Annotated in this window: 33 protein-coding genes (2 of these 33 cut by a window edge); 1 reads left to right on the top strand and 32 read right to left on the bottom strand. The window is 33.1% G+C overall.

Translation table 11 applies throughout. The annotated features are described in order from the left end of the window. From ACXAG4_RS10385 to ACXAG4_RS10285, 21 genes are all read right to left on the bottom strand, one after another. A protein-coding gene (locus tag ACXAG4_RS10385) for a SusC/RagA family TonB-linked outer membrane protein (protein WP_475296019.1) crosses the window boundary here: on the bottom strand, window positions 1-2,908 show its 5' portion. The gene continues 257 nt to the left of window position 1, outside the view; only the first 2,908 of its 3,165 coding nucleotides appear in the window; it begins with the start codon at window positions 2,906-2,908; the stop codon falls past the left edge of the window. A gap of 45 nt (window positions 2,909-2,953) precedes the next feature. Then, complete coding sequence (locus ACXAG4_RS10380; protein ID WP_475296018.1) at window positions 2,954-4,816, bottom strand: FISUMP domain-containing protein; 1,863 nt, start codon at window positions 4,814-4,816, stop codon at window positions 2,954-2,956. 484 nt (window positions 4,817-5,300) lie between these two features. After that, complete coding sequence (locus tag ACXAG4_RS10375) at window positions 5,301-6,167, bottom strand: T9SS type A sorting domain-containing protein (protein ID WP_475296017.1); 867 nt, start codon at window positions 6,165-6,167, stop codon at window positions 5,301-5,303. Window positions 6,168-6,586: 419 nt separating this feature from the next. Then, complete coding sequence (locus tag ACXAG4_RS10370) at window positions 6,587-8,467, bottom strand: alpha-L-fucosidase (protein WP_475296016.1); 1,881 nt, start codon at window positions 8,465-8,467, stop codon at window positions 6,587-6,589. A gap of 19 nt (window positions 8,468-8,486) precedes the next feature. Further along, window positions 8,487-9,899 (bottom strand): glycoside hydrolase family 27 protein, encoded by a 1,413-nt coding sequence (locus ACXAG4_RS10365; protein WP_475296015.1) that lies wholly within the window; start codon window positions 9,897-9,899, stop codon window positions 8,487-8,489. A gap of 29 nt (window positions 9,900-9,928) precedes the next feature. After that, entirely contained in the window at window positions 9,929-11,431 is a 1,503-nt protein-coding gene (locus ACXAG4_RS10360) for an alpha-L-fucosidase (RefSeq protein ID WP_475296014.1), read from the bottom strand. 60 nt (window positions 11,432-11,491) lie between these two features. Beyond that, complete coding sequence (locus tag ACXAG4_RS10355) at window positions 11,492-12,226, bottom strand: hypothetical protein (protein ID WP_475296013.1); 735 nt, start codon at window positions 12,224-12,226, stop codon at window positions 11,492-11,494. A gap of 83 nt (window positions 12,227-12,309) precedes the next feature. Beyond that, window positions 12,310-15,267 carry a T9SS type A sorting domain-containing protein gene (locus tag ACXAG4_RS10350; protein WP_475296012.1) on the bottom strand — a complete coding sequence of 986 codons (2,958 nt, stop codon included), beginning with the start codon at window positions 15,265-15,267 and terminating at the stop codon, window positions 12,310-12,312. A 508-nt stretch (window positions 15,268-15,775) separates the two neighbouring features. Beyond that, entirely contained in the window at window positions 15,776-17,998 is a 2,223-nt protein-coding gene (locus ACXAG4_RS10345) for a glycoside hydrolase family 3 N-terminal domain-containing protein (protein WP_475296011.1), read from the bottom strand. 14 nt (window positions 17,999-18,012) lie between these two features. After that, window positions 18,013-19,518, bottom strand: coding sequence for an alpha-L-fucosidase (locus tag ACXAG4_RS10340; protein ID WP_475296010.1), 1,506 nt, complete (start codon window positions 19,516-19,518; stop codon window positions 18,013-18,015). Window positions 19,519-19,533: 15 nt separating this feature from the next. Then, window positions 19,534-21,516 (bottom strand): alpha-L-fucosidase, encoded by a 1,983-nt coding sequence (locus ACXAG4_RS10335; protein WP_475296009.1) that lies wholly within the window; start codon window positions 21,514-21,516, stop codon window positions 19,534-19,536. Window positions 21,517-21,673: 157 nt separating this feature from the next. Further along, window positions 21,674-23,122: a sulfatase gene (locus ACXAG4_RS10330; protein ID WP_475296008.1), complete on the bottom strand. Its 1,449-nt coding sequence runs from the start codon at window positions 23,120-23,122 to the stop codon at window positions 21,674-21,676. Between the two features lie 51 nt (window positions 23,123-23,173). Then, entirely contained in the window at window positions 23,174-25,069 is a 1,896-nt protein-coding gene (locus ACXAG4_RS10325) for a glycoside hydrolase family 97 protein (RefSeq protein ID WP_475296007.1), read from the bottom strand. Window positions 25,070-25,448: 379 nt separating this feature from the next. Next, window positions 25,449-27,758 (bottom strand): right-handed parallel beta-helix repeat-containing protein, encoded by a 2,310-nt coding sequence (locus ACXAG4_RS10320; RefSeq protein WP_475296006.1) that lies wholly within the window; start codon window positions 27,756-27,758, stop codon window positions 25,449-25,451. A 6-nt stretch (window positions 27,759-27,764) separates the two neighbouring features. Then, the gene (locus tag ACXAG4_RS10315; RefSeq protein ID WP_475296005.1) at window positions 27,765-29,492 is read right to left on the bottom strand and encodes a cellulase N-terminal Ig-like domain-containing protein; all 1,728 of its coding nucleotides are present in this window, start codon (window positions 29,490-29,492) and stop codon (window positions 27,765-27,767) included. Between the two features lie 85 nt (window positions 29,493-29,577). Then, on the bottom strand, window positions 29,578-32,010 hold the full coding sequence (locus ACXAG4_RS10310; RefSeq protein WP_475296004.1) for a right-handed parallel beta-helix repeat-containing protein: 2,433 nt from the start codon (window positions 32,008-32,010) through the stop codon (window positions 29,578-29,580). A 208-nt stretch (window positions 32,011-32,218) separates the two neighbouring features. Then, window positions 32,219-34,765 carry a glycosyl hydrolase family 95 catalytic domain-containing protein gene (locus ACXAG4_RS10305; protein ID WP_475296003.1) on the bottom strand — a complete coding sequence of 849 codons (2,547 nt, stop codon included), beginning with the start codon at window positions 34,763-34,765 and terminating at the stop codon, window positions 32,219-32,221. A 152-nt stretch (window positions 34,766-34,917) separates the two neighbouring features. After that, window positions 34,918-36,300, bottom strand: a complete 1,383-nt coding sequence (locus ACXAG4_RS10300) for a sugar porter family MFS transporter (protein WP_475296002.1) — start codon at window positions 36,298-36,300, stop codon at window positions 34,918-34,920. A gap of 685 nt (window positions 36,301-36,985) precedes the next feature. Then, window positions 36,986-38,203 (bottom strand): glycosyltransferase, encoded by a 1,218-nt coding sequence (locus ACXAG4_RS10295; RefSeq protein ID WP_475296001.1) that lies wholly within the window; start codon window positions 38,201-38,203, stop codon window positions 36,986-36,988. 103 nt (window positions 38,204-38,306) lie between these two features. Then, window positions 38,307-39,557, bottom strand: a complete 1,251-nt coding sequence (locus ACXAG4_RS10290) for an oligosaccharide flippase family protein (RefSeq protein WP_475296000.1) — start codon at window positions 39,555-39,557, stop codon at window positions 38,307-38,309. A gap of 15 nt (window positions 39,558-39,572) precedes the next feature. Next, window positions 39,573-39,845, bottom strand: coding sequence for an STAS domain-containing protein (locus ACXAG4_RS10285; protein WP_475295999.1), 273 nt, complete (start codon window positions 39,843-39,845; stop codon window positions 39,573-39,575). A gap of 225 nt (window positions 39,846-40,070) precedes the next feature. On the opposite strand from ACXAG4_RS10285, the gene ACXAG4_RS10280 reads away from it, so the two are divergent. Continuing rightward, window positions 40,071-42,074, top strand: coding sequence for a tetratricopeptide repeat protein (locus ACXAG4_RS10280; RefSeq protein ID WP_475295998.1), 2,004 nt, complete (start codon window positions 40,071-40,073; stop codon window positions 42,072-42,074). Between the two features lie 475 nt (window positions 42,075-42,549). Here ACXAG4_RS10280 and ACXAG4_RS10275 read toward each other — a convergent pair whose 3' ends face one another. The 11 genes from ACXAG4_RS10275 to ACXAG4_RS10225 all read right to left on the bottom strand — a co-directional run. Further along, window positions 42,550-45,126 (bottom strand): DUF6923 family protein, encoded by a 2,577-nt coding sequence (locus ACXAG4_RS10275; RefSeq protein WP_475295997.1) that lies wholly within the window; start codon window positions 45,124-45,126, stop codon window positions 42,550-42,552. Between the two features lie 108 nt (window positions 45,127-45,234). Next, on the bottom strand, window positions 45,235-45,957 hold the full coding sequence (locus ACXAG4_RS10270) for a LytR/AlgR family response regulator transcription factor (protein ID WP_475295996.1): 723 nt from the start codon (window positions 45,955-45,957) through the stop codon (window positions 45,235-45,237). 111 nt (window positions 45,958-46,068) lie between these two features. After that, complete coding sequence (locus ACXAG4_RS10265; RefSeq protein ID WP_475295995.1) at window positions 46,069-47,010, bottom strand: UDP-glucuronic acid decarboxylase family protein; 942 nt, start codon at window positions 47,008-47,010, stop codon at window positions 46,069-46,071. A gap of 138 nt (window positions 47,011-47,148) precedes the next feature. Continuing rightward, window positions 47,149-47,466 (bottom strand): Hpt domain-containing protein, encoded by a 318-nt coding sequence (locus ACXAG4_RS10260; protein ID WP_475295994.1) that lies wholly within the window; start codon window positions 47,464-47,466, stop codon window positions 47,149-47,151. 3 nt (window positions 47,467-47,469) lie between these two features. Further along, window positions 47,470-48,528 carry a sensor histidine kinase gene (locus tag ACXAG4_RS10255; RefSeq protein WP_475295993.1) on the bottom strand — a complete coding sequence of 353 codons (1,059 nt, stop codon included), beginning with the start codon at window positions 48,526-48,528 and terminating at the stop codon, window positions 47,470-47,472. Beyond that, on the bottom strand, window positions 48,528-49,661 hold the full coding sequence (locus ACXAG4_RS10250; protein ID WP_475295992.1) for an FIST signal transduction protein: 1,134 nt from the start codon (window positions 49,659-49,661) through the stop codon (window positions 48,528-48,530). The genes ACXAG4_RS10255 and ACXAG4_RS10250 overlap by 1 nt, the downstream gene beginning before the upstream one ends. A 3-nt stretch (window positions 49,662-49,664) precedes the next feature. Beyond that, window positions 49,665-51,758 (bottom strand): PAS domain S-box protein, encoded by a 2,094-nt coding sequence (locus ACXAG4_RS10245; RefSeq protein ID WP_475295991.1) that lies wholly within the window; start codon window positions 51,756-51,758, stop codon window positions 49,665-49,667. Continuing rightward, window positions 51,759-52,298 carry a heme NO-binding domain-containing protein gene (locus ACXAG4_RS10240; protein ID WP_475295990.1) on the bottom strand — a complete coding sequence of 180 codons (540 nt, stop codon included), beginning with the start codon at window positions 52,296-52,298 and terminating at the stop codon, window positions 51,759-51,761. Window position 52,299: 1 nt separating this feature from the next. Beyond that, entirely contained in the window at window positions 52,300-52,710 is a 411-nt protein-coding gene (locus tag ACXAG4_RS10235; RefSeq protein ID WP_475295989.1) for a response regulator, read from the bottom strand. Window positions 52,711-52,900: 190 nt separating this feature from the next. Then, window positions 52,901-54,331, bottom strand: coding sequence for a rubredoxin (locus tag ACXAG4_RS10230; RefSeq protein WP_475295988.1), 1,431 nt, complete (start codon window positions 54,329-54,331; stop codon window positions 52,901-52,903). 2 nt (window positions 54,332-54,333) lie between these two features. Continuing rightward, on the bottom strand, window positions 54,334-57,671 hold the 3' portion of the coding sequence (locus ACXAG4_RS10225; RefSeq protein ID WP_475295987.1) for a molybdopterin-dependent oxidoreductase. 184 nt of this gene lie beyond the right edge of the window; only the last 3,338 of its 3,522 coding nucleotides appear in the window; its start codon lies off the right edge, out of view — the gene reads right to left on this strand; the stop codon is at window positions 54,334-54,336.

The raw sequence follows: 57,671 nt of genomic DNA, 5'->3' as shown, positions 1-57,671 counted from the left end.
TTTCATAACCTTGAGCGTTAGGTATATGCCCAAAAGCAGGGAATGCTGCATTTTGATTATCTGGACTCCAACGGTCTAAATGTACAGACTTAGCTTCTAACAAACTAGTATTAAAATTTGGGAATAGGTTACTTTCATTATAAGTAACGCCTTGTTTCCCAAAAAATCTAGCACTAAAATCAAATCCTTTATATGTTAAACTACCGTTAAAAGCATAAATAAAATCTGGTTGGCTAGTTCCTTCTAACGCAACATTGTCATTGCTGTTAATAACACCATCTCCATTAAAGTCTGCATAAGAATAGAATCCTGGTATATTACCACCTGATATGTTTGGTGCATTTATAGCTTCTTCAAAATTATTAATGTAACCGTTACTATGGTAACCTCTTAACCAACCAATAGGTTTTCCTTCGTTTCTTTGGTAGCCTGGTGTACCTACACGATCTCCTTGATAGATAACTCTGCTATCAGCTACGGTAACGCTACCCCCAAATGAATAACGTAAACCTGAAGGTGTTACATGTTTATAGTTACCCTCAATTTCAAAACCGTGATTTTTAACCTCTCCTAAATTAACTTTAGGCAAGCCAATACGCCCTCCTGTATTTAAAGTACCCAAACTAGGGTTAAAGTATGATGGTACTGGTATGTTTACAAATATGTTTTCTCTACGTTCTTTATATAAGTTTAAACTTAGAGTAAGATCATAATCAAACAAATCAACATCAAACCCTAAGTTTTGTTTGTATGCAGTTTCCCAAGTAGCATCTGGGTTACCTATTTTTGTTTCTGCCCATCTAGGAATTTCATTACCAGCAGGTAATCCAAAAACGGTATTAATTAACCTGTTGTTTACCCCTGTTACGCCAGAATAACCACCTAGGTATAAAAATCTTTCGGCATTTTCAGTTCCAGATTCACCGTAATTATAGCGTACTTTAAAAGTATTTAGCCATGGCAAATTTTCTTGAACTAATTTTTCTTTAGCTATATTCCATCCTATGGCATAACCCGGAAAGAAACCAAAACGTTTTCCTGGAGCAAACTTTTCAGACCCATTATAACCGCCTGTTAATTTTAATAAATACTTGCCTTTATAATCATAGCTTACAATTCCAGCCCAATCTTCACTGTATGAAGGCAATACACCTACACCTATATTACGTTCTGTTCTATTAAAAACTGCTAAAGCTGAAACGTTATGGTCTCCAAATCTCCTATCATAATTAAGTTTTGTTTCATAATAGGTGTTACGTCTAGTGCCTGAAAAATTCTCAGCACCTGAAGAGTGAAAATTTGGCTCGGAAGAATTATAATTTTGACCAGATTGTGGTCTCCATTCATTTTCTAGCACATCATATAACCATATATGAGGGTTTACACCTTCTCTCTTCACATAATCAAAAGCAGTACTATAATTAAACTTACCTGAAAAAACTAGGCCTTTTGTTATTACATCTAGTTTTTGTGTAAAACCAATTCTTATATCAACTACATCTTTTCTAAACTTTCTCATTCCTGTATGATTTAATTTAGTGTAAGGGTTTGATTGATATGGGTTTTCACTATCTGCTCCTGAGTAACGTACTCCTGCTGGGTATGGAGATAAAGGATCTGGATATGCAGTCACAAAATCTTCTGGGTAATATACAGGAAAACTGTATGATGTGGCTTCATCTAAAAACTTAAATAAATTACCAAAATCATTTCTTCCAATATCTGCATTGGGTGTTTTTCTTGTTTCTGATCGGCCAGATATATCAACCGTTAACCTTGTAGTTTTAGATAGGTCAAAATCTAGATTAGTTCTAAAATTCATTTTATCATAACTAAATGAAGGATCATAATACCCATTACCAAAATCTTCGGTTTTTAAAATATCTCCTACATGATTTACACTAAATGAACTGAAGTACTTAACAAACTTAGTACCGCCAGATACATTTATTCTTGCGTTAGATTCCCAGCCAACATCTCTAAATAAAACATCATACCAATCTACATCTGGATAAAGAATTTGATCTCTATTAGGATCTAAAAAATTATCGATATAACGTTGTGGACGTAAGCCACTATAAACTCCTGAGTTTTTTATAGCTTCTTGCCCTAACATTAGCACATCATATGATGATAATTTATCTGGTTTCCCTGCCATAGCTTTAGCAGTAACACCTCCGCCTACTGTAATTTTTGCGTTACCTTCACTACCACGATTTGTGGTAATTATTATAACACCATCTGCACCTCTATTACCATAAACAGCTGTAGAGGCCGCATCTTTTAATACAGATATTGAGGCTATTTCACTAGGGTCTAACTGAGAAAAACCGCCTGTTGCTTCAACGCCATCAATTAATATTAAAGGGGAGTTATCTCCATTGAAAGTAGATACACCTCTAATGGTAATTTTAGCATCATCTGCACCAGGTTGTCCTGAAGGAATTTCAGTATAAACTCCTGGTAAGCGGTCTTGAATAGCTTGCGACATATTGGTAACTCCTGTTTCCATAAGGGCTTCACCTTTTACGGTTGCTACAGCTCCAATTATGTTGGCCTTTTTAGTTTTACTATATCCTAAAACAACAATTTCATCTAAAGATTCTTGATCTGATTTTAATGTTATATTTATTAAAGTTCTTCCCTCTACTTCAATATTTTGAGATATATATCCTAAATAAGTAACCTTAAGCGTACTATTGGGACTTACTGTAATGTTGTAATTTCCATCAAAATCAGCTACAGCGCCTTTTACACCTTTACTTGTTTCAGAACTTATTATATTGGCTCCTGGTAAAGGCGTACCATTTTCGTCTGTTATTTTTCCAGTTACTGTTATATTCTGTGCACTAATTGAGTAGCTCAGAAAAACAAAGCAACAAAAGAAAAATGCAATTTTATATTTCATATTATATTATTGGTTATCATTTTTTAATTCTACTTATATATTACGCTATTCATCTTTTACTAAGCGTATTCCAAACATCATCTTATTATGGTAATTGAAGTACCTAAATCGTTTTGCAGCATCATCATATTGAATTTCTAAAACTCCTTCTCCTCCATCATTTACCCAAAGATCTGCTCTAGACTTTTCAAGAGGTACTCTAAATCCATTATCAAAATCATTTGGGCTAGGATAGCGCCAACCAGCAGTAACATAATTTAATCCATAAAGATCAACTCCGTTATCATGCCATTTTCCTAGTATATCTCCTGCATTTTTGTTTCCATAATTTCTTAAATAATCTATATCCTCTTTATTCATTACATGCCAACCTTCTGGTGCCATTTGTGAATTAGATACTAATGCCTGACTATATACACGCCCATGAACTTCAGACCAGTTTGGGGTAAACCCATCATAACCCTCTGGATGTTCGTTATAATATTTATCGTCTGGATTTCCATTGTTTTGGTTTCTTCCTAGAAAATCTAAATCATCACCATTTGATAATTTTTTAGTTCTTAAGTTTTGAGACATCCATATTTGTTCACCAAAGCGCACCCAAGTATAATCGTTAGATTCTGCTTGCCTTACATCTGTGTAAATTCCAGTCATTTGTGGAGTAAACTCTACCGGAAAAGAGTTTGTTTCAGCTCCCGCACCATCTTTGGCAACAACAAGAGCATAATAGGTTTTAACATCAGTTATATCACTTGGAATATCTTCGTTTTTAATTTTAAACTGAGTTTCTGTTATATTATTAGCAACCAAATTAGTTGGCGGATTAGCTGTTCCTACATATACATCATAAGAGGCTGCACCTGTTGCTTCATCCCATACTAATAACTCATCTAAAGACAGTATGTTTGGAACTTCAAAATCATGAATTTTTGGAAATCCTACTCCTACACCTGTTACACTAAAACCATATGTTTGAGACTTAGTACTATTGCCTGCTGGGTCTTTTGCTAAAACATACCAATAGTAAGCAGAATTAACATCTAAGTTAGCGGTTGTAAATTCGCTAGCTGATGATGTGCTTATTAAAGTTGTTGGATTATTATTTTTATCCATATAAAGTTCGTAAGTCACCATATCGCCTTCAGGGTCTGTTACATCAGACCAATCTAACACCACTCCTGATTGTGCTCCACTTTTATTGTTTGGTGCTATAAGCATAGGCTCATCTGGTGCTCCTGGACTTAATTTTTTAAAAGAACGCACCTCACTAGCAGAACTGTTAATTAAATCTGAAGCTTCTACCTTCCAATAATAAACCGCACCAACCTCTAAGGTTGAGGCATCTACAGTTAAAGATGTACTTCCGTCTTCAACTTTACCTACTAATTCTTCAGGGTTTTCTTTTTTTCCTAAGAACACATTATAAATAATAGTTTCTCCTTCTGCTGCATCTACAGCCTCCCATTCTAATACTAAATTTTCACGAATAAAAACATTAGCTTCTGGTGCTGTTAAATTAGGTGCATTAGGTGCTGGTATTGATTTAAAACTCCAAATACTACTTTCGCCTTTATTTGCACCATTATTAGCTACTACTTTCCAGTAAAAAGTGGCATCTTTACGTAATTTGTAATCTGTAAGCTTATAAGTAGTTTCTGTAATACTTTTAGCTTGTACAAATAGTTTTGTACTATCTACTCCTAAATAAAAATCGTACATTAATTCATTTCCATTAGGATCTTGACCTTGCCATTCAAACTCTGGCCCTATATCAATTCCATTAGCCATATTACTAGGAGAAAGTAATGTTACGCTTGGTTTGTTTTCAACAAACGTATCTTCCTTGTCACATGAAATCAATGATATTAAAACCATAAATAACAAGAAGATTTTATTTTTATACTTCATAATTTCTTGTATTATAATATTTTAACTAATTGTTTACTTAAAGTTCAAATGTGTTTTTGTTTTGAAAGTAAGATTCTTGAGGTTATACTTTTCATATAAATAATTAATTTGGTAATACTTTTGTCTTTTTTTCATATTCATTTTGGTTTAGTTAATATTGTTTTTGGTTAGATTATTATGTGGTTACTAACCAACATTTTAATTGAAATTAATTTTATTGTAATTTTAATTTTAATGAATTCAAAGATGACTTTTAGCTGGTAATATTACGGCGACATATTTTCCATATTAGTGTCTATTTCATTCAAACACCCCTAAATTTCTATACTCACCCATTGCTTTTAACAACAAAGAGCATATTGTATGTTATGAAGACGCTTAGAATTTTTAAAATCTATTTTATTTTGTTTCATCTATTAAAAAAGCATACTAGTTTGCATACTAAAGAATAAATGCTGTTAATTATATTTGTGTGCAACTGCTACTATTTTACTATCAATTTTAAATTAGCCTCTCCTACTTTTATAATATATATTCCTGAAGATGGGAACACATTACGTGCAAGTGTAACTTTTTGTCTTGAATGTATAGCTTGGTTAAAAACCAAGGTGCCAAGTATAGAATATACCTCTAAGATATTTGTAGAAACGTTATTTAATCTTATGGTTACATTTCCAGTTTCTAACGGATTTGGAGTAACCGTTAGCTTAATGTTTTTAGTATTCTCTATACTTAATGCAGATGCCTCTGCTACTAAACGAATTTCTTGAATTTCTAAAAAGGTATCTACATTATCACTAGAGTGGTCTATTCTTAGAGAAACTGCGTTTTTTAGCATAGATTCACTAAAGCCAGCCGACGCTATGTTCCATCGTCTATAGTTTTTAACATCTCCATCATTGGCTAACGTAGTACTTATAGCTTCCCAGTACTTTGTTTCTGACAACAAACCATCTGACAAAGTGAATTTTAAATTACGAAATCTATTATATGCACCACTATTGCTATAATTTCCGTCTCTTACATAAAAATCTAGAAATTTTAATGCTTTTCCTGCTGGAATAGCCATTTCGCATTGCCACCAGTTATCTTCTGGTGTTCCTGCAGGTAAAAAATAATTATCTAATCCTGATGGATCACAATTTGGGTATGGACTTGTTGGACTATTTATATTATAAGTAAATGAGTCGTTAATTAGATAATTAGGATTGTCTCTTTTACCTGGTTCTGAATAGTGAGGTGTTCCTCCTGTTGCATTAGACAAAGGAACATTTACTAATTGCCCAAAAGATAGTTGCGCCATTAAAATTACAGCTACAATAAAAAATAAGTTTAGTAATGGTCTTTTCATAATTTAGTTGTTTAAAAAAATTCATTATTCTATGGTGTTTTACTGTACTCAAGTTTGTAATTCTTAAGGAAATTCTAGGGTGTATAAATGTTCTTTTAGGCAGATTTTTTGTTCAAAACCTTGTTTTTGTGGCTGTTGTGCGTATATTTTGAAGATATATGTACTTCTGCATAATTTTAAACCACTCTAACAACTAACAAGCAATACCTTGAGTTAGAAGTTTAACTTTTATAAACAGGAAAACTCAGGCTAAACACTATAGAATATATACATATGACAAAAAAAAAGTACATTACCCTTATAATTATCTTTTTATATTGAGAATTAATACAAAAAAAAAGTCGAAAGGTTAACCTCTCGACTTTTTATAAGTTTTACACCGCCTAAAAGCAGTCTAAAAAAATATGTTTTATAAATGATTAATCAATAGGAGCCAATTCCATTTGCACAAATCTTTGTATTCCCGGAAAACTATCATTGTCTTGTGCTTCTAGTTCCAACCTATACAATCCTGTTCCTTTAAATGTTATTACGCCATAATTTTTTAAAACGCTCTCACCATATTTATTTCTGGGTTCTGTAGAAAATTTTAAAATGTCTTCACCGTTAGAAAGCATCATTCTAGCTGGATTAAAACGGGTAGCAAATTCACCTCGCACCACATAATCTCCGGGTACTTTCACATTAACAAGCCAATAGGCTTTATCCCATGGGTTATGCCAACTTTGCAAACCAACTTTTTGAATATTTCCGTCTGCAACACCCAAATCTCTCTTTTGAATATGCCCCGTAGTACTTGCATTACTACCATCTAGTTTTAAAACTTCTAATTTTGAGAATGGGTCTGCATTTAATTCAAAACCTTCTAATTTTAAAACATAGGCGTGTTTAAATGGCATATCTGTTTGTTCAATTGCCATTTTATCAACTGATAGTTTTTCTCCTTCAATAGAATAACCTACCTCACCATAACCCAACAATGTGATTTTCGCCTCTGCTGGAGCTTCTTTTACTTGGATTTTATCGAATGTAAAACCATCCCCTGGCCAATCTAGGCAAATAGCAAAGAGGTTACCATCTTTCTGGGTATATTTTACGTTAATTTTATTAGTTTGTGGAGCAGTACTAAAATCATAATAATGCCCTTTTTTTCCATACATATTTGGTCCTTCTCCAGATACGCGCCAAGGACGTGTTCCATAAATAGCTTCGCCGTTGATTTTTAACCAGTCGCCTACTTCATATAACATTTCTTTTTGTCCTCCTGGAATTGTTCCATCTGCAGCGGGACAAACATTTAATAACATAACACCATTTTTACTCACTACATTTATCAACTCGTGCAATAACCATCGTGGAGAACGGGTTTTCAACCCTTCACGATAACTCCAATAGTGCCCCCCTGTAGACTGATCGGTTTGCCACAATCTTGGAGCCAAATCTCTGGGGCTACCACCTTCATAATCATGAACTCCTACGCCATACGGTAATTGATCTAATTTTCTTGTTATAATAACATCTTTACCCCATTCCTTCTCTTTTGAATAATAGTAGGAGGCAAATTTTTGTCGGTACTCCATAGGAATGGCCCTAAGCCCCCAATCAAACCAAATTTGATCTGGTTGATAATTATCTATAACTTCTTTTAACTTTTTAAACCAACGTTCATAACTTTCCTCCAATGGTAATTTCCCATATAAATCGGCATAATTTGGATTGTTTACGAAAGAATTTTCAGTATCGTGGTAATACCCTTCTACGTTAAACGCATGGTGAAAAGAAGTTATTACTTTCATATCGTTTTTACGAATAGCTTTCACCAACTCACCAACAACGTCGCGTTTTGGCCCCATATCTTTAGCGTTCCACCTATTCACGTCACTATCCCACATAGAAAAACCGTCATGATGTTCTGCTACTGGACCTGCAAATTTGGCCCCAGCACGCTTGTACAAATCTGCCCATTCTTTGGCATCAAAATTTTTCAGTTTGAACATTGGAATAAAGTCATGATAACCAAATTCATCTATTGGGCCATATTTTTCAACATGGTGCTTTTGCACTTTATGGCCCTCTTGCAACATCAGTCTTGGGTACCATTCTCCTTCAAAAGCAGGTACGCAATAAACCCCTAAATGAGCGTAAATTCCAAACTTAGCATCTTTAAACCATTCTGGAATTTCATGATTCTGCAAAACTTCCCAACTTAAAACCGGTTCTTCTTTAGTTTGCGCTGAAACATTTATGCTTATAAAGCATATATATAGAGCAGTTAGTAATTTTAAATTTATTTTCATCATTAATTAATTTTATCTATCTTTAATCTACCTCCTGAAACTCTAGAAAAAGCACACCATTAGGCTGTATTTCAAAATCATGTTCTCCTTCAAGCACAAACTCTTCATTATTCCAAATGTCTTTTAATTTGTAGTCACTTTTGCTCCCAACGCGGTGATAACTTTGATAGATTTCAGTAAAGCCTAATTCTTTTTTTGAAAGCGTTCTAATAATCTTATGGTTTTCGTGCCTGTTGAATATACCAATCCATCCTTTACTTGGATTGTCTTTATTTGGTGTATACCATACTTCAACATCATCATTACTATATACTTTTACGCCAACAACTCCATTTTGGTTACATTCCAGCATGGTTTTATTTGTTAATAGCGAGTAAGAATAATCATCCATGGTTAGCAAATCACCTCCTATCATTAATGGTGAAGCTGCAAGAGCTCTTTGTGTAATGAAAGTTTGCATCTGATCTTTAGAAAAACGGCTTTGTCTGCTTCGTTTGTCTTCTTTTTTTATGGTTATTCCTTCAGGCACGCCAACACACAATCTTCCAAAAGGAATCATATCTAAGTCTGGCCAAAAGCCATTTCCTTCAATACCAACTGCCTTTTCCCAGCCAACAAAACCGTTTCTTAAACTCCTGTCATGATCCCATATATCCTCAGTTATTCGTAAAACATTAGCCTTTCTATAAAAAGCTAAATCTTTTTTTGAATATCTTTCTCCGGGCGATAGACTATAAATCATTTTATGACCGCCATTTTTAATTGCATTGGCAACCGCTACTATCTCTTTAGGGTTTGGCACCACATCATCAACCTTAATATAATCTACACCCCAAGAAGCTAACTTATCAATTAGTGCGTTATAATATTCTTGCGCACCGGGTTTGTTCATATCAATTCCGTAGCATATATTATTCCACCCACAGGTGTTTGTTGTATCGGCAATATCTCTTGCTGTATATTTTGTTCCCTTAATAGGTAAATTTCTTTCTACTGCCAACTTAGGTATACCCCTAATGAACCAAACTCCAAACTTCAAACCTTTTTTGTGTGCCTTAGAAGCTAAAGCTTTTATTCCATTTGGAAAGGTGATTTCCCAAGGGTCTGGCATACCATATTCATCTACAACTGGACCAATTACATCTTTAGGGTATTGGGTACCTTCATAAAAATCTATGTTATAATACCAACCTGCATCTATAACAAAGTATTCGTAACCAAAAGGCAAGTATTTTTCTGCCATAACATCTATTAAGGCACTTGCTTTATCTTCTGTTATTGCGTACAAGTAACTATCCCAACTATTATACCCAAGAGGTGGAGTTGGAGCAAGATTATCAATTGATGCAATTTTACTTACCTTATTTTTTTGTGCTACTGAGTTTAAAGTAGTTAATAAAATTATGGATAAGAAGTAAAGTTTTACTTTTTTCATTTTCTGTATTTAGTTTTATTTTTTTAATCTTATTTTACAATTACTTCAGCTAATGCTAACTCTCCTTTACCATTTAACTGAATTTTTACAAACCTGCCATTTGTAGCTTCAACCTTAATTGTTATTGAAGGTTTTGGTGCATTATCCTGAACAGATTGCCAAACTATATTACCTGCAGCGTCTAATACAGAAACTGTAAAATCACTTAATTGCTCAACTTTATCATCGGTTCTGTTAAAGATGGTTATTTCATTTATTTTGTGCATTTCACCTAAATCAACACGCCACCAAGGCTTGTCTTCTTCAAGAGTCCAAGAGGTTTGCTCCATCATACAGTTTCCTTCAGTAACACCATCTACAGCAATTTCTGCTCTAGGATATGCTCTTTTATCTCGCACAAATTTATTCATACTCGATTGCTCACACGATTTCATAAAAGCCAAATTTTCTGCTGTATTGTATTGGTACCCCCAATTTTCTTCTATTGGAATATCTTTAGGTTTCTCCCAAACATCAGCCACTTCTTTTAAGCGAACAAAGACTTCATCATCAATATCACCAGCAATATTAGGTGAGATGTTGAGAATATATACCGAGTTATGAGAATTATAGCTATTTAATTTTCCTAAAATATAATCTACACTCTTTCTAACTCTCATGTCATTATTATCATCCCACCACCAATCTATTTGTAAAAAATCTGATGCAGCTGTTGGCCTTAAATAATCTGGATGATATGGATAATCTCTACCTGCTGCATCGGCAAAAGGTACTTCGGCGTGAGCCAAATTAGATTCATAAGTATGTGAAATAATCAAGCATTCTGGTTGTAACTTTTTTACTAAAGCTAAAATCTCTCCATATTCAACATCATCAAAATTTGGTGTTGTTGGCCAAGTACTCCATCCATCAAAATTGATATAATCTATTTTTCCATAATTGGTTAAAAGTTCAGTTATTTGGTTTTTTAAAAATTGAACATCTTTTGCTGATGTTTTCCCATTCTCAACACTATGATGATAATCTAAAATAGAATAGTACAACCCTACTTTTAAACCTGCCTCTCTAAATTTAGTTGTAAACTCACGAACTATATCTGTTGTGTCTTTTGAAGACGCCACATCATAATCTGTAAACTCACTATCCCATAAACAAAAACCACCGTGGTGCTTGGTTGTTAACCATCCACCTTCCATTCTAGCAACTTTTACAGCCTTAACCCAATTATCTACATTTAGCCCTTTAGGTGCAAACATTGAAGCTGGCTCTTTACCGCTTGATCTTCCTAGATGTTCTTCAGAATTGAGATTAAGAAACGTGCACATGTTGTAATGAAAATAAGCTTGGTATCTTGTATTTACAAAATCATGTTGTAACTCTGCTAACGTTTTTTTAGACACATTACTACTTTCCAAATTACTTTGTGAATTCTCTACATTTTCTCCAGATTTAGATTGACTACAACTTAATGCTAAACTTAAAGTTAATCCTATTGTGATTATTGGTGTTTTCCTTAAGAAATTTAAAATCATTTTTATATTTAATTATTAGATAAATTTTTATGTGAAGTTATATTAATTGCTTACAGTTTTCTATTCAGTTATAAAACTCCAAACTTCTCCTATGGCAACACCTCCACGTCCATCACTTGCTACTACCTTCCAATAATAGGTTGTGTTAGGCACTAGGTTTTTTACGTTTAGTTTTTTTTTGTTAAGGTTTTCTTCAATGAGTGAACTTGGATTGGCATTAGTATCTAAATACACATCAAAAGACAGGGCATCATCATCAACATCGGTACAGCCCCATATTAATTCAACGTTCGTTCCTTCAAAGCTGCTCCCTTGCTCTGGAAGTACCAAGCTTGGGGAAAAAGGCAGGTGGTTCTCAGATCCAGAACCTTCCGTATAGAACTGGTAGACTGTTGAGTAGGCGCTGGACTTGTTCTTGCTGTCTGTTGATTTTACACGCCAATAATAAGCTGTACCAGCATCTAGAGATATAGAACGTGTGGTTTCTGTTAGGTTGGTAAAGGCGTGTGTTATTTGGGTGAAACCAGCATTTTTTGATACTTCCATGGTATATTTTACCGCATCGTTGTCTGGATCGGTTGCGGCCTCCCAGTTGAACACAAGGTCACTTTCTATGCACAGTTTGTTGTTTGTTGGGTTGGTAAGTTCTGGTACCGACGGAGCGCGGTTCTCTGTGGTCTCTCCGTTGTTTCCTTCATCTGGATCGGGCTCGGTAACAGGGTCGTCTCCTCCACTACTGCAGGAAAACAGACATCCCAAAAATAATATTGATAATTGTAATATATTTTTTCTCATTTTTTTAATTGATTGGTTCTTAACTTTCTTAATTGTGGTCACAATGTATTGGTATGTTATTTTATTTATTGTTTTTTATTATATCATTTTTTGATAACCTTAAGTGTTTTACTGTTTTTGCCTATATCTACTTTTGCAAAATATACTCCCGAGGGCTGCTCTGTTATATCCAGTTCAATACGCCCTTGGGATACTTCGTAAAACTTTGAAGATATGCTTTGCCCATATACATTATAAACATTTACTTGAACATTTGATACAGGAACTGACATGCTAATTGAAAAACGTCCATTAGTTGGGTTAGGCAAAACTTGGTAAACGTCAGATACGATTTTAGAAAGACTACCTTCACATTCTACGCTGGTCTTTACCTCTATTAAATCTCCTTCGTTGGCATTAACTTCAAAATTTGAAGCATTAGTATAAAAAATTGGCTTACCATTTACCAATACATTAAAAGGGGGCGTACCATGTGATATCTCTACAGATACACCTTCTTTTTTTCTTTTTGTTTTTCCAGTTACTTCAGTAGCTTCATCTAAGGTAAACTCAAAGCATTGTTTTTTATTACTTATTACATTTGTAATACACAGGTTGTATGTTTGAGGAACCAAATTTTGAATTGTTAAGTCTTCGGTAAAGTTAATATTAGCACCACCATTTATATTTGCTGCATAATTTCCTGATTCTTTAACTTCAATTTTTATTTGTCCGTTATCTTTATCAGGACAAGTCTCTCCAATTACTTTAATATTATAACTATCGTCTCCAGGACTTTCTATTGCTCCCATACATGGTGTTAACTTAAAAATCATTTCTCCTGTATTATAGTAAAGTCGCGTATTTATTGTATTGAAATCATATATTGCACTATTATCATGAGCAGGCTGACCACTAAAATGTTCTCGTATGTTTTTACGATAAACATCTTTATTTGGTAACGCACAGCGGTATTGATCTAGGTATAAGCCTATTTTTTCAAAAGGTATGTTAGGAGCAAATGATGGTTTTGGGCTTTTAAATTTAAAATTCAAAACACTTGGGTTTTCAAAAATATCTAAAGTAATATCTCTATTTCCGTTTCTTGTTTCAACACTACCTCCCAAAATATTTGTATTATTTGCGTAAAACATATTATCATCATAATGCGATGCATAAGGATAAAAATTTTGATTATTTTTAAACCCTAATATCATTTCTTCAAATTGAGGATATCTTTCAAACCAAAAATTTTCTATTTTGTCTGCCCAATTCTCCGTAGTAACGGTTGTTTCCCAACCAGATACTCCAACAACTTTAAGCAGCCTTCCTATATAATTATTTTTATCATTAGATAAAGGATTTGTTGATAGATAGTTCATCATTTTTTCATGATCTGAACTTTTAGAATTTCCATTTCTAATTCCTCTATGACAAGCTAGTACCACATTTCTAACAATATCATGCCCGCCTCCTTTATTCATTTTTAAGGCTTCCCAACCCCCTTTAAACACCACGTTTTCATAAACATCTTCTCCTGCATCAAAATCATCAGAAAAAAAAGCTGCTCTTCCTAATAATTTAGGAACACTCATGATATGGTGCACAAAATTATGTCTAATTTGATTACCAAATGACCACATAGCATTGCCTGTATAAAATGCACCACCGTCACCTTCTTCAATACCTACATTAAAAGCTTCATTGAGTTCGATAATGTGATCAATACCTGCATGAGTTACTGGTTGGCCATTCATGTTGTGAATTAAATTATTTTTAAAAGTGTTTCCTGCACCATTAATTCCGCAAGCTTTACCGTAAAAATCTTTAGAATAAATTTGAGTGAAATGACAGTTTTCTATTGTGTTATTACCATATTCAACTGAAGTAGATGTATACTTACCACCATATAAACGACTATTATTTGAAACATCATAAAAATTACAACTAAGTACCTTACTATCCTTAACGTCATGCCATAGGTTAACAGATGTTAGAGGCTCTGCTATATAGCGAAACGTAACTCCAGCCACCAATATATTTTTGCTAGCCCCGATGATATTAATGGCTCCTTGACCATTAGACCCGGTACCTATATTTTGAATGGTTATCTTCTTTATTTGAATGTCATGCCCATTATTAATTTCAAAACACTGTGGTCCTGCCCAAACACCTATTGACGAATTGTTTGTTATTGGCTCTGTTGGCCAAACATACAAACGAGAATCTGAAGAATCATAATACCACTCACCAGGTTCATCTAACTCACATAATAGATGATAAAAAAACAAGCGATTCACATGAGCACCACCATCTAATACACCATATTTAGACCCATCACGTAATTTTATATTACCCGATGCGCTAAATGTACTAACAACTTTCTCTTCTTTATGCCAATCGGCCGATATATACCCTTTAATTCTAGCTTTTTTTACTCTTTCTAATTCTGCTGCCCACTTTGAAGCATTTATATTTTCATGAAGCTTAAATTCTGCTCCTTTTGGGTTATCGTTTGTTCCTTCTCCTCCAATAACTTCTCCAGTTACTGTAGATCTGTTTATATGTGCAAAACCTATATTTGGAAATCGTGCTACAGTTGCCATTTTATCGTTCATTGATATTTGGGCAGTTGGCTTCTCTAAAAAAGATTGTAATTCTGGGTTTACTATAACTTGTGAATACACTTTGCCTGCTGCATTAGTATGTAGTTTGGATAACAGAGCTTCATCTGTTACTACTTGAAATTGATTAGCTTGAATGTATTTGCTTCCATCAAAAATAACCCTTTCGTCTTGATAGCCAGAAAAAGTTACCCCTGAATCTTCACTACCTAAAATACAAGTTTCATCAAAATTATAACGTCCTCCTCTAATGTAAATAGTTTTAGCGCCCGTTTCTCGAGCCTTGTCTCTTGCTGCAATTAGTGTAGCCAAAGGTTTTTCCTTTGAACCATTGTTACTATCACTACCGGAAGTGGATATGTAAATTTCTTGGGCGTTAAGGCTGAAGCCATAAAAAAATAGTAAAATAACAAAACTCGAATGTATTCTTTTAATCATAATATTTAGTTTAATGGTATGTATTTATTAGTATGTAATTAACTGAAAATAAAAGAATAAGAATACTCCAACATGTTACAATTAATATCCATTACTTTATAGTTGGAATACAAAATTTGTTATAAAATTACCTTAATAGGTTCTAAACTCTTTCCAATAAATGTTCAAAATTGGGGTATAAAATGTTCTAGTACTAAAACTTTTTTAAATAGTATTGAATATGTATTTAGTGATATTTAAACTTACCCTAATATGCAAGAATCAGTAACAATAACGGTATAAAAATTACCTCAAGGAAGACGTTTATAATTTTATATTATTTGATTTTTTTCCTCTTTTAAGTGAATTTCAATTTTACAAACACTATTTTTTAAAAGCTTTTGAAGTTTATATTTATAACATTATCATTTGGAATACACTCTGAAAGTATAGAAATATTTAGTTATAGATTTATGGCGCTTTTCAATATATAATATTTGTTCAAATTAGTTAACACTTCATTTTAAAACTAATTTTCAATTTGAATAACTTTTAAGCTACATTTTTCCAGTTCTTTTGAATTAGTTCCAACCATAATTTCATAAACCCCTGGTTCTACTTTCCAAACGCCATCCACCCAGTATTCCAACTGTTGATTAGTAATTTCAAAACGAACTTCTTTTTGTTCGCCTGGTTTTAAGGTAACTCTATGAAAATCTCTTAATTCTTTTAACGGGCGTGCTCTTTTAGACATGATATCGTGTATATACAATTGAACTACCTCATCGCCTTGATACTTTCCTGTATTCTTAACGTTTACAACTACTTCTGTTGTAGTTCCTACTTTTACCTCTTTTTTAGTAAGTGTTGGTTTACTAATTTCAAAAGATGTATAACTTAAACCATATCCAAAAGGAAATAAAGGCTCAGGATTTGAGTTGTAAATATTTCTGGGACGCCCGGTTTCAAGTTTATTGTAAAACAACGGTACTTGCCCTACATTTCTAGGAAAAGTAATAGGTAGCTTCCCACTTGGGTTAACGTTCCCAAAAAGTATGTCTGCTATTGCTCTACCGGTTTCCTGCCCTAAATACCAACCTTCAACTATGGCTTTTGAGTTTTCTGCTATCCACTCTATGGATAAAGGTCTTCCGTTTAACAAGACTACAACATATGGTTTCCCTGTAGCATGCACAGCTTTCAACAACTCCAATTGAGGCCCTGGCAAGCTCAAGTTGTCACGGTCTTCATTTTCTCTACACGTTTCTTCCGAGCCTCCAATAGCCACAATTGTTATATCTGATTGGTTTACCAAAGAAACGGCTTTAGGAATGTTTTCTGTGGAATCTGTAAAATTACATCCTTCTTCAAAATCAACACGAACATTATTACCAACGGCTTGTTTTATTCCATCTACTATATTGATGTAATACTTAGGAATTTCTGGAGAATACCCTCCTAATCGCATTGCTGTTGCATTAGGTCCTACAACAGCAATTTTTTTATGTGCCATTTTTGAAATAGGCAATAAATTGTCTTCGTTTTTCAATAGCACAACTGCTTTATGAGCTACTTCCAAAGCCAACTCATTATGTGACGGTGTGTTCACAATATCCTTCCAGTTTTCTTTTGGAATACCTACATAAAGTGCTTTCTTAAACATTTCGGCGTCATGCTGTGACACTTGGTCTGGCTCACCGTTTTTTGGGTACTTTAAAACATCAAACCGATCATCTTCGCTTATATCTTTATCAAAAAGACCTAAATCAAATTTTGCCTTAAGAACGTGATATACTGCATTGTTTACTAGTTCTTCTGAAACAATGCCTTTGTTAACGGCATTTATTAAGTAATCGCCATACATACGTTGATCACTCCAACCTTGAAACAATGCCAATTCTTGATGAATTCCAGCTTCCAACCCTGCTTTTGCTGCATGTTCCCAATCTGGTACATAATTAAACACACGCCTTAATGAACGCAAATCACCATTATCAGAGACAATCAAACCGTCCCAATTCCATTCTTTACGCAAAATATCATTGAGTATATCTGTATTTGCATGACAAGGAATACCGTTTAATAAATGATGTGCAGGCATAATAGCACCAACTTTTGCTTCTTCTATAGCCATACGAAACGGATACAAATGCACATTGTTTAAAGTATAGTCGGATACATCATGAGCAGCTCCATTGTCTCCTGCCATAGGCTCTCCATCTGCAACAAAGTGTTTTGCTGTAGCCATAATATGGTTTTCATCAAACCTTTCATCTCCCATACCTTGAAGTCCTTTTATGTAGGATGCGCCTATCTTCCCTACCAAATATGGATCTTCTCCATAACTCTCTTCTGTTCTTCCCCAGCGCACATCTCTAACAACTGCCAACATTGGCGTATAGCATTGATGGATGCCGTAAGCCCGAGACTCTTTGGCAACGGTTTCCCCCATACGTTCAATCAAATCCAAATCCCAGGTACTGGCCATGGCTATAGCCTGCGGAAATACAGTCGCATGATCCATTTTTATTCCATGTAAACACTCATTAGCACTTATGTTTGGAATCCCCAATCTCATGTTTGCATTTGGATATTGCGTTGCTAATTGATGTACTTTTTCATTTAAAGTCATTTTACCAATCAACTTGTGAATTTTTGAATCAATAGTAGACAATCGTTGTTGAGAAAACACAAAATTAGTTACTATTAAAAACGTAAATACGACTGTTACTTTATTTTTCATCTTACTCATGATTTTTTATTTATCTACTTATATGGTTCACAATAAAACACTTGCATCTTTCTAATTTCTACACCCTCTCTTATAACTTCAAGTGCTTTAAACCTAACATGATTTGTAATTACCGGCTTTAACCTGTCTATTTTTTTGTGACCAATTGTTTCAAAACCAGGATTAGAATTGTAAGGCGATTTTGCTGTATTAAAATTGTTTTGAGGCGTTAAAGTTTTCCAAGTACCGTCAACAAAAGCTTCTATTGTATATTTTTTAACTTTTTGACCATTTTCAATATTCTCCATTAAAACAACGGTGTTTATTTCCTTTGGTTCTTCCCATTTCAACTCAACTATGCTTCCTTTCTCCAACGAATGGGTTTCTGCAATTGGTTTAGAAAATCGCTTTTTAATTTCATCTCCAAATGCTTTCGCTGCCGCTACGATATCATCAGGAATCAAGCCCCGGTTATCCGGAGGTAAATTGATAATGGTATTAGCTCCTAAACCCACTGTTCTGTAATATAAGTCGATATGCTCACCCAACGTTCTAGGAACAGTAACATCTGGATGCCAAAACCATCCTCCTTTATGAAATGCCCAATGTGTTGTACACTCTCTAACACGCCAAAACTTTCCGTCTGGACTTCCTGCTCTTACATCGGTTTCTAACAAACCATAGTCATTTTTTGTAGAGGTATCTCCTACTACAGCTGCAGGACGGGTATATTTTGTACCATCAACCGTATGAACCGCATTCCACATAGGATAAACCACAAGCCCTGATTCATTTCCAGGCACCCATGTATCGGTTCCCATAAAAACCATATTGGGTTGTAATTCCTCTACCAAATCTGTAATAGGGCGCCATATATCTTCTGTCCCCGGCGCCCCCCAATGATCGGACCACATAAAATCAATTGGTCCGTAATTGGTTAACAACTCACGCATTTGATCTATTTGTACCTTTATGTACTTTTCTTTTAATTGTTTATTCTGAAAAGCTACAGACATTAACGAATCTCTTTGTTTTCCCCATCCTATTTCTCCTTTAAACCAACTTAAACCTGTATTTGCATCATGGCTAGATGTATGGTAAAATCCTATTTTCATACCATGTTTTTTGCATGCTTCAACAAAGTCTCGTGCAATATCTCCTTTTCCATTTTCATACGGACTATTTGCTATGGTATAGTCTGTAGTTTTTGAAGGCCATAAGCAAAAACCACCTTCATGCCTAACGGTTAAACACGCGTATTTTGCCCCTAAGTCTTTTGCTGCTAAAACCCATTGTTCGGCATCCAACTCGGTAGGATTAAACTTGGAAGCAGGTTCTTTACCATCTCCATGCTCTTGCCCAGTAAAAACATTCAGCCCAAAATGGATAAAAGCGCCTACCTCCCAATCTGCAAAATCTAATTGCTTTTTACTGGGTTTGGCCAGAACTAAGGATTTATTATCATTTTGTTTGATAGCCTTTTTGTCTTTACATGATAGAGCAAAAAGTGCTACGAATAGTATCAATATGTACTTTTTCATAATTATTAACCGTTGTTATTCCGTAAACTTAGCATCTGCCCAAACCGCATGATCTGAACTTCCGTTATCTCCACCCAAGGTTGTGAACAATTGTATTTTTTCAACTCCTTTTGGAAAATCTACTTTTATGTTGATTGGAGCATCTTTACCTGTTAAGCGTTTGCTTTTATACAGTTCGTTCCATTTACCATTTTTATAAGCTTTCACGATAAATTCGCATGAACCATTATCTCCAGTCATATCCTCAATGCCTATTACAGCAGTCATGCCTTTTGCTTTTGGATAGTTTTTCATATCAAATTCAGCCACCCCTTTTTGCTCTGCCGCTAAAGGACAAACCATCAATCCATAATCATAGCTTTTTCCATTTAACTCAATACTTTCCCCTTTGTAATCTACATCACGACGGATGCCCCCATGCGCAACCTCATATGACGTCTCTACACCACTAAGGTAGGGGTATCCTGCATCAAATTCTCGAACAATTGGAGGGTTATTATAAACGGCCAGTTTACGAATTTCAATATCATCAACCACCGATTCCAAACAACGAAAACGAATTTTGTTTGTAACTACCGGCTCTACTCGGTCTATTTTTTTATGCCCAATTGTTTCGTAACCAGGGTTGGCGTTATATGGCTTAAAAGCATCAATACGGTTTTTGGGCTGAAGTGTTTTCCATGCTCCATCAACAAAGGCTTCTAGTGTATATTTTACAACCTTTTGCCCAGTGGCTATATTCTCCATAGTTACTATCGTGTTTATTTCCACAGGAATGACCCAATCAAGTTCCACTATCTTTCCTTTTTTAACCCCCTCTGTTTCTGCTATAGGATTAGAAAACCTTTCTCTTATGGCATCACCAAATTTCTTAGCTGCTTCAACAAAATCATCTGGAATTAAGCCTCTATTATCAGGAGGTAAATTAATAATGGTATTAGCTCCTAAACCTACTGTTCTATAATACAGGTCTAAATGCTCCCAAAGTTTTTTAGGGTATGTTTTTTTCACTGAATCGGGGTGCCAAAACCAGCCTCCATAGTGAAAAGCAGTATTAGTTGTACACTCCCTTACTCTCCAAAAATCGCCTAATGGATGTCCTGTACGCACCTCGCCCTCTAGCAAGCCATAATTGTTACTTGTATTAACATCATTTTTGTTAGCAGCAGGTCGAGAATTGACAGTACCGTCTTTGGTATGTACTGCGTTCCACATAGGGTAAACAACATGCCCAGTTTCATTACCAGGTACCCAAGTATCTGGTCCCATAAATACCATTTCTGGTTGAAGTTCGCGCGCTAAATCTGTTACAGCTCTCCAAACCCCGTTAGGATCGGTAGCATCCCAATGATCAGACCACATAAAACCAATAGGGCCGTAATTGGTTAAAAGCTCGCGCATTTGTTCAACCTGTTTCTTTTTCACCCTTTCTTTCAAAGTTGGGTCAACTCTTCTTGCCTCCGCCTGTGCAGCACCCCAAGTAGTCATCCAGTCTAGAGGCAAATCGTATTTATCAATACCATTAAATCCTTTTAAATTCATATTTGCATCAAAACCCGCTGTATGATAAAATGCAGGTATAATACCGTGTTTTCTACAAGCTTCAACAAACTCCTTAGCGATGTCTCCTTTTCCGTTTTTATACGGACTATTAGCTATGGTATAATCGGTAGTTTTTGAAGGCCACAAGCAAAAGCCACCTTCGTGCCTTACCGTTAAGCAAGCATATTTCGCCCCCATAGCCTTTGCCGTAAGCACCCATTGCTCTGCATCTAAATCGGTTGGATTAAACATTGAAGAAGGATGTTGGCCATCTCCATGTTCCATGTTTGTAAATACATTTAAATCAAAATGGATAAAAGCACCTACTTCCCAGTCTGCAAAACGGATTTGTTTTTCGGAAGGTTTTGCTAACTGAACAGTTTGGGCATGTACTGTACTTGCCATTAATAGCACAACAAGTAACAATTGAAATTCTTTTAAAAAACGATTCTTCATTATTTATTTTGTTTATTATGTTTATTTTTTTTACTTAATAACTGTTCCATTTTTCAAAAAAACTATAGGTGAGATTCATAAAAAATCCCCCATAGTTTTGGGTTTTATTTATCACCTTTTTTAATTAATCATTCTTATTAAAACGCTTTTTCAACATCTACAAGCCTTCATAGAAACTCTTGACACTATACTTATCAGCTTTAACTTCCTTACTCCATTCCATCATTGCTTTTTTAAGTTCGTTAAGTTTTTCAGGTTCTTTGTCAGCTAAGTTTATTTCTTCATTGGGGTCATTGTTTAAATTGAACAAAAGGTAATGCTGCTTCACGTTTACTATAGGCATTTCAAAATATTCTATCAACTTCCAATTGTCTTTAATGATACTTTGCCCGGGCCAATTACGCTCGGTTAACTTAGGGCTATAGTGAATTAAAGACACATACTTAATCCAGTTAAAACTGCGAGTATTAAGACTTTTTGACGGTTTTTTAATTAACGGTGTTAAATCAACACCATCTATATTTTCCAATTGTTTAGGGTCTCCTTTAATATTTGCCATAGATAATACCGTAGGATAAATATCCCATCCTGCAACACGTTCGTTATTTACAGAACCTGGTTTAACAACTCCAGGCCACCTTACTAGAAATGGTACACGCGTTCCACCTTCATAAAACATACCTTTACCACCTCGTAAAGGATAATTAACAGTAATGTTTCTATAAATTGCACCTCCATTATCACTCATAAAGATTACAATTGTATTGTCTGCCATTCCATTTTCTTCTAATGCTTTTAATACAGTGCCCACTCCATCATCTAAATGCTCTACCAGTGCAGCATAATTGGCGTTTCGGTGTTGGTTTTCTGGTTTAATTAGTTTTTTATACTTAGCAACCTTATCCTTATTAGCTTGAATAGGCGTGTGTACTGCGTAGTACCATAAATTGAGGAAAAATGGTTTTTCTTTGCCTTTTTGAGATTTTATAAATTTTGCTGCTTCATTAGATAAGGCTTCGGTTAAATGTGTTTTAGGATCATAATTTGATAAATCTGGTACAGCCGCCTTTTCATCTTTTATATTTTGGTGTTGATTACTTTTATATGGATAGAAATAACTACCAGGACAACAAAAATCGTTACTTGCTACATCAAAATCAAATCCACGATATTTTGGTTCATTTTCTCCAGTACCAATATGCCATTTTCCTATATGTGATGTAGTATAACCTCCTTTTTGAAGTGCGGTTCCTAACGTAATTTCACTAGATGGTATTTCTATACCATTTCCTTTAACTCCTCCTAAAGCACCATGGCTAATGGCTCCTAAACGGCTTGGAGTTTTTCCTGTCATTAAAGAAAGACGACTAGGCTGGCACGTTGGATGAGCAGAATGCGCCGTGGTGAATGATATACTTTGAGATGCTAGCGCATCAAGGTTAGGAGTTTGGTGTAAATCACTCCCTGCATATCCTAAATCTGTATACCCCAAATCATCAGCCAATATAAACACTATATTTGGCCTATTCTCTTTTTTTTCGTTTTTAATTACACTTATATCTGCAGTTTGATTCTTGGTTTCTTTACAACCTAGTAAGACTATCAAACTGTATATTGAAATAATAACTTTTCTCATAAATTAGTATGTTTATTATTTTTAAATAGCTTGAATATGAATAGCTAATCCGTTTTGTTTTAAAAGGTTTTTTATTATGACATCGTTAGCTGTTACTTTAAGTTTTTCAATTTTAACATTAGTTTCAGTTCCCAACGTCTTATCATCTGTATAAATAGTAGCTTGGTATGTTTTATTATCATCCAAAAAATCTAGCTGAATATTTAATTCTCGATCACTTTTTCCAGTAAGCCCTCCAATAAACCAATCGTTTCCACTTTTTCTAGCGACAATGGCATACTCACCTGGATAACCATCAATTATTTTGGTATCATCCCAAACTGTAGGCAAAGCATCATAAAATGCAAGTTCAGGGACTTCTTGTATAAATGTTTGTGTACCACCAGCACCTTCTTGATCTTTATCTGAACCTTCAGGCCTGTCATACCAATATAAAAATTGCCAAGGACTATATATGCAAACCGCTTTTGCCATTTGAGAAACATGAGACCCCATTTTTTGGGTAACGCGAGGAGCAAAATAACAGTTGGTTTGATCTCCGGCGCCTGCTATCATTCTGGTAAATAATGTATTGATTACCATAGCGTTTTTAGGTGATTCTTCATCACCTCGTATTCCTTCTTGAGTCATTAAATTTGGATAAGTTCTAGAATATCCTGTTGGCCTATATTCGTCATGAATATCTACCATTAATTTATAATCTGCAGCCTTTCTAACCGCATCGTGTAACCAAGTTGTCCATTCTTGTGGACCCACATTTACAAAACCGTATTTTAAGCCTGCAACTCCCCAAGAGCTTAACAAAGGTAAAACTTCATCTAGTTGCTTTTCTAAAGAGCGTCTATTTACATAAAGCACTACTTCTATTCCTTTAGATTTAGCATAATTAATAACTCCTTGAAGATCTAATGGACCTTTAGAACGGTTAGGATCAACTGTTACCGTTGTAGCATCTGAAGCATTATCATACTCATTACCGTACCAACCTGCATCAAACTCTATAAACTGTAAATTATGTTTAACAGCAAAATCTACACAAGCAAAACCTCCTTTTGTTGTTAATGTACTTTCGCGAATAATTTTACCTGGCTTAATCCAGGATGTATCTTCTAATTTATTAGGTTCATTCAAATTAAGAACCAAGTAATTATTTTCCAATAAAGTAGATGGCTTTTTAGCCGCCATAACAAAACGCCAAGGGGTGTTAAAAGCACTTTCTTTTAAAACTTCGCCTTCAAGTTCTGATATAAGCGTAGATGAACCTGAAACTTTATTTTTAAATTTCATACGTGCATAATCTACTAGGCCTGCTTCTCCTAAAGCCATAAATATATTATTGGTTAATTCAACCAACATAGGTCTTTCTACGGTTTTATTAATTTTAGAAACAGGTTGTTTGGTAATTTCACTCTGTGCCCGTGATGACACCCACGCATTTGCATTTTGAGGTAAAGAAAACTCTGTAAGTTCACTATTAATTTTAATGCCCTTATCATTTTTGAATTCATACCGAAAAGCAACTCCTTCATTATAAGCCCTAACCCTAATGTTAAACATAGCGTTTCCTTCTCCTAATGAAATTAAGGTTTCTTTATAAACATCAGGATATTCATTTTTCTCGCCATAAACAGGTTTCCATGAAGTATTTACAACTTTACTAGAGGTATTTGCTACTAAAGTCTTTCCGTTAAAGCTTTGTTTCCCTTCAATATCAAAACCTAAACCAGAGGGTTTTATAACTTCAACTCCCTTGTAATTAATGGTGTAAGACAAACTAGATTGATTGTCTATTTTAAAATTAAAGCTAAAATCTTTATTTGGGCTTTTTACAATAACCTCTTTTAGGCTTTCCTGATTTTTACAGGATAAAATAATTAGCATAGTACATGCTGTTAATAATAATGAAGTTAATTTCATTTTAAATTTAGTTTATACAGTTGTTTTGATTATGGTTTATTTTAATAATACATTGTGTGTAAACAAAAATCTGATATTCTTAAAGAATTAATGGTGTAAAATTTGTTTAAATAAGTAGACAAACATGTTTTTACAACAGTTTTATTGGGTTAATTTCTTAATTTGAAATTATCAATAAGATATATTACAGTAATTTGTTTTGATAAAATAGAGATTGATTATATGGTATTAACACTCTTAGTAATTCATTAAATTACTAAGAGTTATAGTAAAGTATATACATGAAAATTATTAGTTAAAGTGTTAACAATAATTTTCACCTTTAAATAATCTGAATAATTATTCTTTAAATAAATCTCTTAACATTTTTAGAATTAAATTATTTATTAAAAGCTTCTTCTACTAATTTAGCAGTATTAATCTGCTTTGTTGTACCTGGCATACTACCTATTCCTTTATAAAATTCTTTGATTGCGCCTCTGTAATAGTTCTTATTTGGTACTATATTCCTGAAGGCATCACGTTTAAGGCCAATATTGTTAAATGGAATGTTTGGAAAGCGTATTTTATTTTTAAACTCAAGGTTTAACTTGTTATAATTTAAAAAATCTGTAGGTTCAACTTTTTTATACGCATCAATACGGCTTTGTTCCAATACTTCTTGAACAATCCTTTTATCTGCTATTCTATTAATTTTATTTCCGTAAGCAAAGTTGTTGTGAATACTGTAGTTAATTGGCCAAAAGCGACCGTACTTTCCAGTATCTGACATGATTTCATTGAACTTAGGATAGCGCTCTTTCCAAACTTTATTTGACCAACCGTTTTTACCAATGCGCTTTTCAATTCGCCCCACATAGTCTTCTTTGGTTCCTATTCTATGATGATTTGGCGTACTTCTTATTTCTTTTTCTATTTTGTACATTTTCTCTCCTAGAGATTTCACAAAGTAAATACCTCTCTCTCCTTCTAATAATACGTTATCATAAAAAACATGACCAGCTCCACCAAAGGCAAACAATCCTTTAGCTGCAGATTTGTAAAAAATGTTTCCATAACAAGTAGCCCCTGACTGACCATCGTCAAGGTGTATTCCCGCTCTAGGAACTTTTCCTGGGCAGTGCATTAAGTGATGGAAGAAGTTGTAGCGGTAAACGTTACCAAAACCACCTAAATCAGCCCCTGAATATACAGCACCTCCATCTCCTTCTTCAAAACCTATATTAAAAAACTCATTAAACTCTAATAGATGTTCATTTCCGTTAATAACCATTGCTTGCCCTATAGAATTGTGTACTAAATTATTTCTAAAAATATTTCCACAACCTTTGTAGGCAATGTTTACTTTTTCGTGTTTAAATTGTTTTTGGTAAATATGACAGTTTTCAATTTTATTGAAAGCTGGTGTTATTTTACTACCATTGGCTATTCCTCCTGCAACTTGGGCATGTTTATTTAAATCTATTAAATCACAACTCACCACACTATTATTACTACCACTCATATTTATTCCAACAGCGGTACTATTTCTAACTATACAACCTGCCACTATGTTATTTTCTCCTGTAATAGTATAAACACTTCCTCCTCCTACATTAGTAACCGATAGCCCTATGATATTAACATTCTTACAATTTTGCATATCTATAAATCCGTTTGCTACTGACAAACTAATATCAGTATCATCAGTCATAGGCTTGGGAGGGTATATAAATAAACGATTTGTTAACGTATCAAAATACCACTCTCCAGGTGCATCAACTTCACATAACATGCCAAATATCCTAAAAGGTTTATCATTCTTTCTCCAAGCCCATCCATAAGCCAAAGCCTCTGTTAGGTGAAGACATTCATCTTTGGCACTTGCGGCATATACCGCTTGAGAACTCAACAACCAACTGGCTTCAATAAATCCTGTTAATTGGTTACGCTTGTTATTCCTTTTTAATTCACGTTCCCACTGTTCCCAAGTACCTCCCATATTTTCAGCCTGAAGGTTAATTTTAGCTCTAGCACCTCTAGGTTCTTCTAAAGACCCCTTCCATCCTCGAGGTTTCCCTTCTTCAAGGTAAGGCACATGAGCTGCACGAACTCCATGATCTTCTTTCCCTACAGGAACTGCTGGAGGCGTAACTTCAGGAGTTACTGTTTCTTCAACAAAGTTGGCATAACCTTTATTTGGAAATACTGATGGCAAATAGTCTTTACCGTTTACGTTTAAATTAAGCATTAAGCTTTTATTAAAACGATTGATGAGCGCCTTATTTTTTATAGTAATTACTTTTATATGCGAAATTGATTTTTTGGATAAGCGCGCTAACTCATCTGCACTTTTAACTGGCTCAAAATCTTTTGCTTTTATTTTTACACTTCCTACAAATTGAACTTGTTCTCCTTCCAAGGCCTTTATAACAATAGGCTTATTGGCTGTTCCTTGAAATTCTTCGCCTAATACAAAAGGCTCTGTGTAGTGATAGTTTCCGCCTTTCAAGTATATAGCAATGCCTTCCTTTGGAAGTCCATTTTTCTTCAACTCTGTGGTAGCCTTTTTTAGCGCAGCTCTAAAGGACATAGGGTCATTTTTCGTACCTTTTGCTCTATCTTTACCGTTTGGAGATACGTATATGGTTAAAGCCTGAGTAAAAAACACATTGGCAATAAAAAAACTAATTAAAAATATATTTCTCATTAATATTTAATAATTTATGTATGATTTTAATCTTGTTAAACCACTAATCCAACCTGCTGGATGGTGTATTCCTCCTTCATCACCAAAAACTATTGGCAAATCAGTTTCTTTTGATGGCTTTTCTAATTTGAATTGACCATCAGCTTCGAAACCGTTTGTAATGGTGCCAACCATAGCATCCCAATCCTTTTTATAACGATTACCAATTCCAACAATCATACTTGCTGAAAAATCGGGTGTGTTTTCATGAAAACCTGAGTGCAGCCCTGTTATCCATTGCAAGTTTCCTGTTGCTATTTCAATAAATTGCTCATCTTGATATAAGTTATAAAACTCCATTGCCAAACCAGCCGCATAACCAAATATTTTGTTATGTCCATGATACCAACCACTCCAGTTTAGTAAACCGAGGCCTTTATAATACCCTGCTGGCATTATTTTAAATGGATTTTGATTTGTGGCAGGAATAAAGTAATTATACGCAAAGCTGCGCACAGTATTATTCCACTTTTCAGCATCACTATGATTTGGCCATAAAGTACTCATTTGAATAAATGGAATAACGTAATGAGGAAAATGACCGCCTTGATTGTAGGCTTTATAATTTGCATTCCAAGCACCACAATGAATATTTGCTTTTTCTGTGAAATCATACGAATCGTACGTATAGAAATGACCGTATAATCCCTCTTCTGCTTTTTCCTTTGTTACTTGTCTGTTAATAATTTTATTAGCGTAATCAATGGCATTTTGTTTAAATTTAGTTTTGCCACATTTATACAATTCAACAGAAGCCCACATCATCATCATTAAATCACGCGTCATCCATTCTTTAGGAGGTTTGTACATTCCATAGGGAGCACCATGAGTAATTGCAAAATAATCATTGTTTTCCCAATGCAAAACAGGACCATATGCCTCTATCCAATTATAGGCTTTAATTGAACGTTCAAGATATGATTTAGCTAATTGTGTATTTTCATTTTTAATAATACGTGAAATACGTGCCAAAATCATGGCTGTTTTAGCAACATTACCGGTAACTACTTTGTAATTCTCTCGCATTTCATGAACAACAGCTCCTTCTTGAAAGCCTAATTCCTTAGCTTTATCTTGACATAATGATACGTAATTAGCACCAACAATTATTTGTTGGTATATATCTTGTAATTCAGCTTTAGTAAGTTCACTTTGAGTTAATTCAACTAAGTCACAAAGAGCGTTGAGCATAATAATATGACTACTTACTTCTTGAAGTGGACTTCCGCAATCTTTCCAACCACCTTCAGGTTTATAGCTTAAACTATCTCGAATTTTTAAATGAGATAGCGCTGTTTTACACCAAGTTTTATTCCATAAAAGGTCTGGTTCAATTTTTATTGGCAGTTCTTTCTTGGTAGTGTAAATGGTTTGATGATTTTCTTGTAAAGAAAGATAAAAGTTTCCTGTAATTTTACAGTCTGAAAAATCTAGTTTCCACCAATATTTATTCCACTTTTTTCCTTGTGAAATAATTTTTCCAGAGAATACTATTTTGCCAGTAGCTATTTGATGTAGTGAAAACGAAGCATTATTACTTACAAAACTAGCATCTTTATGCTGTACCATGGCTATTTTAGGTAATTCTAAATTATAACCAACTTGTGAATATGTTAATAGACTATAATCAAAACTATCTTGTCCATAAGTTGTGATAGTTAATAATATAAGTATAGCTAAAAATAATTTATTCATATTTTGTTTAAATCTAATTTGTTATACTTTGTTTTACAACAGTTTCTAAAAAAAAAACGTAAAACAAAGCCTTAACATACTTTATTTATTTTAAATAATCAGGAATTGGATATCTTGCGTTTACTTTTTCTGCATTATAACGTCCTCCTTTATCATTCTTAAATTTTTTAAATGCAGCTTTCCTATATTGATTTTTTTCTGGCATTACGGTTCTAAATGTATTTTTTACCAATCCAATTTTTTCAAAAGGAATAGGCTTAAACCCATCCATGGTTTTAAAACTTGGCTTTAACTTAAAGTTTAAAGACTCAACATCTTCAAATGCTTCTAGTGTTATTTTAGCAGGTAATTTAAAGGTACCTTCTTTGGGTAAATCTCTAAATCTTCCTGTTTCTTTACTTTCCATTCCTTCTATAGTACCATCTCCACCATGAATATGAAAAGGATTACTTACTTCATATGCATAATTAAGATTTACATTGCCAAAAGTTTGAGCCCATGGATTGAGTTCTATCATGGCTTTTAGCTCAGGGAAAGTTTCTTTCCAAGGACTTTTTTCCCAACCTTTTTCTCCAATTACTTGTTCGGCAATATACAAATAGTCTCCTTTATCTCCTTTAGGTAAATCTCTTCCAAACTTATCTAGTTCATCCCATTTTTTCTGAATTCCTTTTTTATCTGTAGGTTTTTTCAATGTCCACCAAAGAGTATAGCAGTCCATAGTTATATTATTCTGAAAGTCGTTTAATGGCCCATCAAATTGTGCTGCACAGCGTCCGGGTCTGTAAAAAACATTTCCATATATTTTTAAACCGGCTCCATTATCATCATTACGAAAAGGTGATACTGGGTGCCCACCTGGTTCAATGAGATGGTGTACAAAATTATAGCGTACTACATTATTCATAGTGTACCATTGTGCACCACAATATGCCACATTGAAATCTCCCATTTCATAACCAATATTATAGTATTCGTTGTACTCCATTAATAAATTAACGGTTTTATAACTTACCGCACCATTCATACTGTGTAATAAATTGTGAGCAAAATAAATTCCAACTCCATCTAAACCAATAACCCCATAGCCTCTTAAACGACAATTTCTTATAATGTTATTGGTAGCAAAGTTGTAGCATGGTTTAATTTTTTTAAAATCACCACCACTAATGCTGAAGGCGTTATACAAATCATAAAAATCACATCCACTTATTCCATTTCGTTTTCCTCCCTTAATAGTTACTCCTTTTCCTGCTCCATTTCTAACATCGCTATTGGCTAGTAAGTTATATTCTCCTCCATGGATACTTACAGCTAACTTTCCGGTGCTTTCAATTATAAAATTTCTAAAAGTTAAAAAAGACGTTTGGTCTAAATTAATAACTTCACCAATGTCATTTCTCTTCGCTTTACTTCCTGATGTTGAAGCGTTATTATTAGTTACTTGCTTATTTCCTATTACTGTTATATTTGATTTCCCTGGCTCAAATCCTTTTATGGGCCATACATATAATCTTTTTTCCTTTTTATCAAAATACCATTCTCCAGGTTGGTCTAATTCTGCTAAAACATTAAGTAAACGAACTCTTCTTGGAATTGATTTAATATGGTCTACAATACCATATCTGGTATGATGCAATAATTTTACTTTGCCATTTTTTATATTACCAACGGGTTCATCCTGAAAATACCAATCATTATGAAAATAACCTTGTGCGCGCATATCCATAGTACGCTCAAACTCTTCTTGAATTATTGTAGAAAGTGTTTCTTTAAACTTAAATTCACCACCAGTAGGATTTTCTTTGCTATATGGCATTGGTTTTTCTCCTGGCTTTAACCAACGTGTTGTAGGTCCTTCTTCAACAATTTCACCAATATGATTATAGCCTTTGTTTGGCCATTGTGCTAATTGTAGCATATATCCATCCATTGATAGCTGTCCGTAATCTCCTTCTCCTTGAAAGTATGAACCTAAATGTATTTTAGACAAATCTATACTCATTACCTGCCCTTTTGCCTTGGGGTGCAATCGTTTTAACAACAATTCATCTTCAACCAATTTCAGTTTTTTAGTATCCAATTCTAAGCCACCTGACAAAATTACTTGACCTCTCTTAATTCCTTTGTAAACAATAGGACTATATTTTGTTCCTGAATCTTCTTTGGTAAATTCAATTGAGGTATCAATGGCATAAAATCCATCTTGCACAATAACATGAACACCTCCTTTAGGAAGCCCTTTTGGGGAATTCTTCATATTGCGAACAGCATCCCTAGCTGCCTCAATTGTTTTAAATGGTTTCTTTTTAGACCCTTTGTTAGCATCATCACCATTAAGAGATACATATAAAACCTTTCCTGGTTTTAGGATTGGTGCAAATTGGTTTTCTATATACTTTGCATTGTACTCTGGAAACGAGTGTGCTTTTTGATTTATTTGATTTTGTTGAGCATTAAGGTTTCCAATAAAAAACACTCCTATAACAAGCAAAGCTAAAAGTTTAAGTATTTTCATGATTTTTTTTGTTTCTATTATCACTATTAATTAAGATTTTGAAATGTTATTTTAATACATATTAGAAGTGTAAATCTAGAGTTAAAACTACATACTCAATTGTTCTATGAGGTCTTTTTATGGGTATAAATTGTTCTTCTAGAAATAAGGCTTTTACTTTTAGAATAAACAAACAATAGATAATGTTTAGTTTGTAATTTTCTCAAAATCAATATTGATTTTTGTATGTTATTTTTATTTCACATAACTCATTTTCCTTTAACTTTTGTATCCAGCCTTCGTTTTTAAAGGTCACCCCTTCTCCTTCAATATTTTTAATATTTAACCTGCTTTCTAGTAACACCGATTGTTCTAGGGAGCTACTTAGTGTCATCTTAATTGATTTTTCGGTATCATCCCAAGCCAACTTATGAATAGTGATTCCTTTTCGAGCCAAAAGCCCCTGAAGTTTTCCTTTTGGTAATTTATCTAAAGGAATTCCCGGAAGTATATTTAAAACCCCTTTACGTGAATACACACACATTTCAGTTAAAATGGCAGGCATAGAAAATATAGCATCAAGGTTGTAGGTTTTATGATCTGGATTATGAGAGGTTATAAAACTTGAAAATAAAAATGATTCTTTTGCTATGGTATTAAACGAGTTCCATGGTATAGATGGGTCTTGTAATCGGGCTCCAAAAAAACCTTGATACATAAAACCATGTGCCGAACGGTCTCCCTGACCGGTTTCTAAACGTTTTTGAATGGCAATTTTTGAAGCTTCGAATAATTTAGGAGTTGTTGGGTTAATATCAATGCCCGGATATACTGCATACAGGTGTGAAAGGTGCCTGTGGTTATAATTATCTTTAATTTCATCATGACTCCATTCTGCAATGGCTCCATCCCCATTAATACGGTAATCGGGTAGTTTTCCTATTATAGCTTGAAGTTTAGGAATGCGGTTCTGCTTTATATTAAGAACTTTGTATGCATCTATTAAACCAACCAATGATTGCCTAATAATTGCAATTTCGGAAGCTGCATTGGGAGCAGTTTTAAACTCGTGAATTCCTCCCATATTAGACGGTCTATTTTCTGGGGAAACACTTGGATAAACCAAATATTTCCCATCTTCACCTTCCATTCCTTTCAAGAAATCTTCGTAAAACAAGGCTATATTTTCAAGAAGCGGTACTACCCTGTTTCTCAAAAACTCCTCATCGTTTGTTATCTGGTAATGCTCTATAAAATAGGCAGCCAACCAACCAGCGGCACCTGTCCACTCATGCCAACCTGCAATAGCTAAACCATGACGCCAACCATGTGCAATGGCTCCCATGTAACCTCTGGCACCGTACAATTGCTGCGCGTTACGTTCCCAATACGGATACAATGATTCTATCCAAGTAAAGTACGCTTCCATCATTTCAGGTAGGTTTCCTGTATTTCCTTGCGAAACAGCCAAATTAAGATTAGTATCATTGGTAAAATGCCCCCACCACATGGGGTTCCAGGTGTTGCCCCAAATTCCCATAAGCGTTGGTGGCAACTCACCCGATGCCGAAATAAATGCGTACCTACCTACAGCATAAATACACTCTAAAAACTCAGGATTTGGACCATGTTTTTTAGCCTCTTCAATTAGCTTCTCGGTAAAATAAGTTTGGTTTTCTTTATTGGTTAAACGGAAACTTACACGTTCATACAGTTCTCGATGTATTGCTTCGTGTTTTATTAAACTCTCTTCATAACCAGAAATAGCATCCAATTTATTGGTTAATGTTTCTCTTGATTTTTCAGAATACTTTGGCAAAAACTCAGTAACCGTTTTCAGTAATACTTCATTGGCACCTTCGACATTTATTTTTCCATTCTGAACAGAAATTTTTCCTCCTTTTGCATCAACTCTAGCAAGGATATGGTAACCTTCAGCTTCATCCAACCAATATTTATTAGTGTAACTGGTGTGAAAATATATTCCATTTTCATCAACAACTACTTTAGGTTTATTAATTTCATTTATATTATAACCAGGCACTTCGCTTAACGAGAATGTACAATTTACTTTAGCGCCACTTTCATTCATTATTTGCATTACCGTTGCATCTTCACTTCTGGACACAAAGCATTTTCTCTTCCAAACGCCTTTATTGTCAGCCCAAGAAACAACAATTTCTCCCTTACTTAAATTAACAGAACGATTATAATCATGCACCTTACCATTTTCAGGCATTTCAATATTTAGGTGCGCTCCTGGGTGTACATAATTTAAACCAAACCGGGGGCTTTGTTTACCATTTAACCTTTTAAATTCTTCTCGTGGAAACATTTTTGCATTTTCATCACCAAAAGCGGTATACAACCGGGTTCCTGCTTCACTAAAATTTCCTTGCATAGCTAAAGTTCTTACTGCCTCAACAACCTTTGTCATATCTGGTACATCAAACGCCACATTTTGAACAGGAACCCATAATTTTTCATGGTTTAACACCAACGATTCATGATACGGATTTCCCATTACCATAATGCCCTGTTTACCGTTTCCTGCAATAAGTCCATCCTGCCATTTAACAGCTGGATTTTTGCTAATAATTTTTATATCTGAATTTTGACTGGAAGCATAGGGCACCACTAGTACAATTGATAAAACTGTTATTATTACCTTTATTAAATTCATATTTATAAATATTTTATTTTTTATAACAAGTCTAGCTTCACCCCAAGCGCTGTGGTCTCCACCCGGACCATTTCCGCCATCGGTTGCTATCAAAATTAGCTCGTCATTACCAGAAACGTTTAATCCTACTGATTTAAAGCCTCCTTATTTTCACTAGACAAACCTCAGCTATAAAATTAAATGGTTTATACCTGCAAGACAATGCTTTATTTGAGGCTTAAATTAATTACTATAACCCCTACTTTTTACCAAAAACTCTCTATTTCTTCTAAAGTTTTATTTTTTGTTTCTGGTATTTTATACTTCACAAATAAAAATGAAATTACACATACGCTTACAAATGCCCAAAACGTTCCGTAAGTACCTAAGGCTTTGTTTAAACTAGGAAAAAAATAGGTTATAAAAAAACAAGCAACCCATAACGCAGTTGTTGTAATAGACATGGCCACTCCTCTAATTTTATTAGGGAAAATTTCTGAAATCAACACCCAGAAAACTGGAGCTAATGTTAAAGCATAAATAGCAATTGCGATAACCACAAGCACAACCAACAATACTCCTTTCATTTCAAAAAAGTAAAAAAGCCCAATTAGTGTGTACGAAATAGCTAACCCTACCGATCCTATCATCCAAAGTTTTTTTCTCCCCCAATTATCAATAACCTTTATAGCTATTAGGGTAAAAACAAGGTTAACAGCACCTGTTAAAATAATATTGAATAATGAATCGCTTACACCGTAACCTGCAGCTGTAAAAATTTCTTCAGCATAATTAAAAACCACATTAATGCCACACCATTGTTGCATAAATGCTAGGACTATACCTATAATTACTAAATGTTTATTTTTCCCTTTCCATACCTCAGATATTGATTTATTATCTACCGTTAATGATTCACTAATTTCTTTTTTTATGCGTTTGGCATACTCACTCCCTCCAACATTTGTCAACACTAATTCTGAAAGAGTTATTTTGCCTTTTTTTAATAGCCACCTAGGGCTTTCAGGTATTTTAAAAATAAAAATAAAAAAGAGTACTGCTGGCAGCAATTCTGCCCAAAACATCCATCTCCAACCCATTTGCCCATTCCAAGAATTGATTATCTCTAAATTACTTAAGCCATTTGGCATTTTATCTGCAATGAGATAATTAAATATTTGCGCAGATAATATTCCAATAACAATAGCTAATTGATTTAGTGATACCAGCCTTCCTCTATATTGTGAAGGTGAAACCTCTGCAATATACATGGGTGATATTGTAGAAGCTAAACCAATACCTATTCCGCCTAATATTCTAAAAAAAATAAAGAGATTAAAATCATCAACCCAACCGGTCCCTGCGGCCGATACCACAAATAGTAATGCTGCTAGACCTAAAGGTTTTTTTCTTCCAAATGTCTCTGCTGTTTTTCCCGCAAACACAGCTCCTAAGATACAACCAATTAAAGCACTAGACATTGCCCAGCCTTGTAATAATGGATAATTAACAATATTAAAAAATCTTTCATAAAATGGTTTAGCACCACCAATAACAACCCAATCATACCCAAATAGTAAGCCACCTAAAGCTGAAACCATTGAAATTTTTATGATGTATTTTAAATTGAAATTATTTGTTTTTTTCATTCTAAATTAATCTAATATAATTTTATTTTTATTGTATTTAAACTATTCATATACATTTAAAGTAAACCATACTTTGCAACTAAGTAACGAACTATTAAAACTTCAGATTACAACAAAAAGAAGAACTATAAAAAAATTATAGTTCTTCTAAAACTAAACTAACTCAAACTAACTTGAAAATCAATACTTTTCTTACTATCTAAATAGTGTTATCAAACTGAAAATTTAAAACCAAAAGAATAGGTCATAATATTTATTAATATTACTTATTATTATAACTTATTCAACCTCAAATCACTGTTAAAAACAAAGTAATAATTAGAGGATACTAAATTAATTAACACAAGAAATTTTATAGGTGACTAATACTTCAAATTACACTAATTATTGTTCAAAACCTGTTAATTGGGTTTTGCCTGTGCGTATTTGGTGATTACAAGAAAAAACTTAATATCAGATGTTTTAATTTAAAACCAAAGCAGTTATATTAAAAACAAGTACAAAAAATAGACAATATATCATGCTACAATTATGGTAAAGAAGTAAGTTAATTCATGATAGTAAAGAATTGGTTGTTTAATAAGACTTCTTTGTTCTCAATTGTTAATATAATTCAAAAAAATATCGAGAGTTAAACCCCTCGATATTTCACACCTTACTAATTAATTGATTTACTACTATTTAACTAAACAATAACTTCTTTTCCTTTTATAATTTTATCTGGAGATTTGCGGGCAATAATACTTTTAAATGTGTTTAAATACATTTCAGTAATTTGAGACATTGGGTGTGCTGTTGCAGCTTTATAATTAGCTTTACCAAGTGTTACTCTATAATCTTCATCGGTTACAATTCTTTCAATAGCTACTGCTAAACTCTCAACACTTGTTGGGTTAAAAAATTCGCCTCTATAACCTTCATCTTGAACTAACAAGGCTAAATCACCTAAATCTGGCATTACTACTGCTTTACCATAACTTCCTGCTTGGTGCAACACACCAGAGCTTCCTGTGGTTGATGTATATGGAAATACTACAACAGTACTTTCATTAAACAATACAGGCACTTCTTCTTCTTCAACATAACCGGTAAATCGTAACTTTGGCACATGTTTATATTTATCTTTTACACCGGCTAAGTATCCTGGTACATTTGGGTTATCTGTTCCTGCTATAACTACTTCTATGTTTAAGCCTGTTTTGGCGCGTACTTTTTCAACAGCTTCAATCATGCCCTCTACTTTTTTATAGGTACCAAACTTACCAAAAGTCATGATTTGTTTGGGGCCATCGGGTATTGCATAATTTGGTTCTTCTGGTATTTCAAAAGTTCCGTGAGGTATTAATTTAACATTGTTTGCTTTGTATTTTGCTTGTAAAATATCTACGTATTTTTGCATGGTTACAGCAACGGTATCTGCTTGTAAAATTAAACGCGTTAGTGTGCTTCCAATAAAACCATAAATTTTCTGCATTAACTTATTACTGGTAAAACCTGCACTACCTAAATCTACTTCTTCAAGTATATTATGCAATAATACTATATTTGGTATTCTTTTAAGTTTACAAACTAACGGTAACATTAAACCTAAGGCTGCAGCTACTTTTTTATCGCCAAACTTCATAAACTGTAAATTAAACAATACAGCGTCTGGCTTTTCTTGTTTTATTGCTTTATTAACACTTAAAATATTTTTATAGCTGTTAAATTCCCAACATTCTTTAATTGTAATTTTACAGCCATTAGTATTAAAATTAAGATCCTTTTCTCCTTCAGTTTTGTCTGTTAACAAAACTATCTCATCTATATCTTCTTTTTGGGTAAAGTGTTTTACTAAATGGTAAGCGTACTCGTTTAAGGTTACTTTACTTGGCGGATACGCTGTTACAATTGCTAATTTCATAATTAATAGTGGTTTTATTTATTGTAAAATTGGGACTTATATATTTAATAATGTGATAGATTTAGATTAGGTAGCTTTTAGTGTAGACGAGTGGTAATTTACTTTAGACTAACTGTTTTTTCTTGTGACTAAGCTTAAAAAACACCAGTTGAATACACAATAACAAAAACATGGCTATTATTTGAACATGCACAACTTGCGCTAAACTATCATGATAAAAAACAACTAAGGCTATTTGAAGTACACCAAAAACACCCGAGATTACAACTGGCACGTATTTATCTAAAGACAAATAGTAGTATGCAAATATGTTAGAAATGGCAAACATAGATGTTGCTATGGCATATTTCCATAATAAAGGTGCCATTGCAATATAGCTTTTACCAAATAATATAGTTATTATAGTTTGCGGCATTATAGAACATACCAAAACAATGGTTGTAGAAATAGCGGCAATATAACCTACGTATTTAAACAATGTTGGCGCGGTGTCTAATCCGTCCTTTTTCTGCTGAACAACCGTTGGTAGCAATAACATTACAAACATCCACGCTATAAAGTACACTATACGCCCTATTAAAGCTAATGATGCGTAGAGTCCTGCTTCATAAGATTCAAAATAATGTTTAACCAATAATATATCACTATTATTAATTATAATTTGCGTTAATTCATAAAACGCTGTAATTATAAAAAAACTACGGATGTTTTTTGTCTGTGATTCTGAAAGCGAAATTTGCCCATTGAAGTTTAACAAACTGAATTTAAATGGCACTAAACCAAAGGCAAAAGACAATAATATACCAATAGCAATGACTACTGAAGATTGTATGTTAAGCAAAAATATAATACCCAATGTAATGAGCAACCTACTTAACATTTCTAATTGATAAGTTATTGATAAGTTTTTAAAAGCTTTTTTTCCTTGATAAACACCACGGTTTACACTCATTAAAAAATACAAAGGCACACCAACACCAAAAATTACAAACATACTAGATGATGATGTATTAAAAACCATTTGTAGTTGTTTTGAAAACACCACAATAGCAATACCCATTAACACGCCAATTAATAAAGCCTGTTTATATACTTTGGTAACAAACTTTTCTAGAATATCATTTTCAAATAACACTGAAAATTTTGCAGTTACCAACTGAAATGTCATAGCCGCAAACGATAGTACTAGTAAAAATGTAATTAAAACGGCCGCATCTGCAAATTGTGCTGGCCCTAATATACGACCCAATATTAAATTGTATAAGTAATTACCACCGTTTACCAGCAAAACACTGAGCATGAATATTTGCTCGGGTGTAATTTTTTTTGATTTTAAAACCGTTAATATTTGCATAACTACTTTTTTAAATTAAGCCTTATTATTAAACTGTTTTAAAATAGAAGCGCTTTGTTTACCTGTAAGTTTAAAATTCACATTTTTAATTAATGCATTTTTATAAGCTTTATAAATAGCAAAAACACCGTTATTATCAATGTTTTTAACCAAATCTAAATTTAGCGTTAGTGCTTTTTCGCTATTAATTAAATAATTTAAGTGATTTAATAAATTGAATGATGTAGATGCATTTATTGTGCCTTCAGCAAAATAAACACCATTATTTCTTTTAATTTTAAGAGCCATAATTCATAATATTTGGGGTTATTATTTTATGTATTTAACACAAATATCAGCCAACTTACAGTGAATAAACCTTTTATTTCGGTGAGTGGCAATTTGCTGTAGATGAATGATTGAAAAGTAATGACTAACTTGCAGAAGTATAAAACCAACCCCAAAATTATGCACAATAAACACCTATTTTTGTTTGCTTTGTTTTTAATAAGCGTCTTTTGCTTTTCTCAAGACATGAAAAAAGGCTTTAATCTATTAGAAACAGGTAAATATCCTGAAGCCGAAGTTTTTTTTAATAATGTTTTAAAAGAACACCCTGATAATAAAACCGCCAAACTTTGTTACGGAAGAGCTGTTGGGCTAGCCGGAAATGCACCAAAAGCAGTAACTATATTTACAGAATTATTGGAGGTTTATCCAAATGATTTTGAAGTAAAACTTAACTATGCCGAATCTTTACTATGGGGCTCAAACTTCCCCGATGCTAGAGTGTATTATGAAAAGCTTTTAAAAGAAAACAACCAAAGTTTTGCAGCATTGCTTGGGTATGCAAACACGCTTTCTAACTTAAAAATTTACAATGAAGCGCTTACTCAAGTAAATAAGGCCTTACAGGTTTCTCATGGCAACCCCAATGCTATGGTTTCAAAAAAATATATTTATTTAGGTTATGCTTACCAAAAACAACAAGCGCAACAATATGATGAAGCCGAAACCTTACTAAAAAAGAATTTAGAGCTTTTTAATAATGATAAATCAACCTTATTAAACCTTGCTAATCTATACATTATTGCAGGTAAATTTGATGAGGCCGAAGCTACGTACCAAATAATTAAAACCTTACCCGAAAGTGAAACTACAGCACTTAACGGTATTGCGCTTGTAAAACATTTAAAAGGAAAAGAAAAAGATGCTTTAAAAATAAGTAAGCAAGCGTTTAATAACATACCAAATATTAAAGACACGCTTAAAATAAACCAAACCAAAGAACGCTACATACAGGCTTTAATTTGGAATAAAAAATTTAAAGAAGCCAATACTTTAATTGACGAACTTAAAACTGAAAAGCCTAATCAGGCTTGGATTTTATCACTTAGCGCTACCCTAAATATTTACAAAAGCGAATTTAAAAATAGTATTAATGACTACAACCGCATTTTAGAAATAGACAGCAGCTCTTTTGATGGTAATTTAGGTAAAGCAAACGCTTTAAAAGCTACAGGCCTTTACAAAGAGGCCTACCAGTGGGCAAATAATACTTTAACGTTTTATGAAAAACAAAAAGATGCCTCTAACTTTATTAAAAATTTAGATAAAAGTTTTACTCCTTTTTGGGAAACCAAAGCCTCTTATTCTTTTGATAATGGTAACAACAAAGCTTATGCTGTTAATACCTCTATTGAGTTCCCAATGTCTACAAAATTTAAACTAAAAGCGGGATACGGTTACAGAACAACCAGTAATAAAGTAACAGATAATGAAGCAAATTCTAATGCATTCACCTTTGGTTTAGGTTATCAATTACTACCAAATATTACATTTAACGGTAATGTTGGTGTAACTGCTGCTAATGCTAATGATCAATCTTACACCCAATTAGTTACAGATGCCTCATTCAACATAAAACCAATGAAACTACAAGTTTTAGATATTGGTTATAAGCGTGAAATACAAAGTTTTAATGCCGAATTATTAGACCGCCAAATAGTAATGAACAATATTTACGCCAACTATAGTTTAAGTACTAACGTTAACATTGGTTGGTTTACACAGTACTTTTACACGTGGCAAAATGATGATAATGCAAGAAACTTACTATTTACATCATTGTATTATAATATTTTAAGTAAACCATCATTAAAGGCCGGTTTAAACTACCAATACATAACCTTTAAAAACCAAGTACCAACCATCTATTTTAGTCCGGAAACATTTAACGCTGCCGAAATTTTTATAAACCTTATTAAAACCGATGGCATTGCAAAAGCCAAAGAATGGTTTTATGAGCTTACCGCAGCAACAGGTTTACAATTTATTGAAAAAGATCCGAAACAAAGCACTTACAGAATTCAGGCTAAATTGGGGTATAAATTCTCAGAACGTTGTCAACTTAATTTATTTGGCACTCGTAGTAATATAGCATCGGCTACTGCAGCTGGTTTTACATTTAATGAAATTGGTTTACGCTTTAAATGGTACTTTTTAGAGAAGCCTATTTTTAAGAAAAAAGAAGAATAGAAAAATAAAATCCTTTTCATTTATAATAACCTGCTAAATATATTGGCAGGTTTTTTTGTTCAATTTTATTATTCATTTATTTTATTCAAATAAACATATTTACTTTAAAAATACTGATACATTGATGGTTACTTTGTTATTATTTATTACTAAAGGTACTGAAGTACAGCTTATTAACTGCATCAATAAAGCTCATTTATCTCTTAATGAATAAAAACAATACATCAAATTTATATTAAAAAGTGTTTTTAAAATATACCTCTAATGAATTTACTATTTACATTATTTATGCTTTTGAACTTTAAAACACAACAAAACAACACCTTTTATGTTGTTATAACACTGAAAATGAAACTTATATAAAATTTATTTAGAATGTAATTATAACTCAAAAACCTGTGAAAGTATAATAACAAAAAAGGCAAAACCATTAAGTTTTGCCTTTTTTACCATAAAATAAATAGTTGCTATTAACTTATTCTATTACTAGTTTAACGGTTTTATAAGTAGTTATTTTACTATTAATTTTGCAGAAATATAACCCTGAACTTAAACTTCCTCTGTCTAATTTAATTTGGTTATTACCATTACTTGTTGTGTATTCTAATTGCTTAATTAAGCGTCCGTCTTGGTTAAAAACATCTAAAGTTACTGGTTCAATAGCATTGGCTATAAACTCTATATTTGTTGTATTAAGCATTGGGTTTGGTACTGCTTGAGTTTCAGCGCCATTTTCATCTATTTGATTTGTAGATAAACTGCCGCTATGAGAAAAATGAAGCTGCTTTAAATCCATTTTTTTAGTTTCTTCGGCACCATATGCCAACATGGTAAACACCACCGAAACAACATCATTTGCTTCAAACTCTTGACCTGTTGATGATAAAAACATATTAAACGGCACACTATAATTGGTTAATGTATTAGTTAATGGAATGGTTACTTTATATTGCTCTTCCCAATTGCTAATACCTTCTTTAACCAATCTAACAATCATGTTTCCAGTTCCTTTAGCTTCAAAATTAAAAGTATCAAAAGCAGTTAAATTTACTGGGCTAAATTTAGCGGTTAAAGACCTGTAAGCTGCTACATAATTATTAGTTGTAGCTTCTAATGATAAGTTTCTTTCAACCGCAAATTGGTTGTCATCAAATGATAATGTATTAGGCTCTACGGCATAATTATTAACTATGGCATCGGCATCATCATAGCCCCAAGAGCCGTCAGATAAAAATAAATCATCGGGTGTTGCAATACCATCACCAATTCTAAAACCAACGTCAAATAAAGTACCAGCATCTACTTCAACATTAGAAATATAGCTTCCGCTAGATAAATCTATGTTTGATGAAATATAATTAACCGTTTCAGTTTCTGAAGCTCTCACACCAGCATCAAAAGTAACAGCTTGTGTTCTGTTTGTGTTTACAATTTGTAAATCTAATTTACCATTATGATATTTCCCTTTTTTAATAAACACTGTTGGTGGTGTTGAATTGTTGTATCCTACTATTGGTTTTTGTACTTCTAAAAGATTTAAAACTTCATCGGCTAACTTGTATAAATCATCTAATGAATTTGCCCAAATTTGGAAGTTATAGTACGATGCGCCGCTTTCATATTTATCAATATTCCAATGGCTTTCAATTTCAAAATCATTACCACTATTACTATTTTTAGCAGCTAAACTTAAAACAAATTCAACACCGCCATTAACATTTTTAAACAATGTTTTTATAAACGCATGCTCTCTAATTTCAATAGTTGAAACTGAAATAATTTCTGCCCCTAATAACCTATCACAAATTACTTTGGTATGCTCATAAACACCGTTTTGAGTTTCTAAAAGTAAAATTGAAGCCGCAGTAACGTTATCTTTTATATAATCTACTGAATATACATTGGTTGCATTGGTTATATCAACCAAATCATTTGGTGATGATTCTACAGCACTATCTTCATTTACTACCCCTAAAGGAATTAAATCTTCTAACTGAAAACCTCCTGCGCTTTTACTTGTTTTTTTACCGTATTTAGTGCTTTTTTTAACTTTTTTAGCTGTGTTAACATTAAACTTATAGCTGTTTTTTACTCGGTTAAAATTTCTTTTACTAATTTTTTCAGATAACCTATTGTTACTTTCTAAACCACCTGTATTGGCACTAGATGCAGATGCTGTAATTATTGGACAAGTAAATGTGCCTGAACATGATGGATCATCACAATCTACTAAACCATCGCCATCGTCATCAATACCATTAATACAATCTTCTTGTGGAACGGGAGCGGTAGGGCATCTAGCCCCATCATTTTGTGAACTTGCAGGCCCAAAGGCAAATAAGTTAGAATTTATAGCATTACTGCCTGTTAAATCTTGTACATTTTGAATAACATAAATGGTTCCTGTTTGGTTGGCAGACACATAAAAACGGCCAGAAGCATCAAAATACACAGCGCCATATGTGTAGTTTAAACCAGATAAAATTGGTACTTCACCTAAACTTACAACAGAACCTGTTTCTGCATTTATTCTATATAATATATTCGTACTTTTCTCAACGGAATAAAGCATACCATCAACAGCATTAAACGCCCAATCGTGTATATTTAAACTTTTAGACATGTTAAGCGTTTGATGATGTTTACCGAAGTTTGCAGATTCAGGATCTAAATCTACAGCATAATACGTTGCGCCGCCTCCTTTTAAATAGTAAATACCTGAAGCGCTAACGTCTCCAATGTACCTATTACTAGTTGGTAGTTCTTCAATATAATATGTTGTAGTTTGAAAATTTTTACCAATACGAACTATAGTTTTTGATGGTGAACTTAATGAGCCCCATATATAACCGTCTTTTGGGTTGTATGCAGCTGCATTAATATTTCCTGGTGTAACATCGGTTGCTACAACATAGGCATTACCCGAGGCTAAGTCTATGGCATACACATCATTATATTGAAATAAATATGCATTATAATCGCAGTTAAAAGGCTCACTTTGAGCAAATAAGCAAGTTGTGCTTATTAGTAATAATAGTAAAGTTTTTTTCATGACACTAGATTTGGTGTCATAAAATTAGTTTAAACGCAGACTCTTTTGGGGTAAACTTCGATAAATGAAAGATAAGTGTAGACGAATGAATGTACTTTAAAGATAAACTTATAAAAGGTTTAAGCGCTTCATAAGTTCAGGCCTGTTTGATCTACTTACAGGTATTACATCTTTCTTAATTAACACACTGTTATCTTCTATATCAATAATTTTTTTAGTGTTAATAACGTATGAGCGGTGTACTTTTAAGAACGTATCAATTGGTAATTTTTCTTCTATTTTTTTTAGTGTAGAATGTACCGTATAGTTTTTATTTTCAGTTTTAATGTTAATATAATCACCTTTAGCTTCAATTAAATAAATACTAGCCATATCTATTTTTATTAAGCGCCTATCTATATTTACATATAAATCTTTTTCAGAAATACGCTCTTCTTTTTCTTTTTGGGCAATTATTTTATCTTGTTGCTCAACCTCTTTTTGTCTTGCCTGCGCTTTTAACATAGCCTTACTAAACCTCTGTAATTCAAGAGGTTTTACTAAATAATCTACAATACAATTATATTCAAAAGCTTCTATTGCAAATTTAGAATCACTAGTTGTTAAAATAATATTTGGTGGATTTTTTAAGGTTTGAATAAAATCAAAACCTGTAAAATCTGGCATGTGAATATCTAAAAAAATTAAATCTACGGTGTTTTGATTTAAATATTTTATGGCTTGTATGGCATTAGGAAATTCTTCAACAACGTTTAAATTAGAAAAATTTGTACAAAGTTGCGCAATTATAGCTCTTGCTGTTTGTTCATCATCTATAATAATACAATTCATATGTTGGTAAACTAATGTTTAATTGGCTATAAATATCTTTTAGAGATTAGCGTGTGATATAAATCTAATTAAAAATACGAATTTTATACAAGTTTTAACAAGTTTTTTCTTTTAAATAATGGTTTTAAAGTAATCTATTGTTTTTAAAAGCCCTGTTTCTAATGATACTTTTGGTTGCCAATTTAGTTTTTCTTTGGCAAGAGTAATATCTGGTTTACGCATTAAAGGATCATCGGAAGGCATTGGTTTATAAACAATTTTAGATTTTGAATTGGTTAATTCTATTACCTTTTTTGCTAGTTCTAAAATGGTAAACTCTCCCGGATTACCAATATTTACAGGACCTATAAAATTATTAGGTGTATTATTCATCATGGTAATCATACCTTCAACCAAATCATCAACATACTGAAAACTTCGGGTTTGTTTGCCTTCACCATAAACTGTAATATTTTCATTCTTTAATGCTTGAACTACAAAGTTTGAAACTACTCTGCCGTCATTTGGGTGCATTTTAGGGCCATAGGTGTTAAAAATACGAACAATTTTAACCGCTACGTTATTTGATTTATTATAATCTACAAACAAGGTTTCTGCGGCTCTTTTGCCTTCATCATAACATGAACGCTCTCCTATTGGGTTTACATTACCCCAATACGCTTCTGTTTGCGGGTGCTGCAATGGGTTGCCATATACTTCGCTGGTTGAAGCTTGTAAAATTTTGGCTTTAACACGTTTAGCCAACCCTAACATATTTATTGACCCCATTACTGAGGTTTTCATTGTTTTTATTGGGTTATATTGATAATGAATTGGTGATGCAGGACATGCAAGGTTGTATATTTCATCGGTTTCTATAAAAAACGGACTTGTAATATCATGCCTAATGAGTTCAAAATATGGGTTATTTAATAAATGAACTATATTCTGCTTTTGCCCTGTAAAAAAGTTATCTAAACAGTAAACTTCATTATTTTCTTTTAATAAACGTTCGCATAAATGAGAACCTACAAAGCCTGCGCCGCCTGTAACTAGAATTTTTTTTCTAATCATTATCTATATTCAAGTTATATTAATATCATGCCAAACAAGACAAAATATAGTTTTGCTTGTAAAAATATTACAATTAAATATAAATGAAAATTATTAATGTATTATAATTTGAAGAAACTGTGTTTGCTGCAAAAAGTGCTATAAACTATCAAGAAAATTTGTTATGGTTTGTAAAATATTAGCAAAATCTTCTTCACCTTCAGTGCTATTATCAATTAAATTATGCTCGTATTTCTCAGCTATTTTATAGCTTTTATCTAAACCTAGTAAGTTTATTTTATGTTTTAATTTGTGAACATTTTCTGCAGCTAGTTTATAATTTTTAGCATTGAAATTATTAAAATAAACATCTCGCTCTTCTGGATATTCTTGCTTTATAATACCAATTAATTTAGCTTCAAAAGCTTTATCGCCACCTGATAATGTATTTATATATGATAAATTGGGTTGCTCCATGGTTTATTTTTTTAATGTGAAATAAAACGTAGTACCTTCACCTAAAGTAGAATCTAACCAAATTTTACCACCATAGGCATTTACTATTTTTTTAGCTATAGATAATCCTATTCCTGTGGCGCTAGGGTTGTTTTCTAATTTTTGAAAGGGCTTGAAAATTTTATCAAAATACGCTTTTTCAATACCTTTACCGTTATCTTTTACATAAAACTGCCAGTGCAAACCTTCTTCTTTAGCGCCTATTTCTATAAAGCCTTTTTCTTTATCAATATACTTTATAGCGTTGCCTATTAAACTTTCAAAAAGTTGCCTTATTCTAGGTTTATCGGCTTCTATTTCTGGTAATTTATTAACTATTTTTATGTTTATGTGATTAGGTACAGAAAGATCATTAACAATATCTTTCACAAACGCATCAGTATTTAAAACACCTACTTGAGAATCTGTTTTATTAACGGTTGAATAATTTAAAATACCTGTAATTAAATTATCCATACGCTCTACATTGGCTCTAATTAATTGTAAATTTTGAGCTTTATTATTGGTTTCATTTCCATTTGTTTCTTCATTTAACCAAGTTGTAAGCGCATCAATACTACGAAGTGGTGATTTTAAATCATGAGACACCAAGTAAGCATAGTTACTTAACTCTTCATTTTGGCGTTCTAGCTCACCCATTAATTTTTCACGCTGTTGGTTCATTTCAACTATTTCTTGGGTTTGCTTTTCTATAAACTCTGCTAGTTTTATACCATCTAAATTTTCTGTTGATGGTAATGCTTTTTGTGAAGTTTCTAAAGGCCCTGTGAAATTTAAAGTTTCAATAACTTTATTAAGCTTATCAATGAGGTTGCTTTGTATTTCGGTTTCTTTTTTTAAGTTTTTATTAGCTTCAAAAAGTTCTTCTGAACTAATTTCCATAGCTCTTTGTTGCATTAATATTTGTTCATCAAAGTTATCATACGACCTATTTACCGCATCTAAAAACGCCATCAAATCTTCATTTGACACATTTTTATCACTTAAATATTTTTTAACTTGATGTTTTAATAATGAATTCATTATTCACTTATTAATGTTAATGCTACGGTTTGGTTGTGCAATTGGCACATGTTTTCATCATTAAACGGTGCTATTTCACCATATGAATGAAACCCTGTTACATAAACGTTGTTTCCAACAATTTCTTTTACTTCTTCTAACTCTTCAACAGCTCTTTGGTCTAATAATATTTTTCTACCAATACAACTTACCAATAATGCTAATTGTGGTTTATTTACTCTGCCCTCTAATGCTCTATTTGCTGCTTGTTCTGAGGCATGTATTAAATTATCAACATTAGACATCATGAGTTGTACTTTTGAATTTACTGGCACATCGCCCGCAAAAATCATGGCATTGTAATCTTCATTTATATTTAAAATAGTCCTTACGTATGATTGATCATCAGTTTCTATTTTTACACCTAAAGGATAATATAATGCTGCTCCAGGTAAATCTTTTGCTTTATCGCCTAAGTATTTTTTATATAAATCTAGAGCCGGTTTATTATCCAATTCGTACAAAATATTGCCTTTTGCTTTTGTTACAACTCGCTCTGGGCCAAAGGGTTTCCAACCACCTTCAATAGATGATGATACATCAATAGTATCTCCATAAAGGCCAATAGCAACAATTTCGCCATCTTTGGGGTTTTCGTTGTATGATACTAAGGTTCTTTCAAACCTGGCATCATCACCACATAAACCACCTGTAATTAATACATTATTATCGGCTGCAAAATTCATGCCTCTAGCCAATTCACTGCCGTTTACAAAGCTACCATCAGATAAAACAATAATATTTTTTAACCCTTCTTTGGGCAGTTTATTTACTAAACTTGCACCTGCTTGAAAGCTATCTAATTTGGTTTCGTTTAAATTTATTGTTTCTATTTTAAAGGTACTTTTTTCAAATTCTATGGCTGTAATTATTAAGCAATCATCTTCAACTGAAGCTGTTGTAATATTGCCACTAGTTGAAGCAAATACAATGTGCCCTTTTGGAAACATTTTGGCAATTGCCTTGTAAATTTTTGGGTTTTCTAGTTCAAAACGATTACCAAAAACCATTACTAAGGGCTGTTTTAGCTCCATGTAAGGTGTTACGGCTTCCCAATCTTTATCTTTATATTTTTTTAATTGTACAACTTTCATCTTTTATTTTTTTATGGTGAAAAAGAATGTAGTTCCTTCATTTAGTTTACTAGTTAACCAAATGTCTCCTTCATGCAGTTCTACTACTTTTTTTACTATTGATAAACCAATACCTGAGGAATCTTTTCGCTTGTTTACAGATTGAAATACTTTAAATATTTTTGAGTGGTATTTTTCATCAATACCAATACCATTATCTTGTATTGAAAATTTATAATGTGTTTTAACATCTTCAACAGCTACTTTTACATAACCTTCGGGTTTATCAATAAACTTTATGGCATTACTTATTAAATTTTGAAATACTTGCTGTAGTTTGGTTTTATCACCTTTAACAGTTGGTAATTTATTCAATATTTCAACTTTAATATGCTCTGGTGTGTACATTATTTTAATTAAATCTGAAATAAGCGTATCTAAATTTACATCGGTTAATTCATCATCATCATTACCAATACTTGAGTATTCTAAAACATCAGAAATTAATTGATCCATTTTTTCTAATGTGGTTTCAATAAGTGCTATATTTTGAAGGCTTACATTATCTAGTTTATCAACATTATCTTCTTTCAACCATGCAACCAAAGCGTTAATACTACGTAATGGCGACTTCAAATCATGTGATACAATGTGAGCGTATTCTTGTAGCTCATCATTACTCTTTGCTAATTTTTCTAAAAGTTCTTCGTTTTTAGATTCTATACGCTGTTTTTCTCTTAAATTAATGGCACTTTTTAGCTGCATTGCCACTAAACTTGCAATACGTTCTATGGTTTGTAATTGTTTATTTGTAAAGTAGTTTTTACTGCTATGTCTGGCATCTATTACACCAATAACTTTGCCTTCATTAGCAATTGGCACTGTTATTTTTGAATTTAATTGTTTGCCTGAAAACACATACTTACTGTTTGAAGAGGCGTCTTTTGTGAGTATTGGCTTTCCTGTTTTAACTACAGTATTAACAACACCTTGTTCTATAGGAAATTTAGCACTTTCTAAGTTTTTCTCTCTGCTTTCTGCATCTACACCGTAACCTGCAATTGGCTCAATATAATCACCATATTTATTAACTAAATAAATTATACAATAGTCTGTATTTAAATATTCGGCAATTCTAGAAGTAATTACATTGGCAATTTCGTAAATATCAATTTTACCTAAAATGGCATTGGTAATTTCATTTACCATACCAAGTATTAAAGCGCGTTCTCTTTCAGAGGTAATATCTTCAACTAAACCCAGCCTGTATTTTACACTACCATCACTATTTCTTACAGCTGCAACACTGGTTTTTGCCCAAAAAACAGATCCGTTTTTTCTTATATATCGTCTGTGAAGCACAAAATTATCAATTTCGCCAGATTGCATTTTTAAAACGTATTGTTTTACTTGCTCTTCATCTGAATTATCAGCAATTTCTTTAATTGATTTTTCTAATAATTCTTCTTCAGTATAGCCCAATAGCCTTTGAAAAGCTTCATTGGTTCTTATAATTTTAAAATTTTGAGCAAGTACAATACCTAGAGATGAATTTTGAACAATAGCATCTAGTTCCTTTTTTTGTTCTTCTATTAATAAGGCTGTTTTACGCTCTTCTGTAACATCTCTTACAATACCTTGTGCTGCAACGGGAATGCCTTGATCATAAATTATACTAGCATTTATGTGTACTAGTTTTATATCATTTTTATTTGTTTTTATTTTTATGATGAAATCTGTTACGGCTCCTTCTTTTAACAAGGTTTTAAAAGATTGAGAAACGACTTCTTGCTCTTCAGCTATAGGAAACTCTAAAAGGTTGGCGTTTACGTTTTGATCATCAAACCCTAATAAATTTACTGCGGCATCATTCATTTTTAAAATGTTACCCATTAAATCCATTATTACGTAGGCATCAACAATGTTTTCAAAAACGCCTTGTAACTGTGAGTCTGTTTTATCTAAAAGCGCTTCTAATTCAAGGTATGATTTTTCTAGTTTTTTATTGGCATTGTAAAGTTCGGCGGCTTTTTGTTCTAATATTTTTTCGGCTGCCTTTCTTGCTGCTTTTTCTCTAGATAAAGCACGTTCAAGTATTTCGATTCTGTTTGGGGTCATCTAGCACTTATTAACTAAAAACTTAACTTCTGTTCCGTCTTCTTTTAATTTTTCAACTTCAATTTTTGCTTTGGTATCAAAATACTCGAAAGTTTTATTCATAAGGCCTAAACCAAAGCTATGCATGGCTCTGCTAGATTTATAAATCATTACTAATTTATTACTAGATTTTTCTAAAACTTCAAAAGTGGGTAGCTCTGCATCTGGATATATTTTTCTTACCTCAACATGTATATGGCTTTCAATAGATGATAGCATTTCTATTGGGTTTTTGTAATTTTTTAATAAATCGCCATAACTGTTTTCTAATACAGAAAAGAAATGCTCTGCATAAACTTGTAGCAAATCATCTGTTGCTATACCTGTGTTTTTACTTAGGTTTGTTACTAATTGTAGCATTTCAGAAAAATCATAAGTTCCTACAGATGTGTATACACCTCCAGACTCTAGTTTAGACTGACTAATAATTTGGTCTACCATTTCTAAACCAAATTTATCTTCTACAAGTTCTAAAAACTCAGAAAACACAATACCTTTCATTTTATTTCTTTTTTAATTCGTTAATACTCCAATATGCCAAAAGTTTTTCAATGCTACTCATGTAATCTTCGTACTTTAAAGGTTTTAAAACATAGCCTGCAATACCTAGTTTAAAACATTCTAGCAAATCTCTATCATTGCTAGATGTAGTTAAAATTATAGCGGGTAAGTATTTTAAATACTCATCTTCCTTTAAAATGGTTAAAAATTCAATACCATTTATTTTGGGCATATTCAAATCTAACAAAATTATGTCAGGTAAATCTGATTTGTCCTCTAAAATTTTTAAAGCTTCTTCCCCATTGTTAGCTTCAATAATTTTATGATTAAGTTGAAGCGCCGAGAGCACGCGGTTAAATTTCATAACCTCAATCATATCATCTTCAACTAGTAAAATATTTAAATTTTTCATACCATATATTATTTATCAGCGTAAAAATATATTACTAGATTTAATGTTGAAGCCTACTTTCTTTTAAGCGATGCTTTAGGTTGTTAGAATGCAGATAAGTGTCGACGAATGGTAATTGCTACTAATTTAAAAAACCATTATTATTTAAAGGAAAAACCATTAAAAAACATGTGTAAAAACCGCACTATTGTTATAGTTGTTTTACTAATTCTTTCTTTTGAAAATTAGATTTTGGTGCTTCGCAAAGTGAACAGCAATATGTTTCAGGTAAACTTTCAAAAGAGGTTAACGGTGCAATATGTTGTGTAACATCTCCATATTTTTGGTTGTAAACCGTTAAGCATGATGTACATTGGTAAACCTCTTCTGTAATTTGTTTGGGTACTTTTTTTGTTTCTAAAGTTTCTTTTTCTGAGCCTAAATCTTCAAAATATAATTGGCTTAATTCCATTAAAAGCCCGGGTAATTCAACTTTATCAACATCTTGTACATGCATAATGTATGCGCGTGTATTAGGATCGAAATTTTTAGCGTACAAAAGGTTGTAAGTATCTCTTATTTTGAAATCTCCAATAGGTGCTGGTTGTTTATTTTTTTCAATAACTATGGATGTAAAATAGTGCGATGTTTTAGCATAATCTGTTATTCCGAAAGTTAAACCGTAAGTACTAATATCATTTTGATCAAAATTAGATACCAAATACTTTTTTAAATTTAAAGCCTCTTTATTTGCGGCCGGAATATGCCAATTAAGTTCTAACATAGAGTGGCGTACATTAATACCACGTTTACCCAAAAATTTCTCCCAAATTAGTTTTGATGATCTTGGTATACCTTTAATTATGAACGATTTCCAGGGTGTAATAGAAATTTTACCAATTTTATTTTCTAGGCATAACTCGCACATTTCCTTTAAAAAAGAAATATCGTATTTATTATTTCTCCAATACAAACCTAACCAGTATTTATCCATACCTATTTTGTTCATGCCTTCATAATACGGAAACGGATGAAAAGATATTTCGAGTGGTTTATCTACAGTTCGGTTATTAGAATCTACAGCATCACTAACTAGCTCAAAAATAGTTTCAATAGTTTCTGGCTCTTCTTGTAAAACATTTTCAATGGCTGCAACTATTTTACCCATATCCCAACTATAAATTAGTGCCGGATACATTTTAGCCTTTTCCCATTCTGGTAACCTTATGTATAAATACCAATAGTCTTCATGTTGTGATGCTATAAAATTTATATGTCCTGTAAATAAAGGTACTAAACGCTGTTTGGGGTCTGTTATATTTACTTTTAAGTGTAATTTAGATCTGAAAAGTTCTAAAATATACAAGTACTTATCACTTGTTAACCATGGTGTATTTGGAAAAATATCGGCTGATACGTATGAAGACATGATGTTAGACACGCCTGTTTCTTCTTGCGATACTATTTTTAATCTATCAAAGCCACTAAGTTTTTCTTCAGTAGCTTTTTTGGGTAATAAAATATCTTGACGCGACCCAAATGAAATTGATTTTAACCCAATAGCTTCAACACATTCACAAATATATTTTAGCTCACCTGGAGACAACACACCGCCTTTAACTATAAGTCTGTTTAATTGCATAATTATTTTAATACTTTAGAATTTTGAAGTATTTCTCTAACTTCAGTTTTACAACTACCACAACCTAAACCTGCGCCTGTTTGTTTACAAAGCTCTGTAAAATCTGTACAGCCTTTTGCAATTGCTTCCTCTACATTACCTGCACCAACCTGACTGCAAGAGCATATTAATTTACCTATTACGGGTTTATTATTTGAAGCGCCTCTAAGCAAGGTATCGCGCTTTTCAGACATTTCAATTTTACTTTCAATAAGAGTTTTAAACTCTGCAAATTCATTTTTATCGCCCATTAAAACAGCGCCTACCAACAAATCGTCTTTCACAATACACTTTTTGTAGTAACGTTTTGATATGTCTGTAAACACAACCTCTTCATAGGTTGAATCATTTTCAGGTACGCTAATTTCACCAATACTACACAAGTTTAAATCATTAAACTTTAAAATATTCATTAAAACAGAACCGTTGTAGGTACTACTAACATCGCCTCCAATAAAATTAGCAAGAATTGTTGCTTGCTCTTCAGCTGCTGATGTAATACCAAATAACTGATTGTTAAATTCGGCAATTTCACCAATGGCAAAAACATCGGGGTTTGATGATTGCATATGCTGATTTACAATAACGCCCCTACTACATTTTACGCCGTTTTCTTTAGCTATTTCAATATTTGGTCTAGTGCCTATGGCATATACAATGGCATTAGCGGTAAATATCTTTCCACTTTTTAAGCTAATGTTTAATTCACCTGTATCTTCATCATCAAAAACAGTACTAACTTCATTATCAAAATAAATTTGAATACCACGTTCTTGCACATCTAAAGCTAGTAGTTTACTAGAAACTTTATCTAATTGACGTTCCATTAAACGCGATGCTCTTTGTATAATGGTTATTTTTAAATTTTTATGCTTCAGTGCTGCTGCTAACTCTAAGCCTAATAAACCTCCGCCAACTATGGCTACGTGCTGCTCTTCGGGTGGTAAACCTGTGGCATCTAAGTAGGCTTTAAATTTATCTGCATCTGTTTTATTTCGCATGGTAAAACGCCCTGGCAAATCTATTTGTACATCTTTAGGTATGAAAGCTCTACTACCGGTTGCTAAAATAAGTTTGTTGTATGTATGTGTTTCACCTTTACTGTCTATTACCTTTTTTTGTAATTTATCAATTTTAGTAATTAATGTTTCTGGGTGAAGTACTATATTTAGTTTGTTTAATTCTTGTTTTTTTATTTTAAGAAGTTGCTCCCAAGTTAATTCTTCAGTAACATATTCTGGTAGCAAAACTCTGTTATAAAACAAGTTAGATTCTTTTGAAAACACATGAATTTCATCTTTACTATTGCGTTCTCTGTAATTTTGAATAAAACGAAAAGCCGCTGCTCCTGCTCCTGCAATAATAATTTTTTCTTTAGGCTTTTCATATTTTGAAACATTAACACGTGTGAATTTAAAATCGGGTTCTTTTGAAACCGGATCTACATGTGTATTTGTTAAGTTATTAGCGCGGTTTAAATCGTTTTGCAATTGCTTGCCCCAGTGCATTGGTAAAAATACCACGCCTTTTTTAATAGCATCGGTTACTTTAGCCCTAACCCGTACTTTACCGTTACTGCTAGTAATTTCAGTAATATCGCCATCTTTTATTTTATTTAAATACGCATCAACAGGATTAATTTCTAAAACAGGTTTTGAATAGTGCGTTTTTAAACGCGCTACTTTGCCTGTTTTTGTCATGGTGTGCCATTGATCTCTAACACGCCCTGTGGTTAGTATTAATGGGTACTCTGGGTTTGGTAATTCTGAAGTATTCTCTAAAGTTGTGGGTACGTTAAAAATGGCTTTTTTTGATGGTGTAAAAAACACTTTATCTTGAAATAATCTAGGAGTACCACCGTGCCTGTATTGATTTACAGGCCATTGAAACGTGCCTTCGGTTTTTAATCTATCATGATTTAAGTAAGACACATCAATATTTGTACCTTTGGTCATGGCGCAATATTCATCATAGATTTCTTCCGCAGACCCATAGTTAAAACCTCTAAAGCCCATGCGTTGTGCAAAATCGCAAAAAATTTCAACATCGGGTCTAGCTTCCCCTGGTGGATCAATTTCTTTTGGTAAATATGAAATTCTACGTTCAGAATTCGTCATAGTACCTTCTTTCTCTAACCAACCAGCTGCAGGCAAAACTAAATCTGCAAACTTAACAGTATCAGATTTATGCGAAATATCTTGAACCACCACAAACTTTGCATTTTTAACAGCCTTTTCTACCTTGTTTATGTTTGGCAAACTTACTAATGGGTTTGTGCACGCTATCCAAATGGCTTTAAGTTTACCAGATTCTAAAGCATCAAACATTTCGGTAGCAGTTAAACCTGGCTTTGGGTTAATTTTTTCAACACCCCAAAACTGTGCTACTTCTCTTCGGTGTTCTTCATTCATTAAATCTTTATGAACAGCTAAAAGGTTTGCCATACCGCCAACTTCACGTCCGCCCATGGCATTAGGCTGCCCCGTTAATGAAAACGGGCCAGAACCTGGTTTACCAACTTGTCCGGTAATTAAAGATAGGTTCAAAAGAGCTATGTTTTTATTTACACCAACCACACTTTGGTTAAGCCCCATAGCCCACATGCTTATAAACCCTTTTGATAGCCCAATAATATCGGCTGCTTTTTTTATTTCTTTTTCTTCAATACCACAAATTTTAGCAGCTTTACTAATTCTTGTGGCTAATATTTGTGCTTTGTATGCTGCAAAACCTTCGGTATTATTTTTTATAAAATCTTCATCTATTAAACCTTGGTCGTATAACCTACGGCCAATAGCGTTGTACAGCACTACATCGGTTCCTGGTAAAATTTGCAAGTGTAAATCGGCAAAACTTGCTGTATCAGTTTTTCTAGGATCAACTACAATTATTTTTACATCAGGATTTTCTTCTTTATGCTTTTCTAAACGGCGAAATAATATAGGATGACACCATGCTGGGTTTGCGCCTGTAATTAAAAAACAATCTGCCAATTCAATATCGGCATAACTTATAGGCACACTATCTTCACCAAATGCTTTTTTATAACCAACTACAGCAGAACTCATACAAAGCCTTGAGTTAGTATCAATGTTATTAGTACCTAAAAACCCTTTTGTAAGCTTATTGGCTATATAATATTCTTCAGTTAAGCTTTGTCCAGACACATAAAAACCTACACTATCTGGTCCATGTTTTTTTATGATAGATTTAAAAACACTTGCGGCTCTATTTAAGGCTGTATCCCAAGATACGCGCTCTAAAGGGTGCGATTTACTCCAACGCATTTCTGGGTATAAAA

The organism is Seonamhaeicola sp. ABD4_175 (assembly GCF_056160885.1).
This window is presented reverse-complemented; position numbering and strand designations above follow the sequence as displayed.

What these genes read in the sequence shown, in the direction of transcription:
- ACXAG4_RS10380 (WP_475296018.1), bottom strand. Translation starts at nt 4,816, where the DNA reads ATGAAGTATAAAAATAAAATCTTCTTGTTATTTATGGTTTTAATATCA.
- ACXAG4_RS10375 (WP_475296017.1), bottom strand. Translation starts at nt 6,167, where the DNA reads ATGAAAAGACCATTACTAAACTTATTTTTTATTGTAGCTGTAATTTTA.
- ACXAG4_RS10370 (WP_475296016.1), bottom strand. Translation starts at nt 8,467, where the DNA reads ATGATGAAAATAAATTTAAAATTACTAACTGCTCTATATATATGCTTT.
- ACXAG4_RS10365 (WP_475296015.1), bottom strand. Translation starts at nt 9,899, where the DNA reads ATGAAAAAAGTAAAACTTTACTTCTTATCCATAATTTTATTAACTACT.
- ACXAG4_RS10360 (WP_475296014.1), bottom strand. Translation starts at nt 11,431, where the DNA reads ATGATTTTAAATTTCTTAAGGAAAACACCAATAATCACAATAGGATTA.
- ACXAG4_RS10355 (WP_475296013.1), bottom strand. Translation starts at nt 12,226, where the DNA reads ATGAGAAAAAATATATTACAATTATCAATATTATTTTTGGGATGTCTG.
- ACXAG4_RS10350 (WP_475296012.1), bottom strand. Translation starts at nt 15,267, where the DNA reads ATGATTAAAAGAATACATTCGAGTTTTGTTATTTTACTATTTTTTTAT.
- ACXAG4_RS10345 (WP_475296011.1), bottom strand. Translation starts at nt 17,998, where the DNA reads ATGAGTAAGATGAAAAATAAAGTAACAGTCGTATTTACGTTTTTAATA.
- ACXAG4_RS10340 (WP_475296010.1), bottom strand. Translation starts at nt 19,518, where the DNA reads ATGAAAAAGTACATATTGATACTATTCGTAGCACTTTTTGCTCTATCA.
- ACXAG4_RS10335 (WP_475296009.1), bottom strand. Translation starts at nt 21,516, where the DNA reads ATGAAGAATCGTTTTTTAAAAGAATTTCAATTGTTACTTGTTGTGCTA.
- ACXAG4_RS10325 (WP_475296007.1), bottom strand. Translation starts at nt 25,069, where the DNA reads ATGAAATTAACTTCATTATTATTAACAGCATGTACTATGCTAATTATT.
- ACXAG4_RS10320 (WP_475296006.1), bottom strand. Translation starts at nt 27,758, where the DNA reads ATGAGAAATATATTTTTAATTAGTTTTTTTATTGCCAATGTGTTTTTT.
- ACXAG4_RS10315 (WP_475296005.1), bottom strand. Translation starts at nt 29,492, where the DNA reads ATGAATAAATTATTTTTAGCTATACTTATATTATTAACTATCACAACT.
- ACXAG4_RS10310 (WP_475296004.1), bottom strand. Translation starts at nt 32,010, where the DNA reads ATGAAAATACTTAAACTTTTAGCTTTGCTTGTTATAGGAGTGTTTTTT.
- ACXAG4_RS10300 (WP_475296002.1), bottom strand. Translation starts at nt 36,300, where the DNA reads ATGAAAAAAACAAATAATTTCAATTTAAAATACATCATAAAAATTTCA.
- ACXAG4_RS10295 (WP_475296001.1), bottom strand. Translation starts at nt 38,203, where the DNA reads ATGAAATTAGCAATTGTAACAGCGTATCCGCCAAGTAAAGTAACCTTA.
- ACXAG4_RS10290 (WP_475296000.1), bottom strand. Translation starts at nt 39,557, where the DNA reads ATGCAAATATTAACGGTTTTAAAATCAAAAAAAATTACACCCGAGCAA.
- ACXAG4_RS10285 (WP_475295999.1), bottom strand. Translation starts at nt 39,845, where the DNA reads ATGGCTCTTAAAATTAAAAGAAATAATGGTGTTTATTTTGCTGAAGGC.
- ACXAG4_RS10280 (WP_475295998.1), top strand. Translation starts at nt 40,071, where the DNA reads ATGAAAAAAGGCTTTAATCTATTAGAAACAGGTAAATATCCTGAAGCC.
- ACXAG4_RS10275 (WP_475295997.1), bottom strand. Translation starts at nt 45,126, where the DNA reads ATGAAAAAAACTTTACTATTATTACTAATAAGCACAACTTGCTTATTT.
- ACXAG4_RS10270 (WP_475295996.1), bottom strand. Translation starts at nt 45,957, where the DNA reads ATGAATTGTATTATTATAGATGATGAACAAACAGCAAGAGCTATAATT.
- ACXAG4_RS10265 (WP_475295995.1), bottom strand. Translation starts at nt 47,010, where the DNA reads ATGATTAGAAAAAAAATTCTAGTTACAGGCGGCGCAGGCTTTGTAGGT.
- ACXAG4_RS10260 (WP_475295994.1), bottom strand. Translation starts at nt 47,466, where the DNA reads ATGGAGCAACCCAATTTATCATATATAAATACATTATCAGGTGGCGAT.
- ACXAG4_RS10255 (WP_475295993.1), bottom strand. Translation starts at nt 48,528, where the DNA reads ATGAATTCATTATTAAAACATCAAGTTAAAAAATATTTAAGTGATAAA.
- ACXAG4_RS10250 (WP_475295992.1), bottom strand. Translation starts at nt 49,661, where the DNA reads ATGAAAGTTGTACAATTAAAAAAATATAAAGATAAAGATTGGGAAGCC.
- ACXAG4_RS10245 (WP_475295991.1), bottom strand. Translation starts at nt 51,758, where the DNA reads ATGACCCCAAACAGAATCGAAATACTTGAACGTGCTTTATCTAGAGAA.
- ACXAG4_RS10240 (WP_475295990.1), bottom strand. Translation starts at nt 52,298, where the DNA reads ATGAAAGGTATTGTGTTTTCTGAGTTTTTAGAACTTGTAGAAGATAAA.
- ACXAG4_RS10235 (WP_475295989.1), bottom strand. Translation starts at nt 52,710, where the DNA reads ATGAAAAATTTAAATATTTTACTAGTTGAAGATGATATGATTGAGGTT.
- ACXAG4_RS10230 (WP_475295988.1), bottom strand. Translation starts at nt 54,331, where the DNA reads ATGCAATTAAACAGACTTATAGTTAAAGGCGGTGTGTTGTCTCCAGGT.